Origin of the sequence: Pseudomonas sp. RL (genome assembly GCF_000647775.1) — a bacterium.
In the GTDB taxonomy this organism is placed as follows: Bacteria; Pseudomonadota; Gammaproteobacteria; order Pseudomonadales; family Pseudomonadaceae; genus Serpens; species Serpens flexibilis.
In genome coordinates, this window is sequence record NZ_JBOY01000026.1 from 1 (window position 1) to 41,044 (window position 41,044).

43 protein-coding genes and 2 pseudogenes are annotated in these 41,044 nt (G+C 65.7%); 24 read left to right on the forward strand and 21 right to left on the reverse strand.

The genetic code is table 11. From position 1 onward, the window contains the following. From dctP to AS93_RS0105320, 11 genes are all read left to right on the forward strand, one after another. On the forward strand, positions 1-586 hold a 586-nt coding region (gene dctP / locus AS93_RS0105270), incomplete at its 5' end, for a TRAP transporter substrate-binding protein DctP (RefSeq protein ID WP_027589629.1). A 224-nt stretch (positions 587-810) separates the two neighbouring features. Further along, entirely contained in the window at positions 811-1,086 is a 276-nt protein-coding gene (gene flgM / locus AS93_RS0105275) for a flagellar biosynthesis anti-sigma factor FlgM (protein ID WP_027589630.1), read from the forward strand. After that, a complete protein-coding gene (locus AS93_RS0105280) occupies positions 1,083-1,526 on the forward strand; it encodes a flagellar protein FlgN (RefSeq protein ID WP_027589631.1) in 444 nt (147 codons plus the stop codon). The genes flgM and AS93_RS0105280 overlap by 4 nt, the downstream gene beginning before the upstream one ends. A gap of 287 nt (positions 1,527-1,813) precedes the next feature. Next, positions 1,814-3,214 (forward strand): flagellar filament capping protein FliD, encoded by a 1,401-nt coding sequence (gene fliD / locus AS93_RS0105285; RefSeq protein WP_027589632.1) that lies wholly within the window; start codon positions 1,814-1,816, stop codon positions 3,212-3,214. A 12-nt stretch (positions 3,215-3,226) separates the two neighbouring features. Further along, positions 3,227-3,616 carry a flagellar export chaperone FliS gene (gene fliS, locus AS93_RS0105290; RefSeq protein ID WP_027589633.1) on the forward strand — a complete coding sequence of 130 codons (390 nt, stop codon included), beginning with the start codon at positions 3,227-3,229 and terminating at the stop codon, positions 3,614-3,616. After that, positions 3,600-3,908 carry a hypothetical protein gene (locus AS93_RS0105295; RefSeq protein WP_027589634.1) on the forward strand — a complete coding sequence of 103 codons (309 nt, stop codon included), beginning with the start codon at positions 3,600-3,602 and terminating at the stop codon, positions 3,906-3,908. Before fliS ends, AS93_RS0105295 begins: the two co-directional genes overlap by 17 nt. Then, entirely contained in the window at positions 3,905-4,990 is a 1,086-nt protein-coding gene (locus AS93_RS20170) for a flagellar hook-length control protein FliK (RefSeq protein ID WP_162172917.1), read from the forward strand. Before AS93_RS0105295 ends, AS93_RS20170 begins: the two co-directional genes overlap by 4 nt. A 30-nt stretch (positions 4,991-5,020) precedes the next feature. After that, positions 5,021-5,491: a flagellar basal body-associated FliL family protein gene (locus AS93_RS0105305; RefSeq protein ID WP_027589635.1), complete on the forward strand. Its 471-nt coding sequence runs from the start codon at positions 5,021-5,023 to the stop codon at positions 5,489-5,491. Between the two features lie 2 nt (positions 5,492-5,493). Then, a complete protein-coding gene (locus AS93_RS0105310) occupies positions 5,494-6,225 on the forward strand; it encodes a FliA/WhiG family RNA polymerase sigma factor (protein ID WP_027589636.1) in 732 nt (243 codons plus the stop codon). A gap of 15 nt (positions 6,226-6,240) precedes the next feature. Further along, complete coding sequence (motA, locus tag AS93_RS0105315; RefSeq protein WP_027589637.1) at positions 6,241-7,113, forward strand: flagellar motor stator protein MotA; 873 nt, start codon at positions 6,241-6,243, stop codon at positions 7,111-7,113. Further along, complete coding sequence (locus tag AS93_RS0105320; protein ID WP_027589638.1) at positions 7,110-8,006, forward strand: OmpA family protein; 897 nt, start codon at positions 7,110-7,112, stop codon at positions 8,004-8,006. Before motA ends, AS93_RS0105320 begins: the two co-directional genes overlap by 4 nt. A gap of 390 nt (positions 8,007-8,396) precedes the next feature. Here the strand turns inward: AS93_RS0105320 and AS93_RS18770 are convergent. From AS93_RS18770 to AS93_RS0105370, 10 genes and pseudogenes are all read right to left on the reverse strand, one after another. Next, a pseudogene (locus tag AS93_RS18770) lies at positions 8,397-8,738 on the reverse strand (winged helix-turn-helix domain-containing protein); the annotation flags it as partial. A gap of 231 nt (positions 8,739-8,969) precedes the next feature. After that, positions 8,970-9,818 carry a flagellin gene (locus AS93_RS0105330; RefSeq protein ID WP_027589639.1) on the reverse strand — a complete coding sequence of 283 codons (849 nt, stop codon included), beginning with the start codon at positions 9,816-9,818 and terminating at the stop codon, positions 8,970-8,972. A 182-nt stretch (positions 9,819-10,000) separates the two neighbouring features. Further along, positions 10,001-10,900: a M23 family metallopeptidase gene (locus AS93_RS0105335; protein ID WP_037008591.1), complete on the reverse strand. Its 900-nt coding sequence runs from the start codon at positions 10,898-10,900 to the stop codon at positions 10,001-10,003. A gap of 191 nt (positions 10,901-11,091) precedes the next feature. Next, positions 11,092-12,039, reverse strand: a complete 948-nt coding sequence (locus tag AS93_RS0105340; protein ID WP_027589641.1) for a response regulator — start codon at positions 12,037-12,039, stop codon at positions 11,092-11,094. Positions 12,040-12,235: 196 nt separating this feature from the next. Further along, the gene (locus tag AS93_RS0105345; RefSeq protein WP_027589642.1) at positions 12,236-12,937 is read right to left on the reverse strand and encodes an HAD family hydrolase; all 702 of its coding nucleotides are present in this window, start codon (positions 12,935-12,937) and stop codon (positions 12,236-12,238) included. Continuing rightward, positions 12,934-13,833, reverse strand: a complete 900-nt coding sequence (gene xerC / locus AS93_RS0105350; RefSeq protein WP_027589643.1) for a tyrosine recombinase XerC — start codon at positions 13,831-13,833, stop codon at positions 12,934-12,936. The genes AS93_RS0105345 and xerC overlap by 4 nt, the downstream gene beginning before the upstream one ends. A 92-nt stretch (positions 13,834-13,925) precedes the next feature. Then, positions 13,926-14,612, reverse strand: coding sequence for a DUF484 family protein (locus AS93_RS0105355; protein ID WP_027589644.1), 687 nt, complete (start codon positions 14,610-14,612; stop codon positions 13,926-13,928). Continuing rightward, the gene (dapF, locus tag AS93_RS0105360; RefSeq protein ID WP_027589645.1) at positions 14,609-15,439 is read right to left on the reverse strand and encodes a diaminopimelate epimerase; all 831 of its coding nucleotides are present in this window, start codon (positions 15,437-15,439) and stop codon (positions 14,609-14,611) included. Before dapF ends, AS93_RS0105355 begins: the two co-directional genes overlap by 4 nt. Before the next feature lie 9 nt (positions 15,440-15,448). After that, complete coding sequence (lysA, locus tag AS93_RS0105365) at positions 15,449-16,696, reverse strand: diaminopimelate decarboxylase (RefSeq protein ID WP_027589646.1); 1,248 nt, start codon at positions 16,694-16,696, stop codon at positions 15,449-15,451. A 44-nt stretch (positions 16,697-16,740) separates the two neighbouring features. After that, positions 16,741-16,875 carry a lipoprotein gene (locus AS93_RS0105370; RefSeq protein ID WP_027589647.1) on the reverse strand — a complete coding sequence of 45 codons (135 nt, stop codon included), beginning with the start codon at positions 16,873-16,875 and terminating at the stop codon, positions 16,741-16,743. A gap of 132 nt (positions 16,876-17,007) precedes the next feature. Between AS93_RS0105370 and cyaY the strand changes: the two genes are divergently transcribed. Beyond that, positions 17,008-17,340 (forward strand): iron donor protein CyaY, encoded by a 333-nt coding sequence (cyaY, locus tag AS93_RS0105375; protein WP_027589648.1) that lies wholly within the window; start codon positions 17,008-17,010, stop codon positions 17,338-17,340. Positions 17,341-17,542: 202 nt separating this feature from the next. Further along, entirely contained in the window at positions 17,543-17,950 is a 408-nt protein-coding gene (gene rnk / locus AS93_RS0105380; RefSeq protein ID WP_027589649.1) for a nucleoside diphosphate kinase regulator, read from the forward strand. 180 nt (positions 17,951-18,130) lie between these two features. Here rnk and yegQ read toward each other — a convergent pair whose 3' ends face one another. Further along, entirely contained in the window at positions 18,131-19,489 is a 1,359-nt protein-coding gene (yegQ, locus tag AS93_RS0105385; RefSeq protein ID WP_027589650.1) for a tRNA 5-hydroxyuridine modification protein YegQ, read from the reverse strand. 365 nt (positions 19,490-19,854) lie between these two features. On the opposite strand from yegQ, the gene AS93_RS18775 reads away from it, so the two are divergent. Then, positions 19,855-21,123 carry an MFS transporter gene (locus tag AS93_RS18775; RefSeq protein ID WP_051587346.1) on the forward strand — a complete coding sequence of 423 codons (1,269 nt, stop codon included), beginning with the start codon at positions 19,855-19,857 and terminating at the stop codon, positions 21,121-21,123. A gap of 173 nt (positions 21,124-21,296) precedes the next feature. On the opposite strand, the gene AS93_RS0105395 is transcribed toward AS93_RS18775, so the two are convergent. Then, positions 21,297-21,926, reverse strand: a complete 630-nt coding sequence (locus AS93_RS0105395; protein ID WP_027589651.1) for a class I SAM-dependent methyltransferase — start codon at positions 21,924-21,926, stop codon at positions 21,297-21,299. Further along, the gene (gene rep, locus AS93_RS0105400; protein ID WP_027589652.1) at positions 21,923-23,932 is read right to left on the reverse strand and encodes a DNA helicase Rep; all 2,010 of its coding nucleotides are present in this window, start codon (positions 23,930-23,932) and stop codon (positions 21,923-21,925) included. The genes AS93_RS0105395 and rep overlap by 4 nt, the downstream gene beginning before the upstream one ends. A gap of 141 nt (positions 23,933-24,073) precedes the next feature. On the opposite strand from rep, the gene AS93_RS18780 reads away from it, so the two are divergent. After that, complete coding sequence (locus AS93_RS18780; protein ID WP_051587347.1) at positions 24,074-24,439, forward strand: PilZ domain-containing protein; 366 nt, start codon at positions 24,074-24,076, stop codon at positions 24,437-24,439. A gap of 20 nt (positions 24,440-24,459) precedes the next feature. Here the strand turns inward: AS93_RS18780 and AS93_RS0105410 are convergent, their stop codons facing one another. The 8 genes from AS93_RS0105410 to AS93_RS0105445 are packed head-to-tail and all read right to left on the reverse strand — an operon-like array spanning position 24,460 to position 32,607. Then, entirely contained in the window at positions 24,460-26,271 is a 1,812-nt protein-coding gene (locus AS93_RS0105410; protein WP_027589653.1) for a hypothetical protein, read from the reverse strand. A 49-nt stretch (positions 26,272-26,320) separates the two neighbouring features. After that, a complete protein-coding gene (locus tag AS93_RS0105415) occupies positions 26,321-28,417 on the reverse strand; it encodes a flagellar biosynthesis protein FlhA (RefSeq protein ID WP_027589654.1) in 2,097 nt (698 codons plus the stop codon). Beyond that, entirely contained in the window at positions 28,414-29,556 is a 1,143-nt protein-coding gene (gene flhB, locus AS93_RS0105420; protein WP_027589655.1) for a flagellar biosynthesis protein FlhB, read from the reverse strand. The genes AS93_RS0105415 and flhB overlap by 4 nt, the downstream gene beginning before the upstream one ends. Next, a complete protein-coding gene (gene fliR / locus AS93_RS0105425; protein ID WP_027589656.1) occupies positions 29,549-30,349 on the reverse strand; it encodes a flagellar biosynthetic protein FliR in 801 nt (266 codons plus the stop codon). Before fliR ends, flhB begins: the two co-directional genes overlap by 8 nt. 3 nt (positions 30,350-30,352) lie before the next feature. Beyond that, positions 30,353-30,625, reverse strand: a complete 273-nt coding sequence (locus tag AS93_RS0105430) for a flagellar biosynthetic protein FliQ (protein WP_027589657.1) — start codon at positions 30,623-30,625, stop codon at positions 30,353-30,355. A gap of 10 nt (positions 30,626-30,635) precedes the next feature. After that, positions 30,636-31,400, reverse strand: coding sequence for a flagellar type III secretion system pore protein FliP (fliP, locus tag AS93_RS0105435; RefSeq protein ID WP_027589658.1), 765 nt, complete (start codon positions 31,398-31,400; stop codon positions 30,636-30,638). Continuing rightward, the gene (fliN, locus tag AS93_RS0105440; RefSeq protein WP_027589659.1) at positions 31,397-31,777 is read right to left on the reverse strand and encodes a flagellar motor switch protein FliN; all 381 of its coding nucleotides are present in this window, start codon (positions 31,775-31,777) and stop codon (positions 31,397-31,399) included. The genes fliP and fliN overlap by 4 nt, the downstream gene beginning before the upstream one ends. Beyond that, the gene (locus tag AS93_RS0105445; RefSeq protein WP_027589660.1) at positions 31,774-32,607 is read right to left on the reverse strand and encodes a FliM/FliN family flagellar motor C-terminal domain-containing protein; all 834 of its coding nucleotides are present in this window, start codon (positions 32,605-32,607) and stop codon (positions 31,774-31,776) included. Before AS93_RS0105445 ends, fliN begins: the two co-directional genes overlap by 4 nt. Positions 32,608-33,022: 415 nt before the next feature. On the opposite strand from AS93_RS0105445, the gene AS93_RS18785 reads away from it, so the two are divergent. The 9 genes and pseudogenes from AS93_RS18785 to AS93_RS0105490 form a co-directional block, all read left to right on the forward strand. Then, positions 33,023-34,402 carry a sigma-54 dependent transcriptional regulator gene (locus AS93_RS18785; RefSeq protein WP_081798225.1) on the forward strand — a complete coding sequence of 460 codons (1,380 nt, stop codon included), beginning with the start codon at positions 33,023-33,025 and terminating at the stop codon, positions 34,400-34,402. Between the two features lie 16 nt (positions 34,403-34,418). Then, entirely contained in the window at positions 34,419-34,751 is a 333-nt protein-coding gene (locus AS93_RS0105455) for a flagellar hook-basal body complex protein FliE (protein WP_027589661.1), read from the forward strand. Between the two features lie 19 nt (positions 34,752-34,770). Next, positions 34,771-36,426: a flagellar basal-body MS-ring/collar protein FliF gene (gene fliF / locus AS93_RS0105460; protein ID WP_027589662.1), complete on the forward strand. Its 1,656-nt coding sequence runs from the start codon at positions 34,771-34,773 to the stop codon at positions 36,424-36,426. Continuing rightward, complete coding sequence (locus AS93_RS0105465; RefSeq protein WP_027589663.1) at positions 36,423-37,478, forward strand: FliG C-terminal domain-containing protein; 1,056 nt, start codon at positions 36,423-36,425, stop codon at positions 37,476-37,478. The genes fliF and AS93_RS0105465 overlap by 4 nt, the downstream gene beginning before the upstream one ends. 11 nt (positions 37,479-37,489) lie before the next feature. Then, positions 37,490-38,194, forward strand: a complete 705-nt coding sequence (gene fliH / locus AS93_RS0105470) for a flagellar assembly protein FliH (protein WP_027589664.1) — start codon at positions 37,490-37,492, stop codon at positions 38,192-38,194. A gap of 6 nt (positions 38,195-38,200) precedes the next feature. Continuing rightward, the gene (gene fliI, locus AS93_RS0105475) at positions 38,201-39,532 is read left to right on the forward strand and encodes a flagellar protein export ATPase FliI (RefSeq protein ID WP_037008587.1); all 1,332 of its coding nucleotides are present in this window, start codon (positions 38,201-38,203) and stop codon (positions 39,530-39,532) included. Beyond that, positions 39,529-39,954, forward strand: a complete 426-nt coding sequence (fliJ, locus tag AS93_RS0105480) for a flagellar export protein FliJ (protein ID WP_027589666.1) — start codon at positions 39,529-39,531, stop codon at positions 39,952-39,954. The genes fliI and fliJ overlap by 4 nt, the downstream gene beginning before the upstream one ends. A 190-nt stretch (positions 39,955-40,144) precedes the next feature. Continuing rightward, positions 40,145-40,714, forward strand: coding sequence for a TetR/AcrR family transcriptional regulator (locus tag AS93_RS0105485; RefSeq protein ID WP_027589667.1), 570 nt, complete (start codon positions 40,145-40,147; stop codon positions 40,712-40,714). A gap of 94 nt (positions 40,715-40,808) precedes the next feature. Beyond that, positions 40,809-41,044 (forward strand): annotated as a pseudogene (locus AS93_RS0105490) (hypothetical protein); the annotation flags it as partial.

Below are 41,044 nucleotides of genomic sequence, written 5' to 3' on the forward strand. Positions count from 1 at the left end.
CAAGGAAATCAACAGCGTCGACGACCTCAAGGGCCTGAAGATCCGCATGCCGGGCCTGGGCGGCGAAGTGCTGGCCAAGCTGGGCGCGACCACCGTCAACCTGCCGGGTGGTGAAATCTTCACTTCCCTGCAGACCGGCGCCATCGACGCCACCGACTGGGTCAGCCCGTACAACGACCTGGCCTTCGGCCTGAACAAGGCCGCCAAGTACTACTACTTCCCGGCCTGGCAGGAGCCCCAGGCGCTGGTCGAGCTGCTGGTCAACAAGTCCGCCTACGAGAAGCTGCCGGCCGACCTGCAGGTTATCGTCAGCGAGGCCGCCCGCTCCGCCGCACTGGACATGATGGACGACTACACCTTCAACAACGCCAAGGCGCTGCCGGTCCTGCTGGAGCAGGGCACCGTGCTTAAGCGTTTCCCGGACGCGGTTCTGGCTGCGCTGCGTGAAACCTCCGCGCAGGTGCTGAACGAAGTGGCTGCCCAGTCCGATCTGAACACCCGCATCCATGCCTCCCAGGAAGCCTTCCTGAGCAAAATGCGTGAAACCATGCAGATCACCGAGAAAGAGCTGTACAACTGGCGCTAAGCGCCTGGGGTTGATAAAGCGGAGCCTCCGGGCTCCGCTTTTCGTTTCCGGCCCACCTGCCTTTGTGTCGTTTCCAGGCAGCTCGCGACTGAAGCCGCTCCTACGGGTTTCCCAGCGGGCCGCCATCCGACGGTTTTTTGATCCGGCCTGCAAAAAAGCATTTAAGGTTTGCCGTAATTTTGTCGCCTCTGTTAATCAAGCGAACCCGTTTTCTGGAATGCATCATGGAAATCAGTCGGTCCCTCAAGCCCGTCCAGCTCGGCACCGTGGAAACCGCAACCGCGCGCGCCCAGGCGCCGGTCGGCAAGCGCGAGCGCCAGCAGGCCGGCGAGCCGCAGATGAGTCTTGAACCTCTGCAGGAGAGCCTGAATGCGCTGCCGGACGTTGATCTGGCGCGAGTGCAGGAGATCAAACAGGCCCTGCAGTGCGGCGAAATTCCCCTCGACACCGAGGCGCTGGCCGCCAGCATCCTGGCCTATCACGGTGGTCAGCAGGCGTGAGTCAGAAGGCCAAGCTACTGGCGGTAATCGAAAGCGACATCGCCGCCGATCTCGAGGCATTCGGCCAGGTTCTGCCCCTGCTGGACGAGCTGCATGACCGACTGCTGGCGCACGACGGGCTGGCCATCGAGGCCCTCAACCGTCGCCTGGACCCCTGGCTGGCCGCCATTGCCGAGCGTGACGCACGGCGCGGCAAGATTCTCGGCGCCTTCGGCCTGTCGATGGATGCCGCGAGCATGGCACGTCTGCTGGCTGCGTACCCTGCTTCCCAGCGTGAGGCGCTGACCCGCCAGTGGCAGCGGCTGGGCGAAATCGCCCACGACTGCCGCCAGCGTAACGAGCGTAATGGCCGGCTACTGGCCATGCACAACGAAATTCTCAGCCAGCTCCTGACCGGGGCCGGCCAGGAAGCCACCGTCTACGGCCAACAGGGCTACTGACGGATTCACGGTGGCCGGCAGCATTGCTGGCCGCCAGTGACTCGCCCTCCTCCCGCGCTCCCCTACCTCTGCCTGTCAGGCTTTTGGCGCTTAAGTTCGCGTCCCGGCGGGTCGCTCTTATGGAGCAGACGAAGCAACCGGAAAGCCGGAAAGGTTTTTTCCGCCCTGCGCTGCGCCTGGGCCGGGCGGAAACTCCGTTTCTGCGGATTGGCGCGCGAACCGCGAATATTCCACACGTGGCAATTTGGCATCGTAATTGCCTGCCTACGAACCAGAGGTGCTCAGACATGACGACTTACGATTCCAACTACGCCTATACCATGGCCACTCAGCTGGCCCAGTACGACACCCAGTACAGCTATACGCGCCTGGATCGCAACAAGACCAACTACACCGCACAGCAGACCGCGCTCAACTCGCTGAGCTCGGCGCTGAGCACCTTCCAGACCAAGCTGAGCAGCCTGAACAGCATCAGCGGTTCGATCCTGCAGAACAAGGCCACGCTGAGCAGCGAGGGTTATGCCACCGCCAATGTGACCTCCAAGGCACAGGCGGGAAGCTATCAGTTCTTCGTCAAGCAGTTGGCCAGCAAGGATCAGTTCGCGTTGCAGGGGCTGAGCGACGCCACCCTGGTGGATGGCAGCGCTGCCGCTCTGGGCGGTGAGCTGACGTTGACCCAGGGCAGCGAGTCGTTCAAGGTCGATCTGAGCGATGTCACCACGCTCAGCCAGCTGGCCGGCAAGATCAATGCGGCTGCGGATAACACCGGGGTGCAGGCCACGCTGGTGCGCAGTGGTAGTGGTGCCAGCGCGACAACCAATCTGGTCTTGAGCAGCACAGAGACTGGTGCTGAGCAGGCCATCACTCTCGGCTTCGTGCCGAGTGCGGCCGGCTTCGAGCATGACGCACTACAGGACGCGCTCGTGGGGGCCAGCGCGAAGCAGAGTCTCTCCCTCGCGCAGGATGCCGAGGTCTATCTCGGTGCCGATACCAGTGGTATCAAGCTCACCAGCGCCTCCAATACCTTCTCCAACATCATCGATGGCGTCAGCCTGACCTTCACCAAGGCCCACGCCGCCGGTGACCAGGCGCTGTCCATCGACATCGCCCAGGACAACGACGGCACCAAGGCCAAGGTCCAGGAGTTCGTCGATGCCTACAACGCTCTGGCCGGCGAGCTGAATAAGCTTACCGCCAGCGGTTCGGAAGACAGCAAGCGCGGTGCGCTGGCCGGCGACGGCACGGTGCGTTCGATCAAGAGCATGATCGACAACATGATCCGCAAGGGGGTGACCGTCGACGGGCAGCAGGTTTCGCTGGTCTCCCTGGGCATCAGCAATACCCGCGAAGGCACCCTGACGCTGGACAGCGCTCGCCTGGAAAAGACCCTGGCCAGCAATCCCGGCGCGCTGGATGCGCTGTTCAAGGGTACCGGTGGCACCGACAAGGGCATCCTCGGCGGCCTGCTGGACCGTGAATCCGGCCTGGCCAAGTACACCAGCAGCGTCAATGGCATCCTCAAGAACCGCAAGGACAGCATCGCCGACTCGCTCAAGCGGGTCGAGAAGGAGCGCGAGCGCGTCGACACCCAGTACGACAACCTCTACCAGCGCTACCTGAAGCAGTACACCAACCTGGTCACCATCATGAGCCAGATGGAACAGACCTCCGGTCTGTACTTCACCTGATACGGAACCGCCATGTACCAAGAAGACACCTACGACAGCTACCGCATGGTCGACCTGGAATCCCGGGTCGCCGCCGCTTCGCCCTACGATCTGGTGCTGGTGCTGTTCGACGGCCTGCTCGACGAACTGGAGCGTATGCGTGGCCATATCGAGGCCAAGCGTTATCTGGAGAAAGGCCGGTCCGTCGAGAAATGCGTGAACATTCTCAACGGTCTGTCCAGCGCGCTGGATTTCGACAGCGGTGGCGACGTGGTGACCGGCCTGGCGCGCCTGTATGACTACATGATCTACCGGTTGACCGATGTCAGCGTGACCCTGTCCCTGGAAGGCGTCGACGAAGTGGTCGGTTTGTTGCGCGAACTGCGCGAAGGCTGGGAGGGCGTGCGTGACGCCCGCCGATGACCTGCAACGCCTGCTCGACCTGCGTGTGCGCTTCGAGCAGGTGCTGCACCGAGAGGCCTGGGACGATCTCAAGGCGGTCGATTCGGCGCTTCGCGAACTGCTGATCGACCTGCGCCGCCACCAGCCCCTCTCGAAGGAGGTGCTGGACGCCTGCCGAGATGTCCAGCAGATCCACGGCCTGGCGCTGCAGCGCTGCCAGGACGAATGTCAGCGCCTGCGCATTCTGATGAACCATTCCGAACAGCCCGCGGACGGCCCAAGTGCCTACGCCTGGGTGGAGAGCCTGCGGTGAATACAGCCACTCAACTCGGCAACGCCCAGCCGCTGGCGGGGAATCCCCTGCTGCAACAGGGTGCAGCGGCCGCAACGCCGCAACCCGCACCGTCGGCCAGTGAGCACGGTAGCCCGAATCCCGAGACCCTGCCGTTCGATGCAGAGCTTCAGGCGCTGCTCGCCACCCTGCCCGGTCTGCAGGGGGGCGAGTCCGCCGAAGGCGATGCCGCCGCCCAGGCCCCATCTCCCGCAATCCCCGCTCCAGTCGAACAGGGCCCCGAGCACGCCGAGGCGTTGCTCGGCCTGCTGTCCGCTCAGCAGCAACAGCAGGTACACGCACAGCAGGCACCCCAGGCATCCGTGAGCAAGACTGCGGCTCAGGCAGCGCGGGTGCCTGAAACGCTGCCGGGACTCCAGACCGCTGTGCCGCCGCAGGCCCCGGCTGACGCCGCGCTGCGGAATGCGCAGCCCCTGCCGGCGCAGTCGATGCCGGCGCAACAGCTTGCCGACGGGCCGGGCCCGGTCGCACTGCGAGCTGAGTCATTCATGGTCTTGGGCAGCAGCGAAGGCGCAGGTCCGCTGGAACCACTGCATTCGGCGGCCGCAGTGCGTGCGCCTGCTGACGCAGCACCCGTACCGGGCGCCGGTGCACCGGCTGGCGCAGCCTCCGAACGCCTGCTCCGGCTCGAGGGCAACGACGCGCAGCGAGGCGAACAGATGATGCAGGCCTTGCGCAATAGCGTCCAACTGCAGGTCCAGCAGAACCAGCAGGTGGCCACCATTCGTCTCGACCCGCCGGAGCTGGGCAGTCTGGAGATCCAGGTCAGCCAGGAATCCGGACGAATTAGCATTCAAATCAGCGCGGCCCAGGCCGATACCCTGAGATTGCTGCAGCAAACCAGTGACCGGCTGCGCCACGAACTGCTCAACCAACAGTTCGTGCAGGTTAGCGTGCAGGTGGGTGGCGAAGGTCACTCGGGGCAACAGTCGCGCCAGAACCAGGGAGGTTCCGGTGAGGCGCTGGTGCTTGGCAATCCGCTGCAGGACATCGGCGATGCCAGTTCGCACGCAGCGCCTCGCGACGTGCTGGCCACGGTTTGATGCCTTCCGTTCCATTGCAAGAGAAAGAATATGTCGTCCCGCGTTGTCGTCTCGCTCCTGGTGCTGAATATCCTGCTGGTCGTTGGCGGCACCGCCGTGAATTTCTTCTGGAAGAAACCCATCGCTGATTTCTTTGCTGCGGCGGGAGAGACGAATGGCGCAGTACGTCCTGATCCGGTAGACCTTTCCAAATTCCAGTTTCTGAACGTGGAAAAGATCTACGTAAACCTGCGGGGCAACCAGCGCGAGCACTATATGGTGATCGACCTGGCTGTACAGGTCAGCGCCAAGATCGACAAGAAGGAGCTCCAGCAGTTCGCGCCGGTGGTGCGTAATTCGGTCGTCGCACGCTTGTCCGGCATGCGTTACGAGGTGGTGCGCAGTCTGAGCATCGCGGAGCTGCAGCTACTGCTCGAAGAGGCACTCCGTCATGACATTGTCGAACGTAACCTGCGGGTGTCCTTCGAACACCTCCTGGTCAACAAGTTGCTGGCCCAGTAGCCATGAACGCCTCCTGCGCTGCCGAACCCGTCCTTCGTCACGAGCCCTCACCGATGCTCGCGCCGCAGGAAGAGCAGCGCTGGCTGTTGCGCTATCTGCCGCTGGTCAAGCGCATTGTCAGTCAGCTGTCGCTGCAGGCCAGCTCGGCACTGGATCGCGAAGACATGGAGCAGATTGGCCTGTTGGGGCTGCTCGACAGCCTGCGTCGCTATGGCGAGCCGGATGAGGGCTTTGCGCGCTTCGCCAGCCTGCGGGTGCGAGGTGCCATCCTCGACGAACTGCGCCGCCAGGACTGGCGGCCGCGGCCGGTGCGCCAGCAGACCCACAAGCTGCGCGATGCCGTGCGCGAGCTGACCCGCCGGCTGGGCCGCGAGCCCACCGACGAGGAAGTCATTACCCATACCGGTTTGAGCGAGGAGGCCTACCAGAACTATCTGGTTGACCTGTCCTGCGAAGCCATCGAAAGCCTCGATGGCCTGCTGCAGGCTGGCCAGGAAAGTCGCTTCGGCGATAACGGATTCGAGGAGCAGGTGCAGCGCGAGCGTCTGCTGGCCCAGGTATTGGGTCTGCTGCCGGAGCGCGAGCAACTGGTCCTCACCCTCTACTACCAGCACGAGCTCTCCCTCAAGGAGATCGCGCTGGTTCTGGAACTCAGCGACGCACGCATCTGCCAGCTGATCAAGCAGGCCATCCAGCGCGCCTGCGCCTTGTTGAACGAGCCTAACAAGCCCTAACCAGTCGAGCCCGTCATGCAGAAGATACTTGGATCCCTCATCATCGTTGCCTGTGTTCTCGGTGGCTACGCACTGGCCAACGGCGAACTGGCGATGCTCTGGCAGCCGGCGGAAATGCTGATCATCGTGGGTGCCGCACTCGGCAGCCTGGTGGTCGGCAATCCCAAGGAAGTGCTGATCGAAATGGCCAAGCAGGCCAAGGGCGTGGTCGTCTACAAGCGCCGTGGCGAAGAGTTCCAGCGCCAGTTGCTGATGCTCCTCTACGAACTGCTGGAAATGGTCGAGATCGGCGGTCTTAAGGTGCTCGACGAACACATCGAGGCGCCCGAGCAGAGCAGCGTGTTCGGCAAGTACCCGATGATCATCGCCGAGCCCAACCTGATGGCCTTCATCGCCGACAACTTCCGCCTGATGGCCATGGGCAAGATCAGCGCTCACGAACTGGAAGGCTTCCTCGAGCAGGAACTGGAGGCCATGGAGGAAGCCCTGCTGCTGCCGTCCCGCTCGCTCAACCAGGTGGCCGAGGCGATGCCCGGCTTCGGTATTCTCGCGGCGATCATGGGCATCATCATCACGATGGGCAACATCGGCGGCTCGGTGGCCGAAGTGGGTGCGCACGTGGCCGCCGCGCTGGTTGGTACGTTCCTCGGCATCTTCTTCTGCTACTGCGTGATGCAGCCGCTGGCCAACGCCATGACCCAGCGCATTCGCACCGAGATCTCGGCGCTGGAATGCGTGCGTACCACCCTGGTCGCCCACGTCGCTGGCAAGCCCACCCTGTTGTCGGTGGACGCCGGCCGCAAGCTGATCGAGCAGGACGTCAAGCCCGCCTTCAGCCAGCTGGAAGCCTGGGTCAACCGCTATGAAGAAGAGCGGGACGCGGCATGAGCCTGAAAAAGAAGCGGGAGGGCGAGAAGGAAATTGTCGTCAGGCGGCGCAGCAAGAAAGGCCACGGCGAAGCCCACAGCGGTGCCTGGAAGGTCGCCTTCGCCGACTTCACCCTGGCGATGATGGCTTTGTTCATGGTGCTGTGGATCATCAACCCCAGCAAATCCTCCGCGCCGATCACCGCCGAAGACCCGGTCAGCAACCCCCTGATGGAAGGCATGATCAACATCTTCGACGGTTTCGATGCACCGGTGGAGCTGGAAGCCAGGCCCTCGCAGCCGGAACCGCAGCCCGAGCCGAAAAAGGCCGACGAAGCCACCGAGGAGCCGATTCCCAGCAAGATCTACCGCACCCGTCAGGAGCTGGAGCAGCTGGCCGAGCTGATTGACGTACTGTCCGGCAAGCTGGACGCGCTGACGAACCTGGAGGTGGCGGTGGTGCCGCAGGGGCTGCGCATCCTGATCAAGGATGACGAACAGCGCTACATGTTCGAGCGCGGCAGCGCCAAGCTGAATCCACACTTCAAGACCTTGCTGGGCAACCTGGCAGAGGTTCTTTCCAAGGTGGAAAATCGCATCATCATCAGCGGCCACACCGACGCCATCCAGTACCGGCGCAGCGCGCTGTACAACAACTGGAACCTGTCCGGTGACCGCGCCCTGGTGGCCCGCAATGTCCTGGTGCAGTCCGGCCTGCCGGGCGAGCGCATCCTGCAGGTCACCGCCCTGGCCGATGTGATGCCGCTTAATCCGCTGGAGCCCACCGATGGGATCAACCGCCGCATCGAGCTGCTGTTGCTGACCGAGCGGGCCGAGGTGCTGTACCGCGAGCTGTTCGGCGAGGCCTATCCGCAGGCGAAGCTGAATCGCCAGCTGGCGCCGTCCGGTACGTAAGCGATCGACGCTGTTCCGGCCGGCGGCTGGCTTACCCCCACCGCCGGCTGGAAATCACCCGAAGCGGCAGCCACGCATGCTCTCTCCGTAGGAGCGACTTCACTCGCGAGCGTCTGGGTTCGGCCGCACCTAAGGCGGCTCAGGTTGTAGGGTGGACAACGCTTTGTTTGTCCACCGTTATGCGGCGCCCTCGGGCGGCCAGAAAAACGCTGACCGCCCTACGCCCTACAGGTGCGCCGCGCACGTGGCCAGCAGGGGCGTCAGGGCCAGCAGGCCGCCCAGTTTCACCCAGTTCGGCAGCGTACGGCGCCTGCTCCTGACCGGGGTGGCAGAAGGCGGCACGCTCGGCGCGGGTAGCGCCTCCTCCCCTGTCTCCGGTTCGATGAACTCCGGATTGAACAGATAGCCACGACGCGGCAGGGTCTGGATGATGTTCCGCCCCTTCTCGTCGCCGAGAAGCTGCCGCAGCACATAGATCTGCTGGTTCAGGCTGCCCTGGCTGACCACACGGTCAGTCCAGCCGTACTCGAGCAACTCCTCGCGGGTGACCACCTCGCCCGGGCTGCGCAGCAGGCGTTCCAGCACGCGGCTGCCCGCGTAACCCAGTTCAATGCGTTGGTCGCTCCCCTGAGGACGCAATTGGTATTGGCGCGCCTGGAAAAGGAGACGGCAGTCACCCTGGCCGGTACGCAGGCGGATGACTTCGCGAGTCGATTGGCTTTGAGGGATCATGGCAATGAAGGACTGTCAGTGATGGAGGCGTCAAAAAAACCGTGAACTGCGTCGGTGAGTGACTTTTTGCAAGGTTCGTTCCGGGCGGTTGCCAGTCCCCTGTGGCCGGGTGACGAAAGGCGGCTTCTGCGAAGCGGGTCACAAATCGCCGGCCAATAAAAAACCCCGCCGAAGCGGGGTTTTTTTGCCAGTACCGAACCCTCTGCAGCGGGTCCGGTATGACGGTGGCGCTTAGCCCAGCAGGGACAGGGCCAGGCCGCCCATCTGGCTGGTTTGCTTAAGCATGGCGACGCTGGACTGCATCAGCATGTTCTGCTTGGTCATCTTGGTCGACTCGGCGGCGAAGTCGGTGTCCATGATGCGGCCCATGGCGGTGTTGGTGTTGTCGGCCATGTTGGCCAGGTTGTTGATGGTGTGGTTAAGGCGGTTGATGTTGGCACCCAGGGCGCCACGAGCGGTGCCCACGTCGGCTAGCAGATCGTCCAGAGTATCGATCATGGTATTGGCAGCAGCCAGGGTGTTGATGGCACCCGAGGCGCCGCCAATCACGGTGTTGCTTGTGATATCACCGATCTGCGTGGATACGTCGACATCGGTACTCTCAGCAGTAGAAGAGCCAATCTGCAGAGTGAGTGCAGTACCCAACTTGGCAGTAGCGCCCGAGAAGAGCGGGTTGTCCGCACCGTAGCTGGTATTGCTGATGATGTTCTCCAGCTCGGCGGCCAATTCGGTGAACTCAGCATCCAGCGCTGCACGGTCGTCGTCGCTGTTGGTGCCGTTGGCGGACTGGCTGGCCAGGTCCTTCATGCGCAGGACAATGTTGCTGAACTCGTTCAGTGCGCCTTCGGCGGTCTGCAGCAGGGAAATGCCGTCCTGGGCGTTGCGCTGGGCAACCGACTGGCCGCGAGCCTGGGCGTTCAGGCGGGTGGCGATCTGCAGGCCGGCGGCGTCGTCAGCGGCGCTGTTGACACGGAAGCCAGTACCCAGACGCTGCTGGCTGACACCCAGAGCGGTGTTGGACTTGGCCATGTTGGTCTGGGTCAGCAGAGCGGCGTAGTTGGTATGAATCGAGATGGCCATGTTGGGCCTCCTTCAAAGAAATCTGTCTTTTGGAAAGCTGGCTTCGATTGCCTGCTAATCCCTCAAGGCGACGCTTTCGCGAGGAGGCTTAAATGTTTTTTGAAAATAATTGCAGATGGCTATCACGGTGGCGCCGCGCACTTCACCTGTAGGGGCTCGCGGACAATTCGCTCCCGGTCGGCTTATTCCCCACCCATGGCAAAATTCGGCAGCCGATCCACCGGCTGGGTGAAGGCGAACGGAATGGATTCCAGCGCCATGCCGACGTTGCGTTGGATGACGAAGTGCAGGTGCGGGCCGGTGCTGTTGCCGGTATTGCCGGAGCGGGCGATGGGTTGGCCCTGGGCGACCCGCTGGCCCTCGCGCACGCGCACCGAGCCCTGTTGCAGATGCAGGTAGACGCCCATGGTGCCGTCGTCATGGAGGATGCGGACGTAGTTGCCGGACGGATTGCCGGCCCGGCCGCTCTGATGGTTTTCCAGGCTGACCACCACGCCGGCACGGGCGGTCAGAATCGGCGTGCCGACGGGCATGGCGATGTCCACCGCATGGCGGCCCTTGGGGGTGAAGTGGCTGTAGCGACCGTTCGGCCCCTGTGACAGGCGAAACGGTCCGCCCAGCCAGGGCAGCGGGTAGCGGCTCTGGGTCGGCAGCAGCCGTGGATCGCCCAGCACATGGCGCAGGCGCGGGGTATAGCTCGGCGGCCGGGCGGGATCACGGGGCGCCAGGGTGAGCAGGCGGATATGGCTGCGTGGCGGCAGGATCCAGCGAATGGGCTGGTCCGGTACGCCAACGGCGTTGTCGACGTCTTCCAGGCTGAGCTCGATCTGCACCGGCGCATACATCTCGTTGTGCACCCGCAGGGTTTCGCCGGCTGCGTGACGGCTGATGTCCAGATGGACCCGCGACTCCAGCCGCTCCTCGACCTCGTCGTTCAGCCGCAGCACGGCCGCGCCGGGAACGGCGCGGTCACTGTAGGTGACCACGCCGGCGGCGTCGGTGTACTTATAGACCGTCAGGCTGCTGGCCTGGGCGGCGGTGCCTAGCAGAGCGGCGGCGATGACGAACAGGCGAAGCGGCATGGCATCGGCAGGGTGCAAGGGGGCGAGCCGAGAGACTAGCGAGGCCGCTGTTCGATGGCGACAGGCAGGGTGTCAGGCTGTGAAGGGCTCGGCTTTACGGAGCGCCGTCGCGGACAAGTCCGCTCCCGCGAAGCGCGGCCTGCGCGCACTTGTGGGAGCGGACTTGTCCGCGAGCCCTTTGGGCAGACGCCTCAGCCGCCCGGCACGAAATGCCGCTGGGCGGTGCCGCGGGCGATCTGCCGGGACAGGTACTCGAGCTTCTGTGGATCGCTGTCCACGAAGCGCACGATGAGTTGCAGCCACTCGCTGGTAGGCTTGGGCTCGGCGGCGGCAATGGCGTGCACGTAGCCGTTCAGACGGGCCACGTCGTTGTCCTCGCCGTGCTGCAGGTCCAGCACGGCGCTTTCCAGAACCTGTGGCACCAGTCCAGCGCGGTTGATCAGCAGCGAGGCATCCTTGAGGCTGAGGGCCTTGATCAGGCAGGGCAGCGTGCCGCCGGACAACCGCAGCTGGCCACGCGAGCGGTTATTGGCGGGTTTGGCGGGCTCGGCTGCCCTGGGGGCCGGTTTCGGCCTGGGTGCGGGGTCCGCAGGGGCGGCTGCCATGGGGGGAGCCTCGACAGCAGGCTCCACCGCGATCGTGCTGGCGGCAGGCGCAGAGGATGCTGCCGCGCGTCCCGCGGTCAGCGTGCTGACGGAGTCATTGGCGAGGGTGCTGGTAAAGCTGGGCGCGGCCTGGGAGTGCAGATCATCGAGACGGCCAGTGCTTTGCAGGGCCTTCTTGACCTTGGAAAGCAGTTGCTCGCTGGTGAAGGGCTTGCCGATGTAGTCGCTGACCCCAGCCTGTACGGCCTGAACCACATTGCTCTTGTCGCCACGGCTGGTGACCATGATGAACGGGGTTTTCTTGAGCCCCTCTTCGCTGCGGCACCAGTTGAGCAGGTCGAGGCCGGACATCTCCGGCATTTCCCAGTCGCAGAGAATCAGGTCGACGCTGTTGCGGCTGAGAAATTGCTGCGCCTTGCGCCCGTTGGCGGCTTCTTCGACGCGAATTCCCGGGAAATGGACGCGCAGACCCTTCTTAACCAGATCGCGGATGAACGCGGCATCATCCACTATGAGAACACTGACTCTGCTCATCGGCCCTTCCTTCAACTCGTGGGGGCAAGCATAGCGCCCTCTAATAGCCAAACGCCATGACTGTCGACGGAAGGCTGGAGGCATGGCCTGGCGCTTTGCACGATAAGCGTGCGCCCCGCTGGTTTCAGCGTATCGGCAGACTGCCCGTTCGCTTTAGGCGTTCGCGCCGGATGGCTGGCGGACAGGTGGGCTCATGTCAAATCGCCGACCAATGGGCGAGCAGCTGCGGCAGTTGATCGAGACGGCTGATCTGCGCGTCGGGCGCGGCCTCGCCCTGCCAGGCGAGGCCGCGCGGGTTGTACCAGATGGCGCCCAGGCCGGCGGCCCGGGCGCCCTGGATATCGTCCAGTGGATGATCACCCACGTGTACCGCCTCGCCGGGCGCCACCCCGGCGCGACGCAGCGCCTCGCGAAACGGTAGCGGGTCGGGTTTGCCCACGCCAAGCTCCTCGGCACACAGGGCGAACTGGAAATAATCGGCCAGGCCCAGGCGGCGCACATCCGCATTGCCGTTGGTCAGCACGGCCAGCCGGTAACGGTTGGCCAACACTTCAAGGGTCGGGTGAACGTCAGGGAAGAGGCTGACCCGGTGCCGCGCGGCCAGGAACACCTGGAAGGCCTGCTCGGCCAGCTCGCGGGCTTCCTCGTCCTCATAGCCTGCATTGCGCAGGGCGCGCAGCAGTACGCGGCGGCGCAGCTCGCTGATGCGGTGCTTGAGCGGTGGCTCGGCGGCGACCAGTTCGGACCGGATGTGCCACAGCTGCTCGACCTCCGCTTCGCCGATGCGCGGTGCGGCGCCGAGCAGCCACTCGCGCAGCGCGGTCTCGGCGCTTTCCAGCACCGGGGCGACTTCCCACAGGGTGTCGTCAAGATCGAAGGTGATCAGTTGAATGCTCATGGCTTGTCACTGCTGCGGCGCCTGGCGCGGGGATGACTGCTGTCGTAGACCTTGGCCAGGTGCTGGAAATCCAAATGGGTATAGATCTGCGTGGTGCCGATGTCGGCGTGGCCGAGCAGCTCCTGCACGGCGCGCAGATCCTGGGACGATTCCAGCAGGTGGCTGGCGAAGCTGTGGCGCAGCATGTGCGGATGCAGGTGCTGGCCAAGCGTCCGGACACCGGCCTGGCGCATCTGCTGGCGAACCACGCGCGGGTGGATGCGTGCACCGCGCACGCCGATGAACAGCGCATTGTCCTGTGGCGCCAGCTGCGCTCGCTCACGCAGCCACACGCGCAGCGCTTCGCGGGCCTGCCGGCCGACCGGCAGCACACGGGTCTTGTTGCCCTTGCCGGTGACGCGCACCAGGCCGGCGTCCAGATCCAGGTCGGCAAGTTCCAGGCCGACCAGCTCACCCAGGCGCAGGCCGGAGGAATACAGCAGTTCGAGCATGGCGTGGTCGCGACGGGCGACGGCGTCGTCGCCCACTGTTGCGTCCAGCAGTTGCATGGCGCGGTCGGTATCCAGCGTGCGCGGCAGGCGACGTTCGCCCTTGGGGGGCGACAGGCCGACCGCCGGGTCATGGCGGCAGCGCCCTTCGCGCAGCAGGTAGCGGTAAAGGCCGCGCACGGCCGACAGGAGTCGGGCCAGGCTGCGTCCGGACAGGCCCTGGCCGTGCAGCTCGGCCAGCAGCAGACGCAATTGCTGCGGCGTCAGCGAGGCCCAGTCCGCAACTCCCTGTTGCGCACACCAGGCGAGCACCTTGCCGAGGTCACGGCGGTAGCCGTCCAAGGTATGCGCCGACAGCTGGCGCTCGCTGCGCAGCTGTTCGAGGTAGGTGTCGAGGTCGGTTTGCATGGGGCGTCACCGGTGGGAGCGGACTGGTCCGCGAGCTCTTCTTGCAGGCCGCATCCAAGAGCTCGCGAATGAATTCGCTCCCACGGTTCGGGTCAGCGCACCTGGCGCAGCGGCGAGGCGCAGCGCGGCAGCACGCGGGCCAGCACTTCGGCGACGTAGCCGAGGAACAGGGTGCCCAGCGAGCTCTTGTAGTGCTGCGGGTCGGGGCTGCCGATGGCCAGCACGCCCAGCTGGCCCTGGTTGCCCAGGCCGATGACGGCGGCGGAGCCGATCTGCCCGCTGTCTTCGCCGAACAGGAATTCCAGCTCGTCGGGGCGCAGGGCGCCGCAGGTGGCGCGGCCGGCGTTCAACAGCCCGCCGATGGCCTGCTGGGCCTGGGCGAGCGGCATGACGCGGCCGACATCGCAGGGCGTGTCGCGAAACAGCACCAGGCTGACGTAGGGCACCTGGAAATCATGGCGCAGGCTGTCTTCCACGGCGCTGACCAGGTCCTCGAGGCTGCCGGCGTCCAGCAGGGCGAGCACCAGTCGCTTGCTCTTGTCGAACAGGCGGTCGTTGTCGCGCGCCACGTCCATCAGCTGGTTCAACCGCTGGCGCAGCTCGATGTTGCGCTCGCGCAGCAGCCGGACCTGGCGCTCGACCAGCGACACCGCCTGGCCGGGCTGGTGGGGAATGCGCAGCTCGGGGATCAGCTCCTCGAAGTCGACGAAGAACTCGGGATGCTGGCGCAGGTACTGGGCGACGGCGTCGGCATCGAGGGTCGGGAGCTGTTCGGTCATAGGCGGATCTGTCCTTCGTAAACACGCACGGCGGGGCCGGTCATGATCACCGGGCGGCCGGGGCCGGCCCATTCGATGCTCAGACGTCCGCCGGGCAGTTCGAGTTGCACGGGCGACTCCATCCAGCCCTGGCGAATGGCTGCGACAGCAGCGGCGCAGGCGCCCGTGCCGCAGGCCTGGGTTTCCCCGGCACCGCGCTCCCAGACGCGCAGGCGCGCCTGGTGACGGTCTACGACCTGCAGGAAACCGACATTCACCCGCTGCGGAAAGCGCGGGTGGTGCTCCAGCTTCGGACCCAGCGCATGCACCGGGGCGGTGTCGACATTGTCGACCCGCAGCACGGCATGCGGATTGCCCATGGAAACCGCGGCCAGCTCCACTTCATGGCCGTCGACCTCGACGCGGTAGCTCAGCGCCTCGGCCTCGGCCTGGAAAGGAATCTGCGCCGGCGCCAGGCGCGGCGCGCCCATGTCGACGCTGATCTGGCCATCGGAGTGCACGCGCAGCTCGATGATGCCGCTCTTGGTTTCCACGCGGATGCGCCGCTTGCTGGTCAGGCGCTTGTCCAGCACGAAACGGGCGAAGCAGCGGGCGCCATTGCCGCACTGCTCCACCTCCGAGCCGTCGGCGTTGAAGATCCGGTAGCGGAAATCCACGTCCGGGTCGCTGGGCGGCTCGACGATCAGCAGCTGGTCGAAACCGATGCCGGTATGCCGGTCGCCCCACGCCTTGGCGTGCTTGGGCTGGATGTGCGCGTGCTGGCTGACCAGGTCGAGGACCATGAAGTCGTTGCCCAGGCCATGCATCTTGGTGAAGCGCAGCAGCATGCGATGACCTCAGTTGGGCAGCAGGCTTTCGCCGGCGAACAGCTCGGTCAGGGTTTCACGGCGGCGCACTTCATGGACCTGTTCGCCATCCACCAGCACCTCGGCGGCGCGGCCGCGGGTGTTGTAGTTCGAACTCATCACGAAACCGTAGGCACCAGCGGAGCGCACGGCCAGCAGGTCGCCTTCGGCCAGGGCCAGCTCGCGGTCCTTGCCGAGGAAGTCGCCGGTCTCGCAGATCGGTCCGACGATGTCCCAGGGTTGCGGCTGCGCGTCACGCTTTTCGACCGGTACGATGTCCATCCAGGCCTGGTACAGGGCCGGGCGGATCAGGTCGTTCATCGCCGCGTCGATGATGGCGAAGTTCTTGTGGTCGGTGCGCTTGAGGAATTCCACGCGGGTCAGCAGCACGCCGGCGTTGGCGACGATGGAGCGGCCCGGCTCGAAGACCAGGGCCAGGTCGCGGCCGGCGATGCGCTCGCGCACCGCGGCGATGTAGTCCCCGGCCAGCGGCGGCTGCTCGTCGCGATACTGCACGCCCAGGCCACCGCCCAGGTCCAGGTGGCGAATGCGGATGCCGCGTTCGGCCAGGCGGTCGATCAGCACCAGCAGGCGATCCAGCGCATCCAGGAACGGCGACAGGTTGGTCAGCTGGGAGCCGATGTGGCAGTCCACGCCGATGATTTCCAGGTTCGGCAGCTCGGCGGCGCGAGCGTAGACGGCCTCGGCCTTGGCGATGTCGATGCCGAACTTGTTTTCCTTGAGACCGGTGGAAATGTACGGGTGGGTGCCGGCGTCGACGTCCGGATTCACACGCAGGGAGATCGGCGCGCGCTTGCCCAGGCTGGCGGCCACGTCCTGCAGGCGTTCGAGTTCTTCGGCGGATTCGACGTTGAAGCAGTGCACGCCTACGTCCAGGGCGCGGCGCATATCCTCGCGGCTCTTGCCGACCCCGGAAAACACGATCTTGCCCGGCTCGCCGCCGGCGGCCAGCACGCGCTCCAGTTCACCGCGCGAGACGATATCGAAGCCGGCGCCCAGGCGCGCCAGCACGTTCAGCACGCCCAGGTTGGAGTTGGCCTTGACGGCGAAGCACACCAGATGCGGCATTCCGACCAGCGCATCGGCGTAGGCGCGATATTGGGCCTCGATGTGGGCGCGGGAATAGACATAGGTGGGGGTGCCGAAGCGCTCGGCGATGGCGGGCAGAGCCACGCCTTCCGCGAACAGTACGTTGTCGCGGTAGTTGAAGGGTTGCATGCAGCCTCCTGGGCTGACCGGGCCCGCGTGCCGGGCTCCGGGCTCTAGAATTCGAACCGGTCCTTGCTGTGCCCGGCGTTTGGCTCGTCCGGGTGGTACAGGGGACCCTTCTGACCGCAGCCACTGAGACCCACGCTGAACACGAAGAGCACCAGGAGCGATGGCAACAGGCGCTTCATGGCGAAAATCCTTGTAAAAGCGGTGATTGCGCCGGAGTATACCGGCCCCCCGGCAGCTTGCCTATGCGCCGCTCCGGGACTTGCCGGCGCGCGGGGCACTCGCCATCCTTGCCGGTATTTGAGGAGAGTGCCATGACGCTGAGTGAAGCCCGTTTCCACGATCTGGTCGACAGCCTGCAGCAGGATGTCGAGGATGTTTTCGACGACAGTGGCCTGGACGTCGACTTGGAAAACAGCAACGGTGTGCTCACCGTGCGCTTCGAGAACGGCAGCCAGCTGATCCTCAGTCGCCAGGAGCCGCTGCGCCAGCTCTGGGTGGCGGCCCGCTCCGGTGGTTTCCATTTCGACTACGACCAGATCAGCGAGCGCTGGATCTGCGACACCAGTGGTGAGCGGCTGGGCGAGTTGCTGAGCCGCGTGGTTAGCGAGCAGGCGGGCGAGGCGCTGGGCTTCGACGCCCTGTAACCCGGTCCTCTTGCTTATTTGCCCGGCTATGGTAGGTTCAGTCCGGTACGCAAACCCCGCCTTCCAGGCTGTGTGACACTGCGCATACGACGCATCGGCCGATCCGGCCTTATCTTCGCTTGCTCGCTCACACTGCCGCTTCGGCGGGGTTTTTGCTTTTCCGTGTTTTGCAATCGAACAACCAAGGAGTCAGCAGCAGGCCATGAGCAGCACACCCTCGATTACCGTCACTCGCCTCGATATGCAGCGTCTGGAAAAGCTGCTGGACAGTCTGGAGGATTACACCCCGGCCGCCGAGGCGCTGGAGGCGGAGCTGTCGCGCGCCACGGTGGTCGGCCACGATGAGGTGCCGGCGGGGGTGGTGACCATGAATTCCCGCGTGCATTGCCGCGAGGAGAGCACTGGCAAGGACTATCACCTGACCCTGGTCTACCCGCAGAACGCCGGCAAGGAAGGCACCGTGTCGGTGCTGGCGCCAGTGGGCACCGCGTTGCTCGGCCTGACCACCGGTCAGAAGATCGAGTGGCCGGCGCCCGGCGGCAAGACCCTCACGCTGACCCTGCTGGAAGTCGAGTACCAGCCGGAAGCGGCGGGCGACTATCAGTTGTAGGTAACTCGTTCGCTCCCGCAGGGCCGACCGCTGGTGGAAGCGGACTTGTCCGCGAGCCTTTCGTGCAGGCCACGCCCAGAAGCTCGCGAATGAATTCGCTCCCACCGGCCCTTAGCCGGGGCCGTTTTTCCTGGACGTGGACTTGTCCGCGCGCTCTTCGTGCAGGCCCCACATCATCGTTCAGCCTCGCGTGCTGCCGCCCTGCAGGTCACGCATCAGCAGGGCGTACTGCAGGTCGACGCTTTCCGGTACCGGCAGGTACAGGGTGTGGCCATCGCCCGGCGCCACGTCGCGGCGCTGGCCCTGGGCATCTTCCAGGGCCTCGAGGGTGAAGTTCAGGTTGCCCTGCGGAGTCATCAGTTCCAGCCGGTCACCGGGGGCGAAACGGTTCTTCACCTTCACCTCGGCCAGGCCGTTCCGGCGCTCGCCGGTCAGCTCGCCGACGAACTGCTGGCGCTCGGACAGCGAGAAGCCGCGCTCGTAGTTCTGGTATTCGTCATGCACGTGACGGCGCAGGAAGCCTTCCGTGTAGCCGCGGTGCGCCAGTGACTCCAGGGTATCCATCAGCGACTTGTCGAACGGCCGGCCGGCGACCGCGTCGTCGATGGCCTGGCGGTACACCTGTGCGGTGCGCGCCACGTAGTAGTGGCTCTTGGTGCGGCCCTCGATCTTCAGCGAGTGCACGCCCATCTTTACCAGGCGCTCGATGTGCTGCACGGCGCGCAGGTCCTTGGAGTTCATGATGTAGGTGCCGTGTTCGTCCTCGGTGGCCTCCATGAACTCGCCGGGGCGGGTCACGTCCTCGAGCAGGAACACCTCATCGGTTGGCGCGCCGACCCCCAGGGTCGCATTGGCCGGCTGCACGGCGATCGGTTCGTACTGGTGCACCACCTCGCCCAGCTCGTTTTCCTTGGCCTCGTGGGTCTTGTACTCCCAGCGGCAGGCGTTGGTGCAGCTGCCCTGATTGGGGTCGCGCTTGTTGATGTAGCCCGACAGCAGGCAACGGCCCGAATAGGCCATGCACAGCGCGCCATGCACGAATACCTCCAGCTCCATGCCGGGCACCTGCTCGCGGATCTCGCCGATCTCCTCCAGCGACAGCTCGCGGGACAGGATCGCTCGGGTCAGCCCCTGGCGGCGCCAGAACTCCACGCTGGCCCAGTTCACCGCGTTGGCCTGCACCGACAGGTGTACATGCATATGCGGGAAGTGCTCGCGCACCAGCATGATCAGCCCCGGGTCGGACATGATCAGTGCGTCCGGCCCCATCGCCACCACCGGCTCCAGATCCTTGATGAAGGTCTTCAGCTTGGCGTTGTGCGGCGCGATGTTGACCACCACATAGAACTGCTTGCCCTGGGCATGGGCCTCGGCGATGCCCAGCGCCAGGTTGGCGTGGTCGAACTCGTTGTTGCGTACCCGCAGGCTGTAGCGCGGCTGACCCGCATACACCGCATCGGCGCCGTAGGCGAAGGCGTAGCGCATGGACTTGAGCGTCCCGGCGGGGGACAGCAGCTCGGGGCGGAAGGTCTGGGACATCGGGCGACGGCTCGGGTAAACGTGGAGGGCCGGCATTTTACCCGCTTTTCCGAGTGGCGTACCGGGGCATTCGGTCGGCGACCTGAGGCGAGTCGGGTTGGGTGCGGAGCTGGCTAGGCCGTGCAGGTTGCGGGTAGAGGTTCGCGGACAGGTCGCTGCCACGGGTTCGTGCCATGCTGAGCCGGCGCGCTTCGTGGTCCACCTCTGGCCGGGCGACCTTAGGTGGGCGCACCTCGGCGGTCCCCCCTAGGCGGGCCCCCAAAAGCTCGGGAATGAATTCGCTCCTAGAGGTGTGACCATCCCGCCATTCCGACTGGCGGTGTTTGCCGGTATGTTCGGCGTCTGTTCCCGTCGATACCGTGTCCATGCAGCCCCTCGCCCATCCCCTGCCCGCCAGCCTGACCCTGCTCGCCGCGCTGTACGTCGCCCAGGGCCTGCCCTCCGGGCTGATGGCCCACGCCCTGCCGGTGCTGTTGCGCCAGCAGGGTGTCGACCTGGCGCTGATCAGTCTGCTCAAGCTGCTGGCGCTGCCCTGGTTGCTCAAGGTGCTGTGGGCGCCGTGGATCGACCGCCTGGGCGGCTCGCCGCTCGGCCATCGGCGCGGCTGGATCCTGCCCCTGCAGGCCGGCGTGGCGTTACTGCTCATCGTGCTGGCCTGGCTGCCCCAGGCGCAGCTGTTCGGCCCCTGGCTGCCGCTGCTGCTCGGCCTGCTGCTGCTGATCAACCTGGCGGCGGCCACCCAGGACGTGGCGACCGACGGGCTGACCGTGCGCCTGCTGCCGGAGCGCTGGCGCGGCCTGGGCAACAGCCTGCAGGTGGGTGGCTACAAGGTCGGCATGCTGGCCGGCGGCAGCGGCCTGCTGCTGGTGGCCGATGATCTGGGCTGGCGCTGGACGCTGCTCGGTCTGGGCCTGCTGGTGCTGCTGCTGCTGATCCCGCTGCTGCGCTTTCCCGAGCGTCGCGTGCTGCCGTTCCACGCCGAGTGCGCCGAGCCGGCCGGTGTGACCCTGCCCTGGCGCCACTACCGCGGCCTGCTGGCGCTGCCGGGCATGGGGCTGTGGCTGCTGGTGCTGCTCAGCTTCAAGCTCGGCGATGCGCTGGGCTCGCCGATGATCAAGCCGATGCTGGTCGACCAGGGCTGGGGCGCGGCGGCGCTCGGGCAGCTCACCCTTCTCAGCAGCCTGCTCGGCATCGGCGGCGCGCTGGCGGGGGGCTGGCTGTACGGCCGAATCGGCGTCCTGCGTGCCTTGCTGCTCGGTGGTCTGCTGCAGGCCATCGGGATCGCCGGCATGGCCTTGCTGATCGGTCAGGCCGAGGTGGCGTCAGTGTATGCCATCGCGCTGTTCGAACAGTTCGCCGACGGCCTGTCCACGGTGGTGCTGTTCGCCGCAATGATGCGCCAGTGCCGCCCGGAGCATGAAGGCGCCGACTTCACCCTGCAGGCCTCGGTGCAGTTGCTGCTCGGCGGGATCGTGGGCGCGTTCAGTGGCGTGCTGGCCAAGCTGCTGGGCTATCCGGGACTGTTTCTGCTGGCCGGCGGGCTGGGGGTGATGGCGCTGGGCGTGGTGCTGGCGGCCCGGGGGCCGCTGCGTGGGGGGCTGGTGGACAAGGAAAGCGTTGTCCACCCTACGTGACTGACTTACCGAGGGCCGTTGCGTGGGGGCCTGGTGGGCAAGAAAAACGTTGTCCACCCTACGTGACTGGCCGTGGCGGCGTATGAGGGCCGGTTGCCCCGGCTATTTGTAGAGCGGACTTGTCCGCGAGCTTTCGTGCTGGCCGCACCAAGTGCTCGCGACTGAAGTTGCTCCTACAGGTTCTGGGACCCGCTGCGCTCCGCCTTGCGCCACACGCTGGCCAGCCAGGGCTGCTGGTCGCGGGGCAGGCCGGCGGGGCGGTAGTAGTGCTCCAGTTCCTCGAAGCCGGCGGACGTCAACAGCGTTCGCCAGTGCGGCCAGTCGTGCCAGACGCCGTAGCGCTCGCCCTGCCAGCCTTCCTCGTTGTGCCCGCGTGGATTGGAGCTGAACAGCACACCGCCGGGCTTCAGGCTGTCACGCAGTTCCGTAAGCACGCGGGGCAGCTCGGCGCCGGGGATGTGAAACAGCGATGCATTGGCGAAGATGCCATCGAAGCGTTCGGCGGGCAGATCGAGGGCCAGGAAATCCTTCTGCCAGATCTCGCAGCCGCTGGCCTGGCGGGCCAGGTCGACAAACGCGGCGCAGCCGTCCAGGCCGATCGGCAGGTGGCCCAAGGCCTTGAAGGTGAGCAGATCACGGCCCGGGCCGCAGCCGAAATCGAGGATCGCCAGCCCCGGTCGCGCCGGCAGGTGGCGCAGCAGCGCCTGGATGTTCTGGCTGACATCGTGGTCGCGGGTGCCGGCCTCGAAGGCCTGGGCGTTGCGCTGGTAGTGGGCGAGGGTGCGGCGGCTGGCGTCGTTCATCGCTTCAGCATGGCACGGATGCCGGCCAGCGCGTCGTTGCCCCGTGCGGCCTTCACTTCCTTGGGCGCTTCCTCCAGGCCTTCCCACTCCAGGTCTTCCTGGGGCAGTTCGTCGAGGAAGCGGCTGGGCAGGCAGTCGATGATCTCGCCGTACTGCTTGCGCTTGGCGGCGAAGGTCATCGCCAGGTTCTGCCGGGCGCGGGTGATGCCCACGTAGGCCAGGCGGCGTTCCTCCTCGATGGTGTCGGCCTCGATGCTCGAACGGTGCGGCAGCAGCTCCTCCTCCATGCCCATGATGAACACGTAGGGGAACTCCAGGCCCTTGGAGGCATGCAGGGTCATCATCTGCACGCCGTCGGCGCCCTCTTCCTCTTCCTGCTGGCGCTCCAGCATGTCGCGCAGCACCAGCTTGCCGATGGCCTCCTCGATGGTCATCTCACCGTCCTCGTCCTTCTCCAGCGTGTTCTTCAACGCGTCGATCAGAAACCAGACGTTGCCCATGCGGTAGTCGGCGGCCTTGTCGCTGGAGCTGTTGCCGCGAATCCAGCCTTCGTAGTCGATGTCCATGACCATGCCGCGCAGCGCCTCGATCGGATCGTCCTCGGCGCACTGCTGGCGCAGCTTGTCCATGTAGCGCTTGAAGCGGCTCAGGCGCTCGGTGTAGCGGCTGTCCAGGCGTTCGCCCAGGCCGATCTCCTCGCAGGCGGCGTACATGGAGATGCCCCGTTCGGTGGCGTAGTTGCCGAGTTTTTCCAGGGTGGTCGAGCCGATCTCCCGGCGCGGCACGTTGATTACGCGCAGGAAGGCGTTGTCATCGTCCGGGTTGACCAGCAGGCGGAAGTAGCTCATCAGGTCCTTCACTTCCTGGCGGGCGAAGAAACTGGTGCCGCCGGACAGTCGGTAGGGAATCTGGTGGTGCTGCAGCTTGAGCTCCATCAGCTTGGCCTGGAAGTTGCCCCGATAGAGGATGGCGAAATCGCTGTACGGCCGCTGGGTGCGCAGGTGCAGGGTGAAGATCTCCAGGGCGATGCGCTCGGCCTCGGCCTCCTCGTTCTTGCAGCGAATCACGCGGATCGGATCGCCGTGGCCCATCTCCGACCACAGCTGCTTCTGGAACACGTGCGGGTTGTTGGCGATCAGCACGTTGGCGCACTTGAGGATGCGGCTGGTGGAGCGGTAGTTCTGCTCGAGCATCACCACCTGCAGCGACGGGAAATCCTCCTTGAGCTGCATGAGGTTCTCCGGGCGCGCGCCGCGCCAGGCGTAGATCGACTGGTCGTCGTCGCCCACCACGGTGAAGTGCGCGCGCTCCTGCACCAGCAGCTTGACCAGCAGGTACTGGCTGGCGTTGGTGTCCTGGTATTCGTCCACCAGCATGTAGCGCACGCGGTTGCGCCATTTCTCCAGCACCTCGGGATGGTCCTGGAACAGCTTCACCGGCAGCAGGATCAGGTCGTCGAAGTCCACCGCGTTGTACGCCTTGAGCGTGCGCTGGTAGTGCATGTAGACGATGGCCGCGGTCTGCTCCCGCGGGTTGCGGGCAGTGGCCAGCGCCTCCTCGGGCAGGATCAGGTCGTTCTTCCAGGCGCCGATGTAGCTCTTGATCTCGTCGACACCATCGTCGCCGGAATACTCCTTCTGCATGATGTCGCCGAGCAGCGCCTTGATGTCGCCCTCGTCGAAGATCGAGAAGCCCGGCTTGTAGCCCAGCTTCAGGTATTCCTTGCGGATGATGTTCAGGCCCAGGTTGTGGAAGGTCGACACCGTCAGGCCCTTGCCCTCGCCGGGCTTGAGCAGGGTGGCGACGCGCGCCTTCATCTCGCGGGCGGCCTTGTTGGTGAAGGTCACCGCCACGATGTACTGGGCGCGAATACCGCATTGCTGGATCAGGTAGGCGATCTTGCGGGTGATCACGCTGGTCTTGCCGGAGCCGGCGCCGGCCAGCACCAGCATCGGCCCGCCGATGTAATGCACCGCTTCCTGCTGTCGGGGGTTGAGTCGTGACATGGATCGCGCCCTGGAACCGAAAGCGGCCGATTCTAACAGGGGTGGGCAGAGACGGATTGGTCCGGGCGGCGGAACGGCTTAGACTACCCGGCAGGGCGTAATGCCATTATGGTTTTTTCAGGATCGAGACGAGCCGAAGAAATGCGTAAGTTCAGCCGCTTTCCGTTCATCAAAGGGATGCGAATCGATGTGCGTGATCCTGCCCGCAATGTATCGCTGGGCTACGCTGCCGACGTTTCGCTGGGTGGGTTGCGCCTGATTGGCGAGGAGACGTTCACTGCCGGGGAGCAGTACGAGATCGTGCTGGAGGTGCCCAAGAACGACTTGACGCCCGAGCAGCAGATCCCGCTCACGGTGATCTGCCAGTGGACGCGAAAGAATTTTCGCCGTGGCTACGAGCAGGGCCTGCGGGTGCTGGAGCCTTCGCGGGCGTTCGAGAACCTGGTGAAAAGCCTCAGCCACAGCCTGGGGCTGTCGGAAACCAGCCTGCCGAAGCGGCGCGTCTGAGCGCCGCCGGTCGGCTGGCGCTATGACTTGCCCACCTGCGCCGCCAGCGCATCCTCGATGGCGAAGCGCAGGTGTGGCGTTTCTCCCGCCAGTCCACGCAGGAACGCCTGGATACGGGCATCGGCGGGCATCTCGCCTAGCACCTCCAGTATGCGTTGCTGCACCAGGCGCTCCTGTGAGGGAAAGGCCTGCAGGAGCGCATCGAGGCTGCCCGGGTAGAAGGCCACCAGTGCCTGGCGACTCTGCCGGGGGAAATCACCGTCATCCAGATCGCCCAGCAACTGGATCATCAGGGCGACGGTCTGCGCGTCGGCGCGACCATGGCGGGTCAGGAAGGTGATCAGGTTGGCCTTCGTCTCGATGCGCCGATAGCCGGTGCGCTGCACCCTCAGTCGCTCCAGCTTGCGCACCACCTCTGCCTGTTGGCTGCCGGCCTGTGCACCGTGTGCCAGCAGCAGCACGCTGGCCTCGAAGGCCCCTTCGTCGCTGAACAGCTGGCGCGCGCACTTGGCAGGCGTGCAGGCCGTCGAGCCCGGTAACTGATAGCGAATGAACAGCCTGTCACGCGTCAGGGCGTCGACGTGCGGGTAGGTTGTCAGCGTATTGGCAAACAGCGTGCGGTGCCGGTCGATGATCTGCTGCGTCCCGGCTTCGTTGCGCGCGTCCAGTGAGCGAAGCAACTGGTGGACGTCCTGCAGCGGCTGGCGCTGCAGCCCTTGCCAGTCGTGGTCGATGCGGGTCAGCAGGCGATCGAGCGCCTTCCCATGACCTCCCTCGGGCTCCAGCGGGGTGCTGCGCAGGAACGCCTCCGCGACATTTTTGAGCAGCAGGTCGGGCCGGCTGATGGTTGGCGCTTCCCGGGCCAGCAGCTCGGCGGCCAGCAGAGGCTGGTTGTGCCGGATGATCCGGTACAGCTCATGGGCCAGCTCGCCCCGTGACATTGGCGGAGTGGCGAGCCTCCCAGCGCCGGCCAGGCTGAGCAACTGCTCGATCTGCTCCGCCAGCCGCTCGGCCGGTTGCCGGTGGCCCGGCGCCGGGCGGGCATCGGCCTTCTGGCTTCGGGTGTGGTTGGACAGTGGCGCGAGACTGCGTGGCAGGTAGGCCGGCCGGACCCGTGCCAGCCCCTCGACAACCTGCTGCCACTCCGTTGCGGAAAGCTCGCTCTGGCGCAGCGCGGCGTCGATCGCCAGGGGCAGCACCAGCTCGGTTTCCTCGGGGCGGACGCTCTTCGACTGGGCGAACAGGTAGTCCCGGTAACCCGGCAGCGGATGCTGGCCGCGGATCAGCGCGGGCGCCAGATCGTACTGCCAGCGATGGCAGTTGTAGTCGAAGGGGACGGAAAGGGACAGCGCCAGCAGTTCAGCGGTGCGCTGCGCGCCGGGGAGTTTCTTGCCCAGGGTCTGGTATTCGGCCGCCTTGGCGGCGCAGGGGTCGGTGCTGGTGCCCTTCTGCAGTCCCCGCAGCTGCTTGCCCAGGCCGTCGGGGTCGACTTCGATCTCCGCCCTGAGGAAGAAGTGCTCGCCGTCCCACTGTTCTTCCAGGATCCGCGTGCGGGTCAGCGCCTGGGCGAAGGACTGGATGTTGTTCTGTACGGTGCGGGAGAAGGTTTCGCCATCCAGGCGCTCGGTACTGTCCAGCGACGCCTGCACCTGCACGCCGACCTCCTCGATGGCCAGGGCCTGCAGCTGTTGCAGCGCGGCTTTGCGTGCGCTGACTTTCGAGTCGTTCTCGCTGGCCCGGTAGGTGTAGTCCCGGACCAGGGCCACGGGCGCCGCGTGCGCCGGCACTGCCAGGGCGAGTGCCAGGGCTGAAATGACGAGACGGATGGGCATGATCTTTCCTTTCAGAGCGGCGCGGGGCGCCAACTGGCGCCCCGCAGGCTCAGCCCAGCGTTCCGACGATATTGATCGCCACCTTCTCGGGGATCTCGTTCTGCGACAGCACGTGCAGCCCGGGGCTGAACACCCGTGCGTAGCGGGCGAGCAGCGGGCGCAGTTGCGGCATGACCACCAGGATCGGCGGGTGGCCGTCCTTGCGCAGGCGTTCCTTGACCACCGGCATGCTGGTCTGCAGCTGGTTGAGCAGCGCGGGGTCGACCGGAATGTTGTCCAGGCTGACGGTGCCCTGTTGCTGGGCGATGCCCAGGGCGCCCATCAGAGTGTTCTCCAGCGCATTTTCCAGCACGAACACGCCCAGCTCGCTGCGTTCGCCGGCGATGGCGTTGACCAGCGTGCGGCGCAGGGCGAAGCGCACGTCGGAGGCCAGCAGGATCGGGTCCTTGGTGCTTTCGCTGCCTTCCAGCAGGGTAGTGGCGATGGTCACGATGTCACGCAGCGGCACTTCTTCCTGCAGCAGCTGACGGTATACGCGGTGCTGCTGGGTGTAGCTGAGCGCGGTCTTGAGACTTTCCGCCAGCTTGGGGGCCAGGACGGTCAGGCGCTGCATCAGGTGATCGACGTCATCGTGCTTGAAGATTTCCGCCAGGTTCTCGCGGATGATCTTGTTCAGGTGGGTCGCTACCACGCTGGAGCAGTCGATCACCTGATAGCCGAGGTTGAGCGCCTTGCTCTTGAGCGCCGGGTCGATCCACACCACCTGCATGCGGTAGGCCGGGTCGGTGCCGAGGATGCCGTCGATCTCGCCGTACAGCTTGGCCGAGGGGATCGCCATCAGGCGGTCCGGGTACAGCTCGGCGCCGTCGATGCGCTCGCCGTTGATGTAGATGGCGTACTGCGAGGCCTTCAGGCGCAGGCTGTCGCGAATGTGCACTTCCGGCAGCAGAAAGCCGAGCTGCTCGGAGAGCGTCTGGCGCACCCCGCGAATGCGCAGCGGCAGCGGCGAGCCACCGGCGTCGTTGACCAGGCCGACCAGCTTGTAGCCCAGCGATACCGACAGCCGCTCGACCAGCGGGATGTCTTCCCAGGCCAGTGGCTGCGGCTTGTCCTGGCGCAGGTCGCGGCTCAGGGCAGCGATCTTTTCCAGGCTTTCGGCCTCCTCCACCGGGGCGAACTTGGCGGTGCGCCAGGCCACGAAGGCGATCAGCGCCGCGAAGCTCATGAAGGCCAGATGCGGCATGCCCGGCACCAGGGCGATGACGGCGATCACCCCGGCCACGGTGTAGAGCGTCGACGGCTGGGCGAGCATCTGCTTGCGCACCAGGCCGGTGATTTCCGCCGACTCGTTGGTGCGGGTGATGATGATCGCCGCGGCGGTGGACAGCAGCAGCGCCGGAATCTGCGCGGCCAGGCCGTCACCGATGCTCAGCAGCGCGTACAGGCGCCAGGCGTCGCCGGCCGACAGGTCGTGCACCAGCATGCCGATGGCGAAGCCGCCGATCAGGTTGATCAGCAGGATCAGGATGCCGGCGATGGCGTCGCCGCGCACGAACTTGGCGGCACCGTCCATGGCCCCGTAGAAGTCGGATTCCTTGGCCACGGCGGCGCGGCGCTGGCGCGCCTCGTCGGCGTTGATCAGGCCGGCGTTGAGGTCGGCGTCGATGGCCATCTGCTTGCCGGGCAGGGCGTCCAGGGTGAAGCGCGCGGTCACCTCGGCGATGCGCTCGCCCCCCTTGGTGATCACCAGGAAGTTCACGATGGTGAGAATCACGAAGACGATGATGCCGACGATGAAGTTGCCGCCGATCACCACCTCGCCGAAGGCTTCGATCACCTTGCCCGCGGCGTCGGTGCCGTTATGGCCTTCCAGCAGCACGATGCGCGTGGAGGCCACGTTGAGCGTCAGGCGCAGCAGTGTGGTGACCAGGATCACCGTCGGCAGCAGCGAGAAGTCCAGCGGCGTGCGGGTCGAGACGCAGACCAGCAGCACCAGGATCGACATGCCGATGTTGAAGGTGAACAGAATGTCCAGCACCAGCGGCGGCAGCGGCAGGATGATCATCGCCAGGATGGACAGCACCACCACGGGGATGCCGATCTTGCCGTTGCGCAAGGTGGCGGAAAATTGCTGCATTGGGCTCATGTTGACGCTCGGTTGGCAAGTGAAGAGGGAATGGGCAGTTCCTTGGGCAGCACCGGGGCGGCGCGACGGGTGCCGCGCCGGTAGGCCTTGAGCTGCAGGACGTAAGTCAGTACGTGGGCCACCGCCTGATACAGGGCGGTCGGAATCTGCTGGTTGACCTGGGTGGTGAAGTACACGGCACGGGCCAAGGGCGGGATGGGCAGCACCTCGATGGCGAGGTCCATGGCCTTCTCGCGAATGAACTGGGCGGTTTCGTCATGCCCCTTGGCCAGCACATAGGGGGCCTGGGCCTTCTTGAGGTCGTACTTCAGCGCGACGGCGTAATGCAGCGGGTTGGTGATCACCACGTCCGCATCCTTGAGCACCTTGCTGATCTGGCGCTGGGCCAGCTGGCGCTGCAGGCGCTTGATGCGGGCCTTCACCTCCGGCTTGCCCTCGCGGTTCTTGTACTCCTCCTTCACCTCCTGCTTGGTCATGCGCATCTTCTTCATGAACAGGAAGCGCTGCAGGGGGACGTCGATGGCGGCGAACACCACGAACACCGCCATCATCATGATCAGCATGTCGAAGGTCAGGGAAAAGGCGCTGCCCAGGGCCGTGGCCAGATCGGACTTCTGCAGGGCGATCAGGCGCGGCAGGGTATAGACCATCTGGATCCAGCCCATGGCGATCAGGATCAGCACCTTGAGGAAGGACTTGAGGAAGTCGGTGAGGTTCTGCATCGAGACGATGCGCTTGAGGCCGGTCAGCGGGTTGAGCTTGCTCAGCTTGGGATGGAAGTTCTTGCTGGCAAACATCCATCCGCTGGGGATCAGCCCGAACGGAATCACCACCAGCGGCGCGATCAACAACGGCAGCAGGATCAGGATGAAGGTCAGGATGCCGTTGAGCAGCACCTGGGTCACGTCATTGGGGGTCAGCTCGCTGCGCGCGAAGTTGATGTACGAGCCGGTGAAAATCTGGTCGAAGCCGTCGAGCATGTAGTCGAAGAAGATGCGCAGCAGCAGCAGGGTGGCCAGCAGCGAGACCATGGTGGCCAGGTCGCGCGACCGGGTGACCTGCCCATCCTCCCTGGCCTTCTGCAGCTTCTGGGGTGTCGCCTGTTCTGTTTTTTCCTGACTGGACTGGTTCTCAGCCATCGAGGCCTCCCGGCAGCAGGATGGCCAGGTTGTCCAGCAGCTGGCGGCTGAGGTTCAGGTAGTTTTCCGGCAGGTGCGGCACCAGCAGCTTCAGACACAGCAGGCCGACCAGGATGGCCAGCGGGAAGCCCAGGGAAAACAGGTTCATGGCCGGCGAGATGCGGTTCAGCAGGCCGAAGCAGAACTGCACCAGGAATAGGCAGAACACCGCCGGCAGGGCGATCAGCAGTGCGGCGGCCAGCACCCAGGCCATGGCGTGCACGAAGGCCTGGAAGCCGAAGTAGTGCAGCCCGCTGCCCACCGGCCAGAGGGTGAAGCTCTTGTGCAGGATGCTGACCACCAGCAGATGGCCGTCCAGCGCCACGAACACCAGCATCAGCAGGATGAAGAACACCTGGTAGACGATCGACGTGGAAGACACGCCGTTCACCGGGTCGTTGTAGCGCGCCATGCCCATGCCCATCTGCGTCGAGATGAGCTCGCCAGTGATGGTGAACACGGCGAAGGCCAGCTGCAGCATCAGGCCCAGCAGCAGGCCGAAGAGGATCTGCTCGATGGTGGCCAGCGCGCCGGCCGGCGACAGCACGTCGATTTCCGGCGCGGGCGGCAGGGTGGGCAGCAGCGCGACGGTCAGTACCAGGGCCAGCAGCAGGCGGGCGCGCACCGGCAGCGAGCGCTGGGCGAACAGCGGTGCGATGCTCAGCGCCGCCATGATGCGCACGAACGGCCACCAGAACAGCTGCAGGGCCAGCAGCCACTGGCTGGCCTCGAAAAGTGCCTGCCCGGAATTCATGCCTCAGCCGACCAGCCCGCCTGCCTGGCGGAAGGTCTGGATGAACAGGTCCATCAGCGTGCCGAGGATCCAGTGACCGCCGACCACCAGCATGGCCAGAGTGATCAGCAGGCGCGGCAGGAAGCTGAGCATCTGCTCGTTGATCTGTGTGGCGGCCTGGAAGATCGCCACCAGCAGGCCGCCGATCAGACTCGGAATCACCAGCACGCAGACGATCAGGGCGGTGATCTGCACGGCGTGGCTGATCAGGTCGACGGCGATTTCCGGAGTGAGCACGGCACTACCTCTAGAGGGGCTGCAGGCTGGACGTCAGGGTGCCGACCAGCAGCGTCCAGCCATCCACCAGCACGAAGACCATCAGCTTGAAGGGCAGCGAGATCATCATCGGCGAGAGCATCATCATGCCCATGGCCATCAGCACGCTCGCCACCACCAGGTCGATGACCAGGAATGGCACGAAGATCATGAAGCCGAGCTGGAAGGCCGTCTTCAGCTCGCTGAGCACGAACGCCGGCAGCAGCAGGGTGAAGTCCAGGGTAGTGATGTCGGCGGGGCGCTCTTCGCCGGCCAGGTCGAGAATGGTGGCCAGCGCCGTCTCGTTGGTCTGCGCCAGCATGAAGCGGCTGATGCTCTGCTTGGCCTGGGACAGGCCCTGCTCGAACGTGATCTGGTCGTTCTGGAACGGCTCGTAGGCCTGGGTGTGGATCTCCTGCCAGACCGGGCGCATCACCAGCAGGGTCAGCGCCAGGGCGATGCCGACCAGCACGTTGTTGGGCGGGCTGGACTGCAGGCCCATGGCCTGGCGCAGGATGGCCAACACGATGATGAAGCGCGTGAAGCAGGTCATCAGCATCAGCATCGCCGGCACCAGACCCAGCAGGGTCATCAGCACCAGGATCTGCAGCTTGACGCTGAGCGTCTGGCCGTTTGCCGTGTCGTTCAGGTTGAACAGGGTGATCTCGCCGCCGCCGGCTTCCTGGGCGAATGCCGGAAACGGCAGCAGCAGCGTGACGACCAGAATGCCGGCCACGGCCAGCAGGCGCGCCATCATGGCTTCAGACCGGACAGACCGTTGCTGTTGAGTTCGACGATACGCAGCCCGTAGTTGCCGTTGAGCACCACCACCTCGGCCTTGGCGAAGGGTGCGCCATTGACCTTCACGTCCAGCGGCTCGCCGGCCAGCTTGTCGAGGGCGATGACGCTGTGCACGTCCACGGACATCAGGTCCTGCAGGGTGACTTCGCTGGAACCGACCTCCAGGGTGACATGCACGGGGATCTTGCCGAAGAAGCTCAGGTCCTGCTGGGGCAGGCGCTGCTGCGGCTCGGCGGGCTCGGGGAGGCTGGCAAGCGGATCGGGATCGTTGAGGCTCAGGTCGGCGTCGCTGATCAGGGTGTCCAAGTCGCTGTTCGACAGGTGTCCGGTCATGGGTTCTTCACACTTTCCAGAGAGGTTAGAAACAGGCTGCCGCTTTCCTCGAAGATACTGCCGCGGAACAGCGGATGCTGGTTGACGCAGACCTCGACCGGCTCGCGCAAGCGGGTCATCAGAATGTCGCCGGGGCGCAGCGCCAGCACGTCGGCCAGGCTCATCTGCAGCGAGGCGAGCACACAGTCCAGGTGCAGCGGCAGCTGCTTGATCTGTGCGACGGGATCGCAGTCCTGGCGCGGCGCGGGTCGATCGTTCACCTGGCTGGTCAGCTCGTCGACCACGTCGGGATCGAGGAACAGGAACAGCGATCCCTGCAGGCCGCTCGGCGCCTGGTAACGGAACTCCGCGACGTACTCCCAGTGCACTTCCTCGTAGGCGTTCTCGTAGCGCTCCAGCCTGCCGATGGACTTGCCGCCCAGCAGCATGCGCCCGAACAGATCGGCCACTTCCCGGCCCAGGCGCTCGCCCAGGCGCTGTTCGGAAGTGTTCGGCGGCGGCAGCTCGCCGGCCAGCGAAGTACCGCCGTAATAGCTTTCGAGAATTTCCGCCAGCAGGGCGCGGTCGATGGAAAAGCCGATGCGGCCCAGCGGGCTGTTCAAACGCAGCGCGGGCTCGTGCGGATATTCCTCGTGTACGTTGACCTGGATCAATTCCAGGGTGATGCGAAAGTTGCGCAGGAAATAATCGGCAATGATGCGCGGATGTTTGCTGGAACTTTCCTTAATGAAAATCGGCACCTTGTGATAATGCCGGCCCAGCTTGTGCGGCTTGAGGCGGAGCAATTTGTCCGCCGGCACATCATGGAGCACTTTCGGGTTGCCAGTCATGGTGTGGAACATCCTGAATATAAGTAAGCGATCCGTGGTCGGGTCATGCTGTCCATCGGATTCGGGTCTCGGCGCGAGTCGCCGAGCCGCTGGCCGCGCCGTCTCGCCAGGCGCGCCTACCCCATTCCGCAACCCTATCGGCAGGGGTGGCGAAACCTTAAATCAAAAAAGATCAAAAGCCCCCGTTTCATTGATTTTGATGGCGGCTGAGGGTATTAATCGCGTCCGGTACTGGGCACAGTGGCAACTGGCTGCTAGCGTGCCACACTCGCTGCGTAAATTGCAGCCACGACCCGTACGAATAGATGTGCAAAACCTGCCGCCGCGGCAATCCCAGTTTGGCCGTTGGTCTTATTGCGCGGGAAAGAAGGTAGTCGTTGTACGTTCCTGAAACGTGACTTCCCTGGATTGGTATATGCATAACTTCAATGAGCGACCAGCAGCCGCTGAAATAACTTCGCCGGTGATCGGCGTGGTCGGCAGTCGGGACAATCACAGCTATGCATTGCTGCTGCAGCAGTTGCAGGCCGCCGGCTGCGCCGTCGAGCATTTCGCCGAGCTTCCGGCGCCGGCCGTTGCACATCAGGCACGGCTGGACATCCTCTTCCTGTTCGTTCGCGACCTGGATATCGCCGCCCTCGAAGTGCGCCTGCTGCCGCTGGTGAGCTGCCAGCGCCTGCATGTGGTGCCCATCGTCGAGTACGCCGACCAGGCCGTGGCGGCGCGCCTGCTCGAACTGGGCTGCATCGACTACCTGCTGGCGCCGTTCAGCGCCACCCAGGTCACCGCCCTGCTGCAGCGCCATGCCCAGGCCGGGCTGGCGCGCGAGGGCTTCGTCAGCCAGTCGGCCGCCGGCCGGCGCCTGCTGGCCATGGCCCAGCGTGTCGCGCTGACCCGCATGCCGGTACTGATCACGGGCGAAACCGGCACCGGCAAGGAGCTCATGGCCCGCTACATCCACAGCTTCGGTGCGACCTCCGGGGCGCCCTTCGTGGCGGTCAACTGTGCGGCGATCCCCGAGGCGATGCTTGAATCCCTGCTGTTCGGTCACGAGCGCGGTGCCTTCACCGGTGCGGTCAGCAGCCAGGCGGGCAAGTTCGAGCTGGCCAATGGCGGCACCCTGCTGCTCGACGAGATCGGCGAGCTGCCGCTCGGCCTGCAGGCCAAGCTGCTGCGCGTGCTGCAGGAACGCCGGGTGGAGCGACTGGGCGGTCGACGCGACATTGAGCTGGATGTGCGCATCATCGCCGCCACCAACCGCGACCTGCGCGAGGAAGTGGCCCAGGGGCGCTTCCGCGAAGACCTGCTCTACCGCCTCGACGTCCTGCCGCTGCACATTCCGCCGCTACGCGAGCGCCGCGAGGACATCCTGCCGCTGGCGCGCAGCTTCATTCAGCGTTGCGCCCCCCACGAAGACCCCGATCAGTTGCTGACCGAAAGCGCCTGCCAGGCGTTGCTGCACCACGCCTGGCCGGGCAACGTGCGCGAGCTGGAAAACACCCTGCAACGCGCGCTGGTGCTGCGCAACGGCCTGTTCATCCAGCCGGTCGACCTCGGCCTGGCGGTCGCCGAGCCGGCCGCAGCGAGCCTCGCCAGCGCGCCGCTCGAAGGTACCGGCGGGCGGGCCGCGCTTAAAGCCAGCGGCAAACTGGCCGAATACCAACATGTGCTGGACACCATTCGGCGTTTCGACGGGCACAAGGCCAAGGCGGCGCAAAGCCTCGGCATGACCCCGCGCGCCTTGCGTTATCGCCTCAATGCCATGCGCGAGCAGGGCATGCAGATCAACATTTGACCGGCGGGAGACGGGCATGGATTCAATCACACAGGTGCGCATGGACATGCTCACGCGCATGCAGCAGTTCACCAGCGTCGCCCAGGGCGGCGCGGTGCGCGAGGCGCTGCGTTCGGAGGAGGCTCAGCCGGGCAGTTTCGGTGTGTCCTTCGAGCAACTGATTCGCGCGGTGGACGCCGATCAGCACCGTGCCAGTGCCGCCCAGCGTGCCGTGGAGATGGGCGAAAGCGACGACCTGGTGGGCGCCATGGTCGACAGCCAGAAGGCCAGCGTGTCCTTCTCCGCCCTGCTGCAGGTACGCAACAAACTGTCCACCGCCTTCGACGAGATCCTGAAGACGCCGCTGTAAGCGTCACGAGAGCCGACCCGTGCTGCAGAACCTACTGAACAAATTCCACGAGCGGGGCTTGAAGCTCGACCCCCGCTGGTTCCTGGCCAGCCTGGCCGCGGTGGCCGCGATCCTGGCGATGCTGGTGGTCTTCTACCTCTGGCGCGACAGCGAAACGCTGCGGCCCCTGTATGGCAGCGGCGAGACCTATCAGGTTTCCGACGTCATGCAGGTGCTGGACGCCGAGGGCGTGCGCTACCGGGTGCATCCGGTGAACGGCCAGGTGCTGGTCGCCGAGTCGGACCTGGCCCGCGCGCGCATGCTGATGGCCTCCAAGGGCATCAAGGTCAGCCGCCCGGCCGGTTACGAGCTGTTCGACAAGGAAGAGCCACTGGGCACCAGTCAGTTCGTGCAGAACGTGCGCTTCAAGCGCAGCCTGGAAGGCGAGCTGGCACAGACCATCATGACCCTGCGCGGCGTGAACTCGGCCCGCGTGCACCTGGCCCAGGAGGAGAGCCACTCCTTCGTGGTCGGCAAGCGCGCCCCGGCCAAGGCCTCGGTGATGGTGCAACTGGACCCCGGCTACAGCATGGAACCCGACCAGGTCACCGCCATCGCCAACCTGGTGGCCGGCAGCCTGCCCAACCTCAAGCCCGAAGACGTGCACGTTGTCGACCAGTACGGCGTGCTTCTGACCCGCGCCCTGGCGGCCGGCGGCACCGGGCCAACCCAGCAGTGGAAGGCCAACGAGGAGTACCAGAAGAAGGTTGCCAGCAACATCGAGCAGGTGCTGGCACCGGTGCTGGGCCTGGGCAACTACCGGGTCAGCGTCGCCGCTGACATCGACTTCAGCCAGCGCGAGGAAACCCAGCAGGTGTACGGTGATACGCCGCGCCTGCGCAGCGAGGTGACCCGTGACGAGCGCACCCTGGACCAGTTGGCCCTGGGCGTGCCCGGCTCGCTGACCAACCGGCCGATCGCCAACGCGCCGAACGCCGAAGGCGATGCCGAGAACCGTGCGGCCACCTCCACGCGCCTGGAAAGCAACCGCCGCCACGACTACGACCAGACCATCACACACATCAAGCACCCGGCCTTCCGCCTGCGCCAGCAGAGCGTGGCGGTGGTGATCAATGCCGACGTGGCGCCCGAGGGCGGCTGGCCGGCCGAGACGCTGACCCAGCTGGAAACCATGGTGCGTACCGCCGCAGGCTTCAACGCCGAGCGTGGCGACCTGCTGGCCCTGAGCACCCTGCCCTTCGCGCCCCTGTCGATCGTGGAGCCGGAGCTGGCCTGGTGGCAGGACGACAAGGTGCTGGAGTGGGGCAAGCTGGGCCTGGCCGGACTGGTCAGCCTGCTGATCCTGCTGTTCGGCGTGCGTCCGGCGATCCGCGCCCTCAGCCCGCGCAAGGACGACGCCGAAGCCGAGGCCGCCGCGGCACAGGCTGCCAGCGCCCAGGCCGCGCTGGTCAGCGACGATTCGCACCTGCTGGCGCCCGCTGCGCCCGAGGCACCGGCTCCCGCCCTGCCGAAGATCTTCAGCGAGCTCAACCCGCTGGCCGAGATCCGCCTGCCGGCGCCCGGCTCGGGTCTCGAGCACCAGATCGAACACCTGCAGATGCTTGCCCTGCACGAGCCCGAGCGGGTCTCCGAAGTGCTCAAGCACTGGATCGGCCGTAACGAGAAGAAAGCATGAGTACGCAAACCAGCGACAGCACCACCCCGAGCGAGCCGACGAGCCGGGTAGTCACCACGAACAGCCTGCCCAGCCCGGTCGAGCAGGCCGCCATCCTCATGCTCAGCATGGACAAGGAGGCCGCCGCCGGCGTGCTCAAGCACTTCTCCCGCGAGGAAATCATCGCCGTCAGCCAGGCCATGGCGCGCCTGTCCAACATCAAGCTGAGCCAGGTCACCGACGTGATCGGCCGCTTCTTCGAGGACTACAAGGAGCAGAGCAGCATCAAGGGCGCCAGTCGCAACTACCTGGACGACATGCTGGCCAAGGCCCTGGGCGGGGAGATCACCCGCACCCTGCTGGACAGCATCTACGGCGAGGAAATTCGCGCCAAGATGTCCAAGCTGGAATGGCTCGACCCTCGCCAGCTGGCCACGCTGATCGCCAGCGAGCACGCCCAGATGCAGGCGGTGTTCATCGCCTTCCTGCCGCCGGGACAGGCCACCGAGGTGCTGGAATCCCTGCCGGTCGAGCAGCAGGACGACCTGCTCTATCGCATCGCCAACCTCAACGAGATCAGCGGCGACGTGATTGCCGAGCTGGAGCAGCTGATCGAGCGCAGCCTCAGCGTGCTGTCCACCCAGGGCTCGCAGGTGCGCGGCCTGAAGCAGGTGGCGGACATCATGAACCGCTTCAAGGGCGACCGCATGCAGATGTTCGAACTGCTGCGCGGGCACGACGAATCGCTGGTCGACAAGATCGAAGACCAGATGTACGACTTCTTCATCCTTGCCCGCCAGAGCCAGGAAGTGCTGCAGACCCTGCTGGAAGCCGTGCCGCTGGAAGAGTGGGTGGTGGCCCTCAAGGGCGCCGAGCCCGAGCTGGTCAAGGCCGTGCTCGGGGCCATGCCGCGCCGTCAGGCGCAGCAGATGGAAACCATCAAGCGCCGCCAGGGCCCGGTGCCGATCAGCCGGGTCGAGCAGGTGCGCAAGGACATCATGTCCATCGTCCGCGAAATGGCGGCCGACGGCGAATTGCAGATCCAGCTGTTCCGTGAACAGACGGTCGAGTGACAGGTGAGCGCATGACGGTACGAGTGATTCGGGGCGACGCCCGTGGTTGGCGCGTCTACCGCTTTCCGCCGCGCCATCGTGGCGTGGCGGCCGGCGACGGCCAGGACGCGCTGACGGCCGATCCGGCCGCGCTGCAGCGCGCGCTGGCCGAGGGTTATCAGGAAGGCCAGGAACGCGGTTTCCAGGAAGGCCGCGACGAGGGCGTCGAAGTCGGCCGCGCCGAAGGCTACCAGCGTGGCCTGGAGGAGGGTCTGGCCAAGGGCCTGGAAGACGGCCGGCTGCAGGGGCGGCGCCAGTTCGAGCAGGCCTGCGCGCCGCTGGACCGCATGATGGAATCCTTCCGCGTGGCGGTCAGCGAATACGAGCGCGGCCGCCGCGAGCAACTGCTGGAAATGGTCGCCAAGGTGGCCAAGCAGGTGATCCGCGTCGAGCTGACGCTGAATCCGGCACAGCTGCTGACCCTGGCCGAGGAAGTGCTCAACACCCTGCCCGGCAATCACGAGGACGTGCAGATCCACCTCAATCCCGAGGAGTGCGCACGCATTCGCGACATCGACCCGGAACGCGCGCGGCGCTGGAAGCTGGTGCCCGACGACCGTCTGGCCCATGGCGAATGCCGCGTGGTCACCTCCGAGGCGGAAGCCGACATCGGCTGCCAGCAGCGCCTGGACGCCTGCATGGACACCCTGGCCGGGCACCTCAAGGTCGAGGACTGATCGGCCATGCTGCTGGACAGTGATGCCCTCGACGAGGCCCTGAAATCCCTCGACAGCGTTCAGTTGGCCAAGGTCAGCGGACGCCTGGTGCGGGTCTCCGGGCTGATCCTGGAAGGGCTCGGCTGTCACCAGCCGACCGGCCAGCGCTGCTACGTGGAGCAGACCGACGGCAGCCTGCTGGAAGCCCAGGTGGTGGGCTTCAACCGCGAAATCACCTACCTGATGCCGTTCAAGAAGCCGCTGGGCCTGGCCACCGGCGCGCGCATCTTCCCGATCCGCGAGGAAGCGCGCCTGCGCATCGACGATTCCTGGCTTGGCCGGGTGGTCAACGGCCTCGGCGAGCCCCTGGACGAGCAGGGCAAGCTGACCGGCCACGACCTGCTGCCGCCGCTGCCGCCGCCGGTCAACCCGCTGCGCCGGCGCCCGGTGGAAGAGCCGCTGGACGTCGGCGTGCGCGCCATCAATGCCATGCTCACCCTCGGCAAGGGCCAGCGGGTCGGCCTGTTCGCCGGCAGCGGCGTGGGCAAGAGCGTGCTGCTGGGCATGATCACCCGGCAGACCAAGGCCGACGTGGTGGTGGTCGGACTGATTGGCGAGCGCGGCCGCGAGGTGCAGGAATTCATCCTGCACTCCCTCGGCCCGGAAGGCCTGCGCAAGGCGGTGGTGGTGGTGGCGCCGGCCAACGAGTCGCCGCTGATGCGCCTGAAGGCCGCTGATCTGTGCCATAGCATCGCCGCCTATTTCCGCGACCGCGGCCAGGACGTGCTGCTGCTGATGGATTCCCTGACCCGCTACGCCATGGCCCAGCGCGAGATCGCCCTGGCGCTGGGCGAGCCGCCGGCCACCAAGGGCTATCCGCCGTCGGTGTTCGGCATGCTGCCGGAGCTGGTGGAAAGCGCCGGCAACGGCGCCAGTCCAACGGGCAGCCTCAGTGCGCTGTACACGGTGCTGGCTGAGGGCGATGACCACCAGGACCCGATTGTCGACTGTGCCCGTGCCATCCTCGATGGCCACATCGTGCTGTCGCGCAAGCTGGCCGAGGTCGGCCACTACCCGGCCATCGACATCGGCGCCTCGGTGAGCCGCTGCATGGCCCAGGTGTCCGCTCCCGAACACCGCAACGCCGCGCGTCAGCTCAAGGAGCTGTACAGCACCTACGAAAAGATCCGCGAGCTGATCCCGCTGGGCGGTTACACCCCCGGCGCCGATGCGAAGACCGATCGCGCCGTGCAGCTGGCGCCCGCCATCGAGCGCTTCCTGCGCCAGGAAACCGGCCAGGATGCCGACCTCGACTTCAGCGTGCGCACGCTGCAGCAGCTGCTGGGGAGTCGCGGATGAAGGACCAGCTGAATACCCTCGGCAAGCTGGCCGCCATCCGCCAGATGCGCGTGCGCCAGATGCTCGGTCGCGTGCAGTACCAGCGCAACCTGTGCCAGCGCTATCGCAACAACATCAGCGGCCTGGGCCGCCTGAGCGAGTATGTCGGCGGCGCGGAGACCGGACTGCACCGCCTCAACCAGCAGCAGTACAAGACCAACCTGTACAAGATGATCGACCTGCAGCGGCGTGAGCTGGCGACCGCCGAGGAGCACCTGGAACGCCTGCAGAACGACCTGCTGCGCGCCATGCGCAGCGAAAAGGCGCTGGAGCAGTTCATCGACGCCAAGTCCGACGAGTGGAACCGCGAACTGGTGCGCCAGGAGCAGAAGATCCAGGACGCGATGGCCAGTCAGTCCTGGTGGCGCGGTACCGGGACCTAGCGGCAGGCTGGTACGGCGCCCGGCAGGAGCGAATTCATTCGCGAGCTGTTGGGTGCGGCCTGCACGAAAGAGCTCGCGGACAAGTCCGCTCCCACCAAAGCCGTGGCCCACGAAAGCGGCTACCGGCCACCCGTCGCGCTGCGCTGTCGCTCGCGCTTGGCCGACCATACTTGCCGGCGAGGTGATCGCCATGTCCGACACGAGCGCCGCGCTGATTCTTGACACCGCCCTGTCGCTTGCCGAAGCGCGCGGCTGGGAACGCCTGCAGCTGTACGAAGTGGCTGATGCGCTGGGCATCGGCCTGGACGCCATCGCACGCCATTACCCCGACAAGGACGCCCTGGTCGACGCCTGGTTCGCCCGCGCCGAACAGGCGATGCTGGAACGTGCCCGCGACGAGGACCTGGCAGCCCTGTTGCCCGCCGAGCGCCTCGAGGAGCTGCTGGTGGCCTGGTTGCGAGCGCTTGAGCCGCATCATGCGCTGGCAGGCCAGATGCTGCTCTACAAGCTGGAGCCGGGGCATCTGCACCTGCAACTGGGGGGCCTGCACAGCCTGAGCCGGGTGGTGCAGTGGTGGCGCGCCGGTGCTCGACTGCGGGGTGCGTGGCTGAACCGTATCGGCCAGGAATGCCTGCTCAGTGGCCTGTTCCTGCGCACCTTCTGCCGCTGGCTGCGCCGTCCCGATCCCGACCTGGCCCAGACCCGACGCTACCTTCGCCGTCGCTTCGAAAGCGCCCCGCTGCGCTACCTGCTGCATTGATCGGGCTGTCGCAGCCAGAAACATTCTGCGCTGGCAATCACCCTGGCCACTGGGCAAGATGACGCGCGTGAATCAATCAATAGGGACATCCCTGATGCAGCGTTTTCTCAGTATCGCCCTGGCTTTCTGCCTGGGCCTGACCTTTACCCTGGATGCCGACGCGGCACGTCTGGGTAACAAGAAGAGCTTCGGCTCCGCGCCGTCCCACCAGACCCGCCAGGCCGCTCCCGCCCAGCAGAATCAGGCGCAGGCGCCGGCTGCGCGTCCGGGCGCCGCGGCGCCCGCTGCCAGCGGCGCGTCCAAGTGGCTCGGCCCGCTGGCCGGCATCGC

Bases quoted from the DNA above. Each gene is read 5' to 3' on its own strand.
- AS93_RS0105485 (WP_027589667.1), top strand. From the start codon at position 40,145: ATGTCCGACACGAGCGCCGCGCTGATTCTTGACACCGCCCTGTCGCTT.
- fliI (WP_037008587.1), top strand. From the start codon at position 38,201: ATGCTGCTGGACAGTGATGCCCTCGACGAGGCCCTGAAATCCCTCGAC.
- motA (WP_027589637.1), top strand. From the start codon at position 6,241: ATGCAGAAGATACTTGGATCCCTCATCATCGTTGCCTGTGTTCTCGGT.
- fliN (WP_027589659.1), bottom strand. From the start codon at position 31,777: ATGACCGGACACCTGTCGAACAGCGACTTGGACACCCTGATCAGCGAC.
- fliJ (WP_027589666.1), top strand. From the start codon at position 39,529: ATGAAGGACCAGCTGAATACCCTCGGCAAGCTGGCCGCCATCCGCCAG.
- AS93_RS0105395 (WP_027589651.1), bottom strand. From the start codon at position 21,926: ATGAACGACGCCAGCCGCCGCACCCTCGCCCACTACCAGCGCAACGCC.
- xerC (WP_027589643.1), bottom strand. From the start codon at position 13,833: ATGCAAACCGACCTCGACACCTACCTCGAACAGCTGCGCAGCGAGCGC.
- yegQ (WP_027589650.1), bottom strand. From the start codon at position 19,489: ATGTCCCAGACCTTCCGCCCCGAGCTGCTGTCCCCCGCCGGGACGCTC.
- AS93_RS18775 (WP_051587346.1), top strand. From the start codon at position 19,855: ATGCAGCCCCTCGCCCATCCCCTGCCCGCCAGCCTGACCCTGCTCGCC.
- AS93_RS0105335 (WP_037008591.1), bottom strand. From the start codon at position 10,900: ATGCCGCTTCGCCTGTTCGTCATCGCCGCCGCTCTGCTAGGCACCGCC.
- AS93_RS0105305 (WP_027589635.1), top strand. From the start codon at position 5,021: ATGTCGTCCCGCGTTGTCGTCTCGCTCCTGGTGCTGAATATCCTGCTG.
- flhB (WP_027589655.1), bottom strand. From the start codon at position 29,556: ATGGCTGAGAACCAGTCCAGTCAGGAAAAAACAGAACAGGCGACACCC.
- AS93_RS0105310 (WP_027589636.1), top strand. From the start codon at position 5,494: ATGAACGCCTCCTGCGCTGCCGAACCCGTCCTTCGTCACGAGCCCTCA.
- AS93_RS0105465 (WP_027589663.1), top strand. From the start codon at position 36,423: ATGAGTACGCAAACCAGCGACAGCACCACCCCGAGCGAGCCGACGAGC.
- fliD (WP_027589632.1), top strand. From the start codon at position 1,814: ATGACGACTTACGATTCCAACTACGCCTATACCATGGCCACTCAGCTG.
- fliH (WP_027589664.1), top strand. From the start codon at position 37,490: ATGACGGTACGAGTGATTCGGGGCGACGCCCGTGGTTGGCGCGTCTAC.
- lysA (WP_027589646.1), bottom strand. From the start codon at position 16,696: ATGCAACCCTTCAACTACCGCGACAACGTACTGTTCGCGGAAGGCGTG.
- AS93_RS0105370 (WP_027589647.1), bottom strand. From the start codon at position 16,875: ATGAAGCGCCTGTTGCCATCGCTCCTGGTGCTCTTCGTGTTCAGCGTG.
- AS93_RS0105415 (WP_027589654.1), bottom strand. From the start codon at position 28,417: ATGAGCCCAATGCAGCAATTTTCCGCCACCTTGCGCAACGGCAAGATC.
- AS93_RS0105330 (WP_027589639.1), bottom strand. From the start codon at position 9,818: ATGGCCATCTCGATTCATACCAACTACGCCGCTCTGCTGACCCAGACC.
- rnk (WP_027589649.1), top strand. From the start codon at position 17,543: ATGAGCAGCACACCCTCGATTACCGTCACTCGCCTCGATATGCAGCGT.
- AS93_RS18780 (WP_051587347.1), top strand. From the start codon at position 24,074: ATGCGTAAGTTCAGCCGCTTTCCGTTCATCAAAGGGATGCGAATCGAT.
- AS93_RS0105455 (WP_027589661.1), top strand. From the start codon at position 34,419: ATGGATTCAATCACACAGGTGCGCATGGACATGCTCACGCGCATGCAG.
- AS93_RS0105355 (WP_027589644.1), bottom strand. From the start codon at position 14,612: ATGACCGAACAGCTCCCGACCCTCGATGCCGACGCCGTCGCCCAGTAC.
- dapF (WP_027589645.1), bottom strand. From the start codon at position 15,439: ATGCTGCTGCGCTTCACCAAGATGCATGGCCTGGGCAACGACTTCATG.
- cyaY (WP_027589648.1), top strand. From the start codon at position 17,008: ATGACGCTGAGTGAAGCCCGTTTCCACGATCTGGTCGACAGCCTGCAG.
- AS93_RS0105345 (WP_027589642.1), bottom strand. From the start codon at position 12,937: ATGAGCATTCAACTGATCACCTTCGATCTTGACGACACCCTGTGGGAA.
- fliR (WP_027589656.1), bottom strand. From the start codon at position 30,349: ATGAATTCCGGGCAGGCACTTTTCGAGGCCAGCCAGTGGCTGCTGGCC.
- AS93_RS0105320 (WP_027589638.1), top strand. From the start codon at position 7,110: ATGAGCCTGAAAAAGAAGCGGGAGGGCGAGAAGGAAATTGTCGTCAGG.
- flgM (WP_027589630.1), top strand. From the start codon at position 811: ATGGAAATCAGTCGGTCCCTCAAGCCCGTCCAGCTCGGCACCGTGGAA.
- AS93_RS0105445 (WP_027589660.1), bottom strand. From the start codon at position 32,607: ATGACTGGCAACCCGAAAGTGCTCCATGATGTGCCGGCGGACAAATTG.
- fliP (WP_027589658.1), bottom strand. From the start codon at position 31,400: ATGATGGCGCGCCTGCTGGCCGTGGCCGGCATTCTGGTCGTCACGCTG.
- AS93_RS0105410 (WP_027589653.1), bottom strand. From the start codon at position 26,271: ATGCCCATCCGTCTCGTCATTTCAGCCCTGGCACTCGCCCTGGCAGTG.
- AS93_RS0105340 (WP_027589641.1), bottom strand. From the start codon at position 12,039: ATGAGCAGAGTCAGTGTTCTCATAGTGGATGATGCCGCGTTCATCCGC.
- fliS (WP_027589633.1), top strand. From the start codon at position 3,227: ATGTACCAAGAAGACACCTACGACAGCTACCGCATGGTCGACCTGGAA.
- AS93_RS18785 (WP_081798225.1), top strand. From the start codon at position 33,023: ATGCATAACTTCAATGAGCGACCAGCAGCCGCTGAAATAACTTCGCCG.
- rep (WP_027589652.1), bottom strand. From the start codon at position 23,932: ATGTCACGACTCAACCCCCGACAGCAGGAAGCGGTGCATTACATCGGC.